The sequence below is a fragment of the Pseudomonas sp. 22085 genome, from assembly GCF_052045815.1.
Classification (GTDB): Bacteria; Pseudomonadota; Gammaproteobacteria; order Pseudomonadales; family Pseudomonadaceae; genus Aquipseudomonas; species Aquipseudomonas glycinae.
Genome location: NZ_JBQEQA010000016.1, coordinates 57,722 through 115,392 on the forward strand (window position 1 = coordinate 57,722; position 57,671 = coordinate 115,392).

The 57,671-nt window shown below is 60.8% G+C and carries 48 protein-coding genes and 1 other RNA gene (1 of these 49 cut by a window edge); 15 read left to right on the forward strand and 34 right to left on the reverse strand.

From position 1 onward, the window contains the following. Positions 1–386: 386 nt before the first annotated feature. The 7 genes from ACTJK7_RS20015 (at position 387) to ACTJK7_RS20045 (ending at position 10,243) form a co-directional block, all read left to right on the forward strand. Positions 387–1,547 (forward strand): efflux RND transporter periplasmic adaptor subunit, encoded by a 1,161-nt coding sequence (locus tag ACTJK7_RS20015; protein ID WP_440781101.1) that lies wholly within the window; start codon positions 387–389, stop codon positions 1,545–1,547. Continuing rightward, entirely contained in the window at positions 1,544–4,645 is a 3,102-nt protein-coding gene (locus ACTJK7_RS20020; RefSeq protein WP_108563205.1) for a multidrug efflux RND transporter permease subunit, read from the forward strand. Before ACTJK7_RS20015 ends, ACTJK7_RS20020 begins: the two co-directional genes overlap by 4 nt. A gap of 8 nt (positions 4,646–4,653) precedes the next feature. Next, positions 4,654–5,331 (forward strand): heavy metal response regulator transcription factor, encoded by a 678-nt coding sequence (locus ACTJK7_RS20025; protein WP_011335857.1) that lies wholly within the window; start codon positions 4,654–4,656, stop codon positions 5,329–5,331. Beyond that, the gene (locus ACTJK7_RS20030; protein WP_064383953.1) at positions 5,321–6,685 is read left to right on the forward strand and encodes a heavy metal sensor histidine kinase; all 1,365 of its coding nucleotides are present in this window, start codon (positions 5,321–5,323) and stop codon (positions 6,683–6,685) included. The genes ACTJK7_RS20025 and ACTJK7_RS20030 overlap by 11 nt, the downstream gene beginning before the upstream one ends. Positions 6,686–6,893: 208 nt before the next feature. Then, positions 6,894–7,115 carry a hypothetical protein gene (locus ACTJK7_RS20035; RefSeq protein ID WP_041475427.1) on the forward strand — a complete coding sequence of 74 codons (222 nt, stop codon included), beginning with the start codon at positions 6,894–6,896 and terminating at the stop codon, positions 7,113–7,115. Between the two features lie 196 nt (positions 7,116–7,311). Then, the gene (locus tag ACTJK7_RS20040; protein ID WP_440781102.1) at positions 7,312–8,628 is read left to right on the forward strand and encodes an OprD family porin; all 1,317 of its coding nucleotides are present in this window, start codon (positions 7,312–7,314) and stop codon (positions 8,626–8,628) included. A gap of 109 nt (positions 8,629–8,737) precedes the next feature. Then, positions 8,738–10,243 carry a sensor domain-containing diguanylate cyclase gene (locus tag ACTJK7_RS20045; RefSeq protein WP_440781103.1) on the forward strand — a complete coding sequence of 502 codons (1,506 nt, stop codon included), beginning with the start codon at positions 8,738–8,740 and terminating at the stop codon, positions 10,241–10,243. Between the two features lie 201 nt (positions 10,244–10,444). Here ACTJK7_RS20045 and lpxC read toward each other — a convergent pair whose 3' ends face one another. The 18 genes from lpxC to rsmI all read right to left on the reverse strand — a co-directional run bounded on the left by lpxC (position 10,445) and on the right by rsmI (position 29,997). Next, the gene (gene lpxC / locus ACTJK7_RS20050; RefSeq protein WP_007956752.1) at positions 10,445–11,356 is read right to left on the reverse strand and encodes a UDP-3-O-acyl-N-acetylglucosamine deacetylase; all 912 of its coding nucleotides are present in this window, start codon (positions 11,354–11,356) and stop codon (positions 10,445–10,447) included. Between the two features lie 112 nt (positions 11,357–11,468). Next, positions 11,469–12,665, reverse strand: a complete 1,197-nt coding sequence (gene ftsZ, locus ACTJK7_RS20055; protein ID WP_007956754.1) for a cell division protein FtsZ — start codon at positions 12,663–12,665, stop codon at positions 11,469–11,471. Between the two features lie 67 nt (positions 12,666–12,732). Next, positions 12,733–13,992 carry a cell division protein FtsA gene (ftsA, locus tag ACTJK7_RS20060; protein WP_007956755.1) on the reverse strand — a complete coding sequence of 420 codons (1,260 nt, stop codon included), beginning with the start codon at positions 13,990–13,992 and terminating at the stop codon, positions 12,733–12,735. A 15-nt stretch (positions 13,993–14,007) separates the two neighbouring features. Continuing rightward, positions 14,008–14,874 carry a cell division protein FtsQ/DivIB gene (locus ACTJK7_RS20065; protein WP_007956757.1) on the reverse strand — a complete coding sequence of 289 codons (867 nt, stop codon included), beginning with the start codon at positions 14,872–14,874 and terminating at the stop codon, positions 14,008–14,010. Positions 14,875–14,878: 4 nt separating this feature from the next. After that, the gene (locus ACTJK7_RS20070; protein WP_108563210.1) at positions 14,879–15,853 is read right to left on the reverse strand and encodes a D-alanine--D-alanine ligase; all 975 of its coding nucleotides are present in this window, start codon (positions 15,851–15,853) and stop codon (positions 14,879–14,881) included. Beyond that, complete coding sequence (murC, locus tag ACTJK7_RS20075; protein WP_011335862.1) at positions 15,850–17,310, reverse strand: UDP-N-acetylmuramate--L-alanine ligase; 1,461 nt, start codon at positions 17,308–17,310, stop codon at positions 15,850–15,852. The genes ACTJK7_RS20070 and murC overlap by 4 nt, the downstream gene beginning before the upstream one ends. Beyond that, positions 17,303–18,373 (reverse strand): undecaprenyldiphospho-muramoylpentapeptide beta-N-acetylglucosaminyltransferase, encoded by a 1,071-nt coding sequence (gene murG, locus ACTJK7_RS20080; protein WP_039766246.1) that lies wholly within the window; start codon positions 18,371–18,373, stop codon positions 17,303–17,305. Before murG ends, murC begins: the two co-directional genes overlap by 8 nt. Then, on the reverse strand, positions 18,363–19,580 hold the full coding sequence (gene ftsW, locus ACTJK7_RS20085; RefSeq protein WP_064383958.1) for a putative lipid II flippase FtsW: 1,218 nt from the start codon (positions 19,578–19,580) through the stop codon (positions 18,363–18,365). The genes murG and ftsW overlap by 11 nt, the downstream gene beginning before the upstream one ends. Next, positions 19,577–20,923, reverse strand: a complete 1,347-nt coding sequence (gene murD / locus ACTJK7_RS20090; protein WP_064383959.1) for a UDP-N-acetylmuramoyl-L-alanine--D-glutamate ligase — start codon at positions 20,921–20,923, stop codon at positions 19,577–19,579. Before murD ends, ftsW begins: the two co-directional genes overlap by 4 nt. A gap of 5 nt (positions 20,924–20,928) precedes the next feature. Further along, entirely contained in the window at positions 20,929–22,011 is a 1,083-nt protein-coding gene (mraY, locus tag ACTJK7_RS20095; RefSeq protein ID WP_015096766.1) for a phospho-N-acetylmuramoyl-pentapeptide-transferase, read from the reverse strand. Then, positions 22,011–23,378, reverse strand: coding sequence for a UDP-N-acetylmuramoyl-tripeptide--D-alanyl-D-alanine ligase (locus ACTJK7_RS20100; protein WP_108563211.1), 1,368 nt, complete (start codon positions 23,376–23,378; stop codon positions 22,011–22,013). The genes mraY and ACTJK7_RS20100 overlap by 1 nt, the downstream gene beginning before the upstream one ends. Further along, positions 23,371–24,834: a UDP-N-acetylmuramoyl-L-alanyl-D-glutamate--2,6-diaminopimelate ligase gene (locus ACTJK7_RS20105; RefSeq protein ID WP_108563212.1), complete on the reverse strand. Its 1,464-nt coding sequence runs from the start codon at positions 24,832–24,834 to the stop codon at positions 23,371–23,373. Before ACTJK7_RS20105 ends, ACTJK7_RS20100 begins: the two co-directional genes overlap by 8 nt. Further along, a complete protein-coding gene (locus ACTJK7_RS20110) occupies positions 24,834–26,573 on the reverse strand; it encodes a peptidoglycan D,D-transpeptidase FtsI family protein (RefSeq protein WP_170928985.1) in 1,740 nt (579 codons plus the stop codon). Before ACTJK7_RS20110 ends, ACTJK7_RS20105 begins: the two co-directional genes overlap by 1 nt. Then, positions 26,573–26,866 carry a cell division protein FtsL gene (ftsL, locus tag ACTJK7_RS20115; RefSeq protein ID WP_007956777.1) on the reverse strand — a complete coding sequence of 98 codons (294 nt, stop codon included), beginning with the start codon at positions 26,864–26,866 and terminating at the stop codon, positions 26,573–26,575. Before ftsL ends, ACTJK7_RS20110 begins: the two co-directional genes overlap by 1 nt. After that, complete coding sequence (gene rsmH, locus ACTJK7_RS20120; RefSeq protein ID WP_064383963.1) at positions 26,863–27,810, reverse strand: 16S rRNA (cytosine(1402)-N(4))-methyltransferase RsmH; 948 nt, start codon at positions 27,808–27,810, stop codon at positions 26,863–26,865. The genes ftsL and rsmH overlap by 4 nt, the downstream gene beginning before the upstream one ends. Next, positions 27,807–28,262: a division/cell wall cluster transcriptional repressor MraZ gene (mraZ, locus tag ACTJK7_RS20125; protein WP_007917012.1), complete on the reverse strand. Its 456-nt coding sequence runs from the start codon at positions 28,260–28,262 to the stop codon at positions 27,807–27,809. Before mraZ ends, rsmH begins: the two co-directional genes overlap by 4 nt. A 402-nt stretch (positions 28,263–28,664) precedes the next feature. Then, positions 28,665–29,018: RNase P RNA component class A (gene rnpB / locus ACTJK7_RS20130), an RNA gene on the reverse strand. A gap of 73 nt (positions 29,019–29,091) precedes the next feature. Then, positions 29,092–29,997 carry a 16S rRNA (cytidine(1402)-2'-O)-methyltransferase gene (rsmI, locus tag ACTJK7_RS20135; protein ID WP_074690999.1) on the reverse strand — a complete coding sequence of 302 codons (906 nt, stop codon included), beginning with the start codon at positions 29,995–29,997 and terminating at the stop codon, positions 29,092–29,094. A 177-nt stretch (positions 29,998–30,174) separates the two neighbouring features. Here rsmI and ACTJK7_RS20140 point away from each other — a divergent pair, with 177 nt between their 5' ends. From ACTJK7_RS20140 to ACTJK7_RS20155, 4 genes are all read left to right on the forward strand, one after another. After that, positions 30,175–31,986 (forward strand): penicillin-binding protein activator, encoded by a 1,812-nt coding sequence (locus ACTJK7_RS20140; protein WP_108563213.1) that lies wholly within the window; start codon positions 30,175–30,177, stop codon positions 31,984–31,986. Further along, positions 31,986–32,348, forward strand: a complete 363-nt coding sequence (locus tag ACTJK7_RS20145; RefSeq protein ID WP_064383965.1) for a YraN family protein — start codon at positions 31,986–31,988, stop codon at positions 32,346–32,348. Before ACTJK7_RS20140 ends, ACTJK7_RS20145 begins: the two co-directional genes overlap by 1 nt. 101 nt (positions 32,349–32,449) lie before the next feature. After that, on the forward strand, positions 32,450–33,043 hold the full coding sequence (locus tag ACTJK7_RS20150; protein ID WP_064383966.1) for a phosphoheptose isomerase: 594 nt from the start codon (positions 32,450–32,452) through the stop codon (positions 33,041–33,043). Beyond that, a complete protein-coding gene (locus tag ACTJK7_RS20155) occupies positions 33,040–33,618 on the forward strand; it encodes a BON domain-containing protein (protein ID WP_064383967.1) in 579 nt (192 codons plus the stop codon). Before ACTJK7_RS20150 ends, ACTJK7_RS20155 begins: the two co-directional genes overlap by 4 nt. 50 nt (positions 33,619–33,668) lie before the next feature. On the opposite strand, the gene ACTJK7_RS20160 is transcribed toward ACTJK7_RS20155, so the two are convergent. From ACTJK7_RS20160 to rplM, 7 genes are all read right to left on the reverse strand, one after another. Further along, positions 33,669–34,082 (reverse strand): ClpXP protease specificity-enhancing factor, encoded by a 414-nt coding sequence (locus ACTJK7_RS20160; protein WP_064383968.1) that lies wholly within the window; start codon positions 34,080–34,082, stop codon positions 33,669–33,671. 16 nt (positions 34,083–34,098) lie between these two features. Beyond that, positions 34,099–34,716: a glutathione S-transferase N-terminal domain-containing protein gene (locus tag ACTJK7_RS20165; RefSeq protein ID WP_011335872.1), complete on the reverse strand. Its 618-nt coding sequence runs from the start codon at positions 34,714–34,716 to the stop codon at positions 34,099–34,101. Positions 34,717–34,864: 148 nt separating this feature from the next. Further along, the gene (locus ACTJK7_RS20170) at positions 34,865–35,647 is read right to left on the reverse strand and encodes a cytochrome c1 (RefSeq protein ID WP_064383969.1); all 783 of its coding nucleotides are present in this window, start codon (positions 35,645–35,647) and stop codon (positions 34,865–34,867) included. Next, positions 35,647–36,858 carry a cytochrome b gene (locus tag ACTJK7_RS20175; RefSeq protein WP_064383970.1) on the reverse strand — a complete coding sequence of 404 codons (1,212 nt, stop codon included), beginning with the start codon at positions 36,856–36,858 and terminating at the stop codon, positions 35,647–35,649. The genes ACTJK7_RS20170 and ACTJK7_RS20175 overlap by 1 nt, the downstream gene beginning before the upstream one ends. Then, positions 36,858–37,451 carry a ubiquinol-cytochrome c reductase iron-sulfur subunit gene (petA, locus tag ACTJK7_RS20180; RefSeq protein ID WP_007917031.1) on the reverse strand — a complete coding sequence of 198 codons (594 nt, stop codon included), beginning with the start codon at positions 37,449–37,451 and terminating at the stop codon, positions 36,858–36,860. The genes ACTJK7_RS20175 and petA overlap by 1 nt, the downstream gene beginning before the upstream one ends. Positions 37,452–37,719: 268 nt before the next feature. Continuing rightward, positions 37,720–38,112: a 30S ribosomal protein S9 gene (rpsI, locus tag ACTJK7_RS20185; protein WP_007956794.1), complete on the reverse strand. Its 393-nt coding sequence runs from the start codon at positions 38,110–38,112 to the stop codon at positions 37,720–37,722. A gap of 14 nt (positions 38,113–38,126) precedes the next feature. Beyond that, on the reverse strand, positions 38,127–38,555 hold the full coding sequence (gene rplM, locus ACTJK7_RS20190; RefSeq protein WP_003228062.1) for a 50S ribosomal protein L13: 429 nt from the start codon (positions 38,553–38,555) through the stop codon (positions 38,127–38,129). Positions 38,556–38,799: 244 nt separating this feature from the next. On the opposite strand from rplM, the gene ACTJK7_RS20195 reads away from it, so the two are divergent. Beyond that, complete coding sequence (locus ACTJK7_RS20195; protein WP_085655282.1) at positions 38,800–39,840, forward strand: NADP(H)-dependent aldo-keto reductase; 1,041 nt, start codon at positions 38,800–38,802, stop codon at positions 39,838–39,840. Between the two features lie 105 nt (positions 39,841–39,945). Here ACTJK7_RS20195 and ACTJK7_RS20200 read toward each other — a convergent pair whose 3' ends face one another. Continuing rightward, complete coding sequence (locus ACTJK7_RS20200) at positions 39,946–41,082, reverse strand: acyl-CoA dehydrogenase family protein (RefSeq protein WP_108563217.1); 1,137 nt, start codon at positions 41,080–41,082, stop codon at positions 39,946–39,948. A 246-nt stretch (positions 41,083–41,328) separates the two neighbouring features. Here ACTJK7_RS20200 and ACTJK7_RS20205 point away from each other — a divergent pair, with 246 nt between their 5' ends. Then, positions 41,329–42,225 carry a GlxA family transcriptional regulator gene (locus ACTJK7_RS20205; RefSeq protein WP_170928984.1) on the forward strand — a complete coding sequence of 299 codons (897 nt, stop codon included), beginning with the start codon at positions 41,329–41,331 and terminating at the stop codon, positions 42,223–42,225. 62 nt (positions 42,226–42,287) lie between these two features. On the opposite strand, the gene zapE is transcribed toward ACTJK7_RS20205, so the two are convergent. The 3 genes from zapE to ACTJK7_RS20220 all read right to left on the reverse strand — a co-directional run bounded on the left by zapE (position 42,288) and on the right by ACTJK7_RS20220 (position 45,482). Beyond that, positions 42,288–43,382 carry a cell division protein ZapE gene (gene zapE / locus ACTJK7_RS20210; protein WP_011335877.1) on the reverse strand — a complete coding sequence of 365 codons (1,095 nt, stop codon included), beginning with the start codon at positions 43,380–43,382 and terminating at the stop codon, positions 42,288–42,290. A gap of 90 nt (positions 43,383–43,472) precedes the next feature. Next, positions 43,473–44,828 (reverse strand): tryptophan--tRNA ligase, encoded by a 1,356-nt coding sequence (locus ACTJK7_RS20215; protein WP_440780760.1) that lies wholly within the window; start codon positions 44,826–44,828, stop codon positions 43,473–43,475. 24 nt (positions 44,829–44,852) lie between these two features. After that, positions 44,853–45,482, reverse strand: coding sequence for an alpha/beta hydrolase (locus ACTJK7_RS20220; protein ID WP_108563712.1), 630 nt, complete (start codon positions 45,480–45,482; stop codon positions 44,853–44,855). 144 nt (positions 45,483–45,626) lie between these two features. Between ACTJK7_RS20220 and ACTJK7_RS20225 the strand changes: the two genes are divergently transcribed. After that, on the forward strand, positions 45,627–46,061 hold the full coding sequence (locus ACTJK7_RS20225; RefSeq protein ID WP_039766275.1) for a YhcB family protein: 435 nt from the start codon (positions 45,627–45,629) through the stop codon (positions 46,059–46,061). Positions 46,062–46,128: 67 nt separating this feature from the next. On the opposite strand, the gene ACTJK7_RS20230 is transcribed toward ACTJK7_RS20225, so the two are convergent. Together ACTJK7_RS20230 and ACTJK7_RS20235 are read right to left on the reverse strand one after the other, a co-directional pair. Continuing rightward, a complete protein-coding gene (locus ACTJK7_RS20230; RefSeq protein ID WP_007956806.1) occupies positions 46,129–46,860 on the reverse strand; it encodes an OmpA family lipoprotein in 732 nt (243 codons plus the stop codon). 113 nt (positions 46,861–46,973) lie between these two features. Further along, on the reverse strand, positions 46,974–47,618 hold the full coding sequence (locus ACTJK7_RS20235; protein ID WP_108563219.1) for an MBL fold metallo-hydrolase: 645 nt from the start codon (positions 47,616–47,618) through the stop codon (positions 46,974–46,976). A 215-nt stretch (positions 47,619–47,833) separates the two neighbouring features. On the opposite strand from ACTJK7_RS20235, the gene ACTJK7_RS20240 reads away from it, so the two are divergent. Then, on the forward strand, positions 47,834–52,693 hold the full coding sequence (locus ACTJK7_RS20240; RefSeq protein WP_108563220.1) for a M10 family metallopeptidase: 4,860 nt from the start codon (positions 47,834–47,836) through the stop codon (positions 52,691–52,693). A 96-nt stretch (positions 52,694–52,789) separates the two neighbouring features. Here the strand turns inward: ACTJK7_RS20240 and ACTJK7_RS20245 are convergent, their stop codons facing one another. The 3 genes from ACTJK7_RS20245 to ACTJK7_RS20255 form a co-directional block, all read right to left on the reverse strand. Beyond that, positions 52,790–55,525 carry a LuxR C-terminal-related transcriptional regulator gene (locus ACTJK7_RS20245; protein WP_108563221.1) on the reverse strand — a complete coding sequence of 912 codons (2,736 nt, stop codon included), beginning with the start codon at positions 55,523–55,525 and terminating at the stop codon, positions 52,790–52,792. Between the two features lie 187 nt (positions 55,526–55,712). After that, positions 55,713–57,077 carry a DUF1329 domain-containing protein gene (locus ACTJK7_RS20250; protein WP_064383977.1) on the reverse strand — a complete coding sequence of 455 codons (1,365 nt, stop codon included), beginning with the start codon at positions 57,075–57,077 and terminating at the stop codon, positions 55,713–55,715. A gap of 27 nt (positions 57,078–57,104) precedes the next feature. After that, positions 57,105–57,671, reverse strand: the 3' portion of a protein-coding gene (locus ACTJK7_RS20255; protein WP_064383978.1) for a DUF1302 domain-containing protein. The gene runs 1,323 nt beyond the window's last position; only the last 567 of its 1,890 coding nucleotides appear in the window; the start codon falls outside the window, past its right edge — the gene reads right to left on this strand; the stop codon is at positions 57,105–57,107.

The window sequence follows — 57,671 nt, forward strand, 5'->3', positions numbered from 1 at the left end:
TCCGGGGGTGGGAGCGCAGCGACCGTGCGGCGCAGCCGCATGCATCGAGAGGAGGTGCAGCGAAGCAAACCGTAGGCGATGCCCCCGGATGAATCCCGGAACGAAGGAACGCCGAGCCACAGCGAGGCGCCGAACGCAGGGGCCAAGACCTTTGGTTACTTTGGGGCGTTTGCCAAAGTGACCCGCTGTAAGAGCGGAACCGCCAGCCGCAACACCCAAAGAAACGGATATTCACCCAAACCCAAAACAGCATGGTCGGCCCAAAGGCCGCCAAGTCAAAAGCCGAAACTGACAGCGCCGTCAGCCAGCCGTCACCCTCCTGACCCCCAAACAAGTTTATAAAGACAAAACCTGCCCAAACCCCGTCCCCCTGGCGCCCCACAAGCATGCAAATCCAGAAGAAAAAGGCCCTGCTCGCCACCCTGCTGATCGCCCTCGCAGCCGCCGGTCTGTGGTACGCATACAAACCCGCCCCGGCCAAACTCGCAACCCCCACCGCCATCCCGGTGCGAGTCGTCGCCGTCAGCGAAAAAGACGTCCCCCGCTACACCAGCGGCATCGGCTCGGTCCTCTCGCTGCACAGCGTCGTGGTGCGCCCACAGATCGACGGCATCCTCACCAAGCTCTTGGTCAAAGAGGGTCAGCTGGTGAAACAGGGCGACCTGCTCGCCACCATCGACGACCGCTCGATCCGCGCCAGCCTCGACCAGGCCCGGGCGCAACTGGGCGAAAGCCAGGCGCAACTGCAAGTCGCTTTGGTCAACCTCAAGCGCTACAAACTGCTCAGCGTCGACGACGGCGTATCGAAGCAGACCTACGACCAGCAACAGGCACTGGTCAACCAGCTCAAGGCCACCGCCCAGGGCAATCAGGCCGCGATTGACGCGGCACAGGTACAACTTTCCTACACCCAGATTCGCTCCCCGGTCACCGGCCGCGTCGGGATTCGCACGGTCGACGAAGGCAACTTCCTGCGCATGACCGACGCGCAAGGTCTGTTCACTGTGACCCAGATCGACCCGATCGCCGTCGAGTTTTCCCTGCCCCAGCAAATGCTGCCGACCCTGCAAGGCCTGATCAGCGATCCGCAGCGCGCACAGGTCAAGGCCTACATCGGCGCCGACACCGACGGCGAAACCGGCAACCTGCTCGGCGAAGGTCACCTGACCCTGATCGATAACCAGATCAACGCCAACACCGGCACCATCCGCGCCAAGGCCGAGTTCGACAATCCCAACCAGAAGCTCTGGCCGGGCCTGCTGGTGACGGTAAAGATTCAGACGGCGCTGGATAAAGATGCACTGGTGGTCCCGCCCACCGTCGTACAGCGCGGTCTCGACCAACACTTCGTTTATCGGGTCAACGGCGACAAGGTTGAAGCGGTGCAGGTGCAGATGGTTTATCAGGGCAGCGGTCAGGACATCATCAAGGGCGTGAAACCCGGCGACGTGTTGGTCAGTGATGGCCAGTCACGGCTCAAGCCCGGTTCGACCGTGCAAGTCATGAGCGAACCGCCGCAGGTGGTGCAAGCGGAGCCCAAGCCATGAAGCAGCACAAAGGCGTTTCGACCTGGTGCATCGATCACCCGGTGGCGACGATTCTGCTGACCATCGCGCTGGTGCTGGTCGGGGTGATTGCCTTCCCGCGCCTGCCGATTGCCCCACTGCCGGAAGCGGAATTTCCGACGATTCAAGTCTCAGCACAGTTACCCGGCGCCAGCCCGGACACCATGGCTTCGTCCGTGGCCACGCCGCTGGAGGTGCAATTCAGCGCCATCCCCGGCATGACCCAGATGACCTCCAGCAGTGCGCTGGGCTCCACGTTGCTGACCCTGCAATTCACCCTCGACAAGAGCATCGACACCGCCGCCCAGGAAGTGCAGGCCGCGATCAACACCGCCGCCGGCAAACTGCCGAAAGACATGCCGACCCTGCCGACCTGGAAGAAGGTCAATCCGGCCGACAGCCCGGTGCTGATCCTCAGCGTCAGCTCCACGCAAATGCCCGGCACTGAACTCAGCGATCTGGTGGAAACCCTGCTCGCGCGTCAGATCAGTCAGATCGACGGTGTAGGCCAGATCAACATCACCGGTCAGCAACGTCCGGCAATTCGCGTACAGGCCTCGGCCGACAAACTGGCGGCCATCGGCCTGACCCTCGCCGATATTCGTGTGGCGATCCAGCAGACCAGCCTCAACCTCGCCAAGGGTGCGTTGTACGGCGACTCGAGCATTTCCACGCTGTCGACCAACGACCAGTTGTTCCACCCCGAGGAATACAGCCAGCTCATCGTTTCCTACAAGGACGGCGCCCCGGTTCACCTGAGGGATGTCGCGAAAGTCGTCAACGGTTCGGAAGATGCCTACGTGCAAGCCTGGGCCGGCGATCGACCGGGCGTGAACCTGGTGATCTCGCGCCAGCCCGGCGCCAACATCGTCGAAACCGTGGACCGGATTCAGGCCGCCCTGCCCGGCCTCGAAGCCATGCTGCCGGCCTCGGTGCAGGTCAAAACCCTGATCGATCGCACCCAGACCATCCGCGCCTCGCTGCATGAAGTGGAAATCACGCTGCTGATCGCGATCCTGCTGGTGGTGGCGGTGATGGCGCTGTTTCTGCGCCAGTTGTCGGCGACGATGATTGTGTCGGCGGTGCTCGGTGTGTCGCTGACCGCCAGTTTCGCGCTGATGTATTTACTCGGCTTCAGTCTGAACAACCTGACGCTGGTGGCCATCGTGGTGGCGGTAGGTTTCGTGGTCGACGACGCCATCGTGGTGGTGGAAAACATTCACCGCCATCTGGAGGCCGGCGACAGCATGCGCGACGCCGCGATCAAGGGCGCCGGCGAGATCGGTTTCACCGTGGTGTCGATCAGTTTCTCGCTGGTGGCGGCGTTCATTCCGCTGCTGTTCATGGGCGGTGTGGTCGGGCGCCTGTTTAAGGAATTCGCCCTGACGGCCACCTCGACCATCATGATTTCCGTGTTGGTATCGCTGACGTTGGCGCCAACACTGGCAGCGCTGTTCATGCGCAAACCGGTGCATCACGCCCATGACAAACCGGGCTTCAGTGAACGCCTGCTCGGCTGGTACGAAAAAGGCCTGCGCCGCGCCCTCGCTCACCAGAAATTGATGATCGGCGTGTTCGGCATTTCCGTGGCGCTGGCGATTGGCGGCTACGTGTTTATCCCCAAGGGTTTCTTCCCGGTGCAGGACACCGGTTTCGTCCTCGGCACCACCGAAGCCGCCGCCGATATCTCCTACAGCGACATGGTGAAAAAACACCTGGCGATGGCCGAAATCGTCGCCGCCGACCCGGCAGTCCAGGCGTTTTCCCACTCAGTCGGCGTGTCCGGCAGCAACCAGACCATCGCCAACGGACGCTTCTGGATTGCCCTGAAAAAACGCGGAGACCGCGATGTTTCGGCCAGCCAGTTCATCGACCGCATTCGTCCGCAACTGATGAAAGTCCCCGGCATCGTGCTTTACCTGCGCGCCGGCCAGGACATCAACCTCAGCTCCGGCCCAAGCCGTGCGCAGTATCAGTACGTGCTCAAGAGCAACGACGGGCCGACCCTCGCCACCTGGACCCAGAAACTCACGGAAAAGCTGCGCAGCATCCCGGCGTTCCGTGACATTTCCAACGATCTGCAACTGGGCGGCAGCATCACCCACATCAGCATCGACCGCAGCGCCGCCGCGCGTTTCGGCCTGACGGCGAGTGATGTCGACGAGGCGCTGTACGACGCCTTCGGCCAGCGGCAGATCAACGAGTTCCAGACCCAGGTCAACCAGTACAACGTGATTCTGGAGCTGGACACCAAGCAGCGCGGCAAGGCCGAAAGCCTCAACTATTTCTACCTGCGCTCACCGCTCAGCGGAGAAATGGTGCCGCTGTCGGCGCTGGCCCGATTCGACGCGCCGACCATCGGCCCGCTGTCCATCGCCCACGACGGCATGTTCCCGGCCGCCAATCTGTCGTTCAACCTGGCGCCCGGCGTGGCACTGGGCGACGCGGTCATCCTGCTCAATCAGGCCAAGGCCGAGATCGGCATGCCGACCGCGATCAGCGGCAACTTCCAGGGTGCGGCCCAGGCGTTCCAGAGTTCGTTGAAAAGTCAGCCATGGCTGATTCTCGCGGCACTGGTGGCGGTGTACATCATCCTTGGCGTGCTCTACGAGAGCTTCGTCCATCCGCTGACGATCATCTCGACCTTGCCGGCGGCGGGTCTCGGCGCGGTGATCATGCTGTGGATCTGCGGGCAGGACTTTTCGATCATGGCGTTGATCGGGTTGGTGCTGCTGATCGGTATCGTGAAGAAGAACGGCATCCTGATGATCGACTTCGCCCTGGAAGCGCAGCGTCATCGCGGCTTGTCGCCGCAGGATGCGATTTTCGAGGCATGTATCACGCGGTTCCGGCCGATCATCATGACCACCCTCGCCGCGCTGCTTGGCGCCCTGCCGCTGATGCTCGGTTACGGCACCGGCGCCGAACTGCGCCAGCCGCTGGGAATCGCAGTGGTGGGTGGGCTGCTGGTCAGCCAGATGCTGACGCTGTTCACCACGCCGGTCATATACTTGTGGCTTGAGCGGCTGTTCCACAAGCCCAAACCTGCGCCCGTCGCGGCGCTGGCAACGACAGACTGAGGCGGGTCATGCGCGTTCTGATTATCGAAGACGAAGAGAAAACCGCGGACTACCTGCACCGCGGCCTGACGGAACAGGGTTACACCGTGGATCGGGCCCGCGACGGCGTCGAGGGCCTGCATCTGGCGCTGGAAAGCGACTACGCGGTGATCGTTCTCGACGTGATGCTGCCGGGCCTCGACGGCTTCGGCGTGCTGCGCGCGTTGCGTGCGCGCAAGCAGACACCGGTGATCATGCTCACCGCCCGCGAACGGGTCGAAGACCGGATCCGCGGCCTGCGCGACGGCGCCGACGATTACCTCGGCAAACCGTTCTCCTTCCTCGAACTGGTGGCGCGCCTGCAAGCGCTGACCCGGCGCAGTGGCGGCCACGAACCGGTGCAAGTGAGCATCGCCGATCTGTGGATCGATCTGATCAGCCGCAAGGCCACCCGCGCCGGCACCCGGCTGGATCTGACCGCGAAGGAGTTTTCGCTGCTCAGCGTGCTGGCCCGGCGTCAGGGCGAAATCCTCTCGAAAACCGCGATTGCGGAAATGGTCTGGGACATCAATTTCGACAGCGACGCCAACGTGGTCGAAGTCGCGATCAAACGCCTGCGGGCCAAGCTCGACGGGCCGTTCGACGAGAAACTGCTGCACACCATACGTGGCATGGGATATGTGCTGGAGAGCCGTGGTGTCCAGTAATTCCATCGCCCTGCGCCTGAGCGGGATGTTCACGCTGGTGGCGCTGCTGGTGTTCCTGTTGATCGGCGGCGCGCTGTATCAACAAGTGGACAAAGGCCTCGGCCTGCTGCCGGAAGCGGAACTGGATGCACGTTACAGCGTGCTCGAATCCGCGCTCAACCGCTATGGCACTCCTGAGCATTGGGTGAAGATCAACGCCAAGCTCAAGCTGCTCGGCGAAGAGGACAAGCGCATCCGTTTCTGGGTGGTCAGCGGCAATCCGGGCTACGAGTTCGGCGAGCCGGATGCCTTGATCCGCGCGTTTGCCCAAGGCCCGCTGGGCATGCGCGACCTGCAACTGCCCGACCATCCCTATCCGCTGAAAGTGCTGCTCACCGAATTGCCGGCCAAGGATCAACGCCCGCCGTTGCGCTTCATGATCGGCATCGACACCGAGACCTTTCACCAGACCCAGCATCAGTTGCTGATCGCGCTGGTGAGTCTGGCGGTGATCGGCGTGCTGCTGGCCTCGGCCTTGGGTTACTGGGTGGCGCGGATCGGCCTCAAGCCGCTGATCAAACTGTCACAGGAAGCTCAGCGTCTGGCGCCGCCGTTGCGGGCCGGGCGTCTGCGATTGTCGCCGTTACCGCCGGAACTGGAGCAGTTCGTCGACTCGTTCAACTCGACGCTGGAGCGGGTCGAACAGGCTTATTCGCGGCTCGAATCGTTCAATGCCGACGTCGCCCATGAGCTGCGCTCGCCACTGACCAACCTGATCGGCCAGACCCAGGTCGCCCTGACGCGCGGGCGCTCTGCCGAGCATTATTTCGAAGTGCTGCAATCCAACCTCGAAGAGCTGGAACGCCTGCGCTCGATCATCAACGACATGCTGTTTCTGGCCAGCGCCGATCAGGGCAGTAAAGCCACCAAACTGACCTCAACGTCGCTGGCCGATGAAGTGGCGACCACCCTCGAATACCTCGACTTCATTCTCGAAGATGCGCAGGTCCAGGTGCGGGTAAGCGGCGACGCGCGGGTACAGATCGAGATCGCCCATCTGCGCCGGGCCTTGATCAATCTGCTGAGCAACGCGGTACAACACACCGCGCCCGGTCAGGTGATCGAAGTCCAGATCGCGGTCGAGGACCATCAGGTCAGCATCGGCGTAGCCAACCCCGGTTCGCCGATTGCCAGCGAGCATTTACCGCGCTTGTTCGAGCGTTTCTACCGGGTCGATGCGTCGCGCAGCAACAGTGGCAACAATCACGGGTTGGGGCTGGCGATCGTCAAGGCGATCGCGTTAATGCACGGCGGCGATGTGTTTGTGCGCAGTGATCGCGGGATGAACACCTTCGGGATCCACCTTCCGGTCTGAGCCCACCCCTCATCGTTCCCACGCTCTGCGTGGGAATGCCGCCCGGGACGCTCCGCGTCCCTCTCAAGCCGAGCCCGGAAACGACTCTCCCGCTGATCTTTGCTTCTGCTGTAACAGTCATTTATGAAAATCACGCTGTTTCCCAACCCCCGGCAACCTTATCTTTGCCCGCACCAAACAGCACTTGCCAAGCAAGAAGGTTTTCAAGATGTCCAACAGTATGGGTATTGCCAGCGCTTTCGTTTTGTCCTCATTGATCCTGTCGCCGCTGGCGATGGCTGAAGAATCGCAGACGTTCGTAGCGCAAAATGCCGCTCGCGCTCACGCATTCGAACAGCATCAGGCAGAAGTGATGGCCAAGGCGCAGGACGCTACGCAAGCCCCACAGGCCGCAACTTCGCAGGCTCAAGCTTCCGAGAAAGACAGCTGAGTCGCGCACCGCGCAACGTTTCCCTCGACGCGGTTGTTTGGCTCTTCCCGTTCAACCGTCGTCCTTGCAGGCCGCTGATATTCAGCGGCCTTTTTTCGTTGTGGTCTGAACGCTGTCTGGTTCGTCTTTAACAACTGGAAACATCCCGCACCTCAAGACATTGAAGTGTCAGTTGACCCAAGGAGCTTTACCGCACGTGCGTTACCCAGTTCGCTTCACCCCGCTGTTCATTGCAATTGCCGCAACGATTGCCCCCACTGCCCACGCCGCCGAATCCGAGAAACAGGGTTTCGTCGAAGGCGCGAGCCTCAACCTCAATGCCCGCAACTACTACATGAACCGCAACCGTCTGCAGCAGACGGACGACAACATCGAGTGGGGCCAGGGGTTCCTAGGCAAATTCGAGTCGGGTTACACCGAAGGCACCGTCGGCTTCGGCCTCGATGCCCACGCCATGCTCGGTCTGAAGCTCGACGGCGGTGGCGGCACCGACAACTCCAGCATCCTGCCGGTCAGCGACGGTAGCGGCAAAGCGCCGGGCTCGTTCTCCACGGCGGGCGGCACCCTGAAAATGCGTGCGTTCGATACCGAGCTGAAGGCCGGCGACCTGTTCCTTGCCAACCCGGTGATCGCCGGTGGCGAGACGCGCATGCTGCCGCAGACCTTTCGCGGCCTCAGCCTGACCAACCACAGCTTCGACGGCTGGATGATCGAAGGTGGTCAGGCCAGCTTCACCAAACCCTACAACCAGAGCGGCCACAAACGCATCGGCACCTCTTACGGCACCCTAGCCGACGGCGACAAGAGCCAGCACCTGAACTGGGCCGGCGTGGCCTGGAGCGGCGTCGAAGGCCTGACCAGCAGCCTGTACGCGTCCGAGCTGAAGGACATCTGGAACCAGTACTACTACGACCTCGACTACACCTGGGCGCTGAATGATCGGGTGACCCTCAACCCGGGTCTGCACTTCTATCACACGCAGGACACCGGCGACGCGCTGCTGGGCAACATCGACAACAACACCTACAGCCTGCATTTCACCGTGGGCATCGGCAGCCACAGCGTTACCGCCGCGTATCAGCGGGTCAACGGCAACACGCCGTTCGATTACATCAGCCAGGGTGACAGCGTTTACCTCGACAACTCGCAGCAGTATTCGGACTTCAACGGCCCGAACGAGCGTTCGTGGAAGCTCAAGTACGCCTACGACTTCGCCGGCGTCGGCTTGCCGGGTCTGACCTCGTCGCTGTCCTACTCGCGCGGCACGCTGGACCTGACCAAGGTCGATCCGCACAGCAAGGGTTACGCTTCGTGGTACAGCGCCGAAGGTCGCAACGCCAAGCACTGGGAACGCGACATCGACCTCAAGTACGTGGTGCAAAGCGGACAGGCCAAAGACCTCGCGGTACGCCTGCAATGGGCGACCAACCGCGGCGGCAACGGTTATGGCGCGCTGGATACGGACACCGATGAATACCGTGTGATCATCGACTACCCGATCAACGTCTTCTAAGATCGCCGCTACAGTAGAAAGGCCAGCCGATGTGCTGGCCTTTTTTCTTGCCTGTGCCAGCGAGCGGGTACAACTACGCTTAAAAGAATCTCCTACCGAAAAGCGAACCATGATCGCGAGCCGCACCCCCTCCGTTCCCGGCACGACCGGACGCTCCGAGCTGCTGTTGATCTCAGGCAGCCTGCTGAGCGTGATCGCGATTGTGTGCATCGTCACGTTCCTGCTGATCCGTGAACGCGCCAACGCCCAGGAATCGGCGACCCGTAGCGCTACCACCATCGCCCAGTTGATCGATGCCGATGTGCTGCGCACTGTCGAGCTGTATGACCTGACGCTGCAAGGGCTGATTGCCGCTGCCCAGCGTGACGACCTGAAAGATGTGTCGCCGCAGATCCGCCATCTGGCGTTGTTCGATCGCTCCACCACGGCGCGCTTCAAGGGCGACATCCTGCTGCTCGACAAGCATGGCGAAGTGATCGCCGATTCCTCACGGGTCGATCCGCTGCCAGGCAATTTCGCCGACCGTGACTACTTCCTCGCCCACGCCTTCAACCGCGACACCGGCATGTTCATCAGCCGTCCGTTCAAGCCCCGCTGCGACTGCGATGACGCGGACCAGTGGCGGATCAGTTTCAGTCGGCGCATCTCGTCGGACACCGGCGAGTTCCTCGGCGTGGCCGTGGCGTCGATGAAACTCGATTACTTCGATCAGCTGTTCAACAGCCTCGACATCGGCATCGACAGCACCCTCAACATCATCAATAACGACGGCATCCTGCTGGCACAGAAGCCTTATCTGCAGAGCGATTCGATCGGCAAGAGCTTTGCCGCGCGGCCCAATGTGGTGCGGATCCTGCGCGACAGCAACGGCAATGGCAGTTTCAACAGCATCTCGAGCATGGATCATCAGCAACGGCTGTACACCTACTCGCGGGTCGGCAATCTGCCGCTGACGGTAATCGTTGCCCTGTCCAGCGAGGAAGTGTTCGGCGCGTGGCGACGCACGGCGATCCTGATCAGCGGCGCCACCGGCGTGTTGTGTGCCGGCCTGCTGTGGCTGACCTGGCTGCTCGCCCGAGAGCTGCGCCTGCGGCAACGGGCCGAACACGAACTGGCGCAACTGGCGGCGACCGATGCCCTGACCGGGGTCGCCAACCGGCGGATGCTCGACCAGTCGCTGCGCCACGAGTGGTTCCGCGCCCAACGCTCGGGCCAACCCCTGTCATTGCTGATGATCGATGCGGACCACTTCAAGGCCTTCAATGACCGGCATGGACATCAGGCCGGGGATCAGGCGTTGCGTGAACTGGCGAGAGTGATCACCGCCAATGTGCGGCGTCCGGCGGATCTGGTGGCGCGGTATGGCGGTGAGGAGTTTTCGGTGATCCTCGCGGAAACCGACAGCGTCGGGGCGCAGCAGATCGCCGAGCACATTCGTGCAGCGGTGGAGCAATTGCCGAGCCTGAATCAAGACCAGTCACCGATGACCGTGAGCGTCGGTATCAGTACCTGGACGGCGACGAGCGAAATCAGTCTGGAACAACTGTTGTTCGCGGCGGATCGGGCGCTGTATCAGGCCAAGGAAGGTGGCCGGAACCAGGTCGTCGTGGCTTGATGGGGGTTTTGGCCTTTCCGGCCTCATCGCTGGCAAGCCAGCTCCCACAGAGTTTTGGGTGTATTGAGGATCTTTGGATAACTGGAGAACCTGTGGGAGCTGGCTTGCCAGCGATGAGGCCGGTACAGCCAATGCAAAACCAGCAGGCATAAAAAAAGGCCACCCAAAGGTGGCCTTCAAAAAACTAGAGAGGTTTTTTACTTACACCGCCGCAACCGGGCGCATGTAAGAGATCGGTGCAGTGCTGGCGTCTTCGAACGTCACGACTTCCCAGGCATCTTTCTGCTCAATCAACTTGCGCAGCAGCTGGTTGTTCAGTGCGTGGCCGGACTTGAAGCCCTTGAACTCACCAATCAGGCTGTTGCCCAGCAGGTACAGGTCGCCAATCGCATCGAGGATCTTGTGCTTCACGAATTCGTCTTCGTAGCGAAGGCCGTCTTCGTTCAGTACGCCATCGGCATCGACCACGATCGCGTTTTCCACGCTGCCGCCGAGTGCGAGGTTGTGCTTGCGCAGGTACTCGATGTCACTCATGAAACCGAAAGTACGGGCGCGGCTGACTTCTTTTACGAACGAAGTGCTGGAAAAATCCACGCTTGCACTTTGGGTGCGGTCCCGGAAAACCGGGTGATCGAAATCGATCTCGAAGCTCACCTTGAACCCTTCGAAAGGGACGAAAGTGGCGCGCTTGTCGCCGTCTTCCACTGTCACTTCACGCAGGATGCGGATGAATTTCTTGGCGGCGTCCTGTTCTTCCAGGCCAGCCGATTGAATCAGGAATACGAAAGGTCCAGCGCTGCCATCCATGATCGGGACTTCAGACGCGGAGAGCTCGACGTAGGCGTTATCGATGCCCAGGCCAGCCATGGCCGAGAGCAAGTGCTCCACCGTGTCTACCTTCACGTCACCGTTGACCAGCGTCGTCGACATGGTTGTCTCGCCGACGTTGGCCGCGCGAGCCGGTATCTCGACAACCGGATCGAGATCGGCACGACGAAAGACGATCCCGGTGTCGACAGGTGCAGGCTTGAGGGTCAGGTAAACCTTCTCCCCGGAGTGCAGACCTACACCGGTGGCACGGATAATATTTTTCAGTGTGCGTTGTTTAATCATGGCATGGGCCGCTTCAGCGCAAATTGCGAACTGGTATCAACAAAGGCTGGCGATGATAGCAGACCGAGCCTTTGCTGAACACCAATCACCTGAATACCCCTGATACATTTCATCAATCGGCCTGACGACGCAGGAAAGCCGGGATGTCCAGGTAGTCCAGGTCATCTTGCGGATTCATCTTCGCGGCAGTCGCAGCACCGGCCTGAGCCTGGTTGCGCATGACGGTCGGACGGTCCAGGTCACGGTAGTTCACCGCTGGCTGTTCCTGACGAGCGGGTGCCGGTTGCTGCACTTGAGCAGCCGCCATCGAGGTGTGAACGGTGTTGTCGATGACCTTCACAGGCTTCTCGATTTTTGCGCCCAGACCAGTGGCAACCACGGTCACGTGCAGTTCATCGCGCATGTCCGGATCGATAACGGTACCGACCTTGACCATTGCGTGCTCGGAAGCGAAGGCTTCGATGATCGAACCCACGTCGGAGTACTCACCCAGGGACAGGTCAGGACCGGCAGTGATGTTCACCAGGATGCCGCGTGCGCCTTGCAGGTTCACGTCTTCCAGCAGCGGGTTGCGGATGGCCGCTTCGGTCGCTTCACGTGCACGGTTCGGACCGCTGGCGCAGCCAGTGCCCATCATCGCCATGCCCATTTCACTCATCACTGTGCGTACGTCGGCGAAGTCGACGTTGATCATGCCCGGACGCTTGATGATGTCGGAGATACCGCGAACGGCACCGGCCAGTACATCGTCAGCCTTGGCGAAAGCCGACAAGAGACTTGCGTCCTTGCCGAGGATGGTCAGCAGTTTTTCGTTCGGAATGGTGATCAGCGAGTCGACGCTTTCCGAGAGCATGCGGATGCCTTCGTCGGCGATCTGCATACGCTTGCGGCCTTCGAACGGGAACGGACGGGTCACGACCGCAACGGTCAGGATGCCCATTTCCTTGGCCACTTCGGCGATGATCGGCGCAGCACCGGTACCGGTACCGCCGCCCATGCCGGTGGTGATGAACACCATGTTGGTGCCGGCCAGCACTTCAGCGATGCGCTCGCGATCTTCCAGCGCAGCCTGACGGCCGACTTCCGGGTTGGCGCCGGCGCCCAGGCCTTTGGTCACGCCGGTGCCCAGTTGCAGAATGGTGCGCGCGCCGATGTTTTTCAGCGCTTGAGCATCGGTGTTGGCGCAGATGAATTCCACGCCTTCGATGTTGCTCTTGACCATGTGATTGACAGCGTTGCCGCCGCCACCGCCAACACCGATAACTTTGATTACCGGGCTTGCGGGGATGTTGTCTACGAGTTCGAACATTTTCCCTCTCCTTACATTCTCTAGTTTTTTCGCCTACTGCTGTTTGTTGCGGTGCTGCGGTAAAGCGTTAGAAGTTGCCTTGAACCCACTTCTTCAAACGGTCCAGCAACGGCGCCTGCGGCTCATCGTTGCTGTAGCTGTCGCGGCTGCCGATGCCCGAGAACGAGATCCCGTCGGACTGCTTCTGCAGGCCGTACATCAACAAGCCAACGCCAGTGGAATAAATCGGGTTGCGTACCACGTCATCCAGCCCCTTCACGCCATGCGGCACGCCCAGGCGGACCGGCATGTGGAAGATTTCTTCGGCCAGTTCCGTGGCGCCTTCCATCTTCGAGGTACCACCGGTCAGCACGATGCCGGCCGGGATCAGGTCTTCGTAGCCGCTGCGACGCAGCTCGGCCTGGATCAGGGTGAACAGTTCGTCGTAACGCGGCTCGACCACTTCGGCCAGGGCCTGACGGGACAGTTCACGCGGCGGACGGTCGCCGACGCTCGGCACCTTGATGGTCTCGCCGGCACCGGCCAGCTTGGCCAGGGCGCAGGCATAGCGGATCTTGATCTCTTCGGCGTACTGGGTCGGGGTGCGCAACGCCATGGCGATGTCGTTGGTCACCTGATCACCGGCAATCGGGATCACGGCCGTGTGGCGGATCGCGCCTTCGGTGAAGATCGCGATGTCGGTGGTGCCGCCGCCGATGTCGACCAGGCACACGCCCAGCTCTTTTTCGTCGTCGGTCAGGACCGAATAGGCCGAGGCCAGTTGCTCGAGAATGATGTCGTCGATTTCCAGACCGCAGCGACGCACGCATTTTTCAATGTTCTGTGCGGCGTTGACGGCGCAGGTGACCACGTGAACCTTGGCTTCCAGACGCACGCCGGACATGCCCAGCGGCTCGCGCACGCCTTCCTGGTTATCGATCACGTAATCCTGCGGCAGGGTGTGCAGCACACGCTGGTCGGCCGGGATCGCCACGGCCTGGGCGGCATCGAGTACACGCTCCAGGTCCGCCGAGCTGACTTCGCGATCACGGATCGCGACGATGCCGTGGGAGTTCAGGCTGCGAATGTGATTGCCCGCCACACCGACGAACGCCGAGTGAATGCGGCAGCCCGCCATCAGTTGGGCTTCTTCGATCGCGCGCTGGATCGACTGCACGGTGGACTCGATGTTGACCACCACGCCTTTCTTCAGGCCGCGGGACGGATGAGTGCCGATCCCGACGATTTCCAGCGAGCCGTCGTCCGCAACCTCGCCGACCAGCGCCACCACCTTGGAGGTGCCGATATCGAGACCGACGATCATTTTGCCGCTTTGCACGTTTGCCATGGGTCCTGCCTCTTCTTAATTCTTTGCGACAGCGGGTTGGGCTGTCGTCGGCGCTACTGGTTCCCGCCAGCCAACAGCAAGGCCGTTGGCGTAGCGCAGATCGATGCGCGCAATGTTCGTAATCTGTTCTTTGAGCGTCTTGTCATAGATGGCAATGAAGCGGCGCATCTTTTCCACCAGGTTGCCGCGTCCCAGCAGCAGCTCGATCCCGGGGCCGGAACTGCCGGCACCGGTGGTCAGGAACCAGCTGCCGCGTTCACGCAGCTCCAGCCGCGCAATCGAGAAGCCCAATGGCCGGAGCATCTGGCTCAGCACCTGGTATTGCTGCATCACTTGCTGCTGGGCCCGCTGCGGACCGAACAGCTGCGGCAGGTGTTCGTAGTTCGCCAGTTCCTTGGGCGTGAACGCCTGGCCCTGGTTGTTGAGCAACGACTCGTCGCCCCAACGGGCCACCGGCAGTTGCTCTTCGAGGCGGATCACCACCTGGTCCGGCCACACCCGACGTACTTCGGCGTGGGCGATCCACGGCATCTGCTCAAGCTCGGTGCGCATGCTCGCCAGGTCGATGGTGAAGAAGCTCGACGCCACGTACGGGGCGATCCGCTGCTGCACCGCCTGCTGGCTGATGTAACTCAGGTCGCCCTGCACCGCGATCTTGGTGATCGGCCGGTCGGCGTACGGCAGCAATCGCTGCGCGCCTTCGTAAGTGCCGAACCCCAGGGCCACCAGCAGCACCGGCCAGAACAGACCTTTCAAGAAGCCGAAGTTGGCTTTTGGCAGGCGCGCGGACATCGGCTCTTTGGCCACCATTCGGCTGGCACCCCGCGGCACCGGCTTGCGGCCGGGTGCGGGTGGCTGATGTCTGAGCTGTGCGCCTTGCATGGTCTTAACCTCGCGCCTCTTTCTTGCCGTCGGCATCGACACTGGCGGCCAGAATGGCCAGGACCAGCTGCTGGAAATCCAGACCGGCCGCTTTCGCCGCCATCGGTACCAGGCTGTGGTCGGTCATGCCGGGAGCGGTGTTGACTTCCAGGAACCAGAATTTGCCGTCGGCGTCCTGCATCACGTCCGCCCGGCCCCAACCGGCAATACCCAGCGCCTCGCAGGCTTGCGCCGTGAGGTCCATGAGTTCTTTTTCCTTGGTGGCATCGAGCCCGCACGGAATCCGATACTGGGTATCGTTGGCGATGTACTTGGCGTCGTAGTCGTAGAACGTGTGTGGCGTACCCAGGGCGATAGGAGGCAACACCTGGTCACGCAGGGTGGCGATGGTGAACTCCGGACCGTGGATCCATTGCTCGACCAACACTTGCGAATCGTAGGTACTGGCCGCTTTCCATGCGTCGATCAACTCGGACGCAGAACTCACTTTGGCCATCCCGATACTTGAACCTTCATGCGCCGGTTTGACGATCAAAGGGAAGCCCAGTTCCGTCGCTGCCGAAATACAATCGGCCTCGCTGCGCAGCACGGCGTGACGCGGCGTCGGAATCCCGAGCGTGTGCCAGACCTGCTTGGTGCGCAGCTTGTCCATCGCCAGTGCCGAAGCCAGGATGCCACTGCCGGTGTACGGAATGCCGGCCACTTCGAGCAGGCCTTGCATGCTGCCGTCTTCACCGCCGCGACCGTGGAGGATGATGAACGCACGGTCGATCTTTTCGCTCAGCAGGCGCTGCAGGATATCGGCACCGACGTCGATGCCGAACGCGTCCACACCCGCGCTTTGCAGCGCGGTGAGCACGGCGTTGCCGGACTTCAGCGAGACTTCACGCTCGGCACTCAGGCCACCGAACAGCACGGCCACCCGGCCGAAATCCTTCGGGGCGATGGTGGAGAACAGGTTGGCGTAGGCAGCAGTCATTTCAACTTCCCCTCGACCGATGCCGCCACGGCACCGGCGAACAACTCGCTTTTCAACAGTTTCGGTGCGAGGCCGCCGATATCACCGGCGCCCTGGCACAACAGAATGTCGCCGGCGCGCAGCAGCGGCTTGACCAGCGGCGCCAGATCGACGCCGCGCTCGATGTAGATCGGATCGAGCTGACCGCGCTGGCGGATGCTGTTGCACAGTTTGCGGCTGTCGGCCCCCGGGATCGGCTCTTCGCCGGCCGGATAGACTTCCATCAGCAACAGCACGTTGGCATCGGCCAGTACATTGACGAAATCGTCGTACAGGTCGCGGGTGCGGCTGTAACGGTGCGGCTGGTAGACCATCACCAGACGGCGCTCCGGCCAGCCACCACGCACGGCTTTGATGACTGCTGCCACTTCGGTCGGGTGATGACCGTAGTCGTCGACCAGCATCACGTTACCGCCGTCCACCGGCAGTTCGCCGTAGACCTGGAAGCGTCGGCCGACACCCTGGAAGCCGGACAGGCCCTGGACGATGGCCTCGTCGCTGACGCCTTCGTCGGTGGCGATGCAGATGGTCGCCAGGGAATTGAGCACGTTGTGATTGCCCGGCATGTTCACGGACACATCAAGAGGCTCGCGATCAGGGCGCAGCACGGTAAAGAAGGTCTGCATGCCCTGCTGACGAACATTGATCGCGCGCACGTCGGCGTCTTCGCTGAAGCCATAGGTCACGGTCGGACGCTTGACCAGCGGCAGGATTTCACGCACCACCGGATCGTCCAGGCACATCACCGCCAGACCGTAGAACGGCAGGTTGTGCAGGAACTCGACGAAGGTTTTCTTCAGCTTGTTGAAGTCACCGTCGTAGGTCGCCATGTGGTCGGCGTCGATGTTGGTGACCACGGCCACCAGCGGTTGCAGATGCAGGAAGCTTGCGTCGCTTTCATCGGCTTCGGCGATCAGGTAACGGCTGGTGCCGAGCTGGGCATTGGTGCCCGCAGCATTCAAACGACCACCGATGACGAAGGTCGGATCCAGGCCACCGGCCGCGAACACCGAAGCGATCAGGCTGGTGGTGGTGGTTTTGCCATGGGTACCGGCGACGGCGATGCCGTGGCGGTAGCGCATCAGTTCGGCGAGCATTTCGGCACGCGGCACCACCGGGATCCGGCGTTCCAGCGCAGTTGCGACTTCCGGGTTGGAGGTGTTGACGGCGCTCGACACCACCAGCACATCGGCGGCAGCGGCGTTCTCGGCACGGTGGCCGATGAAGATCTGCGCACCGAAGGATTCCAGGCGCTCGGTCACCGGCGAAGCTTTCAGGTCCGAACCGGACACTTCATAGCCCAGGTTCAGCAGCACTTCGGCGATACCGCACATGCCCACGCCGCCGATGCCGACGAAATGGATGCGACGGATGCGGCGCATTTCCGGTTGCGGCATGGCTTTCTGATTCTCAACCATGGGCCACCTCCAGACAGGTATCGACCACGCTACGGGTGGCTTCGGGTTTCGCCAGACGGCGGGCCGCTTGGGCCATTTGTTCGAGTCGTTGCGGTTGCATCAAGACCTCTGTCAGGCGCGCGGCAAGGTCCGCGGCGCCAGTCGTTCTTTGCGGCATCAGGAAGGCAGCGCCTTCACGGGCCAAATAATCGGCGTTGCGAGTCTGGTGATCGTCGATCGCGTGGGGCAAGGGCACCAGCATCGAGGGCAGACCGGCGGCGGCCAGTTCACTGATGGTCAATGCGCCGGCGCGGCACACCACCAGGTCAGCCCAGCCATAGGCCTGGGCCATGTCTTTGATGAACGGCTGCACCTGCGCGTCCACGCCGGCGGCGCGGTAGCGCTCTGCAGTCACTTCATCGTGGTTTCTGCCCGCCTGATGGAACACTTCCGGACGCAAGTCGGCAGCGACTTGTGCCAGGGCTTCAGGCAGCAACTTGTTCAACGGCTCTGCGCCCAGGCTTCCGCCCAGGATCAGCAAACGCGCCTTGCGTCCGGCCAGGGCCGGGCGCGGTGTTTCGAGGAACAGCTCGCTGCGCACCGGGTTACCGGTGGTACGGCGGCTGTCCGACAGGGTAAAGGTGTCGGGGAACGCTTCACACACCCGGGCGGCGAACGGCACCAGCAACCGATTGGCGGTGCCGGCCACGGCGTTCTGCTCATGAACGATCACCGGCACGCCGGCCAGTTTGGCGGCAAGACCACCGGGACCGGTCACATAGCCGCCGAATCCGACCACGCACACCGGACGCAAGCGGCGAATGATCGCCCGCGCCTGCCATACCGATTTCAGCAGCATGAACGGCGCCTTGAGCAGCGACAGCTTGCCCTTGCCACGCAGGCCAGTGGCGTTGATGCGGTGCAGTTCAATACCTGCCGCCGGCACCAGATCGTTCTCGATCCCGCGCGGCGTACCGAGCCAGTGCACGGTGTAGCCGCGTGCCTGGAATTCGCGGGCACAGGCCAGCGCCGGGAACACGTGGCCACCGGTGCCGCCGGCCATGATCAATACGTTAGCGCCCATGGTTCGGCTCCTCGGCGAAGTCGCTCTCATGGAATTCCATCTCTTCACTGCCCAGGTGGGTCCGGCTCTCCCACTCGATCCTCAGCAACAGGCCAAGGCAGGCGCAGCAGATCACCAGGGAACTGCCGCCGTAACTGAGGAACGGCAAGGTCAGGCCCTTGGTCGGCAGCAGACCGACGTTCACGCCGATGTTGATCAGGAACTGGCCGATCCACAGGAACGACAGACCATAGGCAACATAAGCGGCAAAAAACTGTTTGGCTTTCTCGGCCCAAAGACCGATGTACATGCCGCGAATACACACGAACACGAACAGCGCCACGGTGCACAGCGAACCCACGGCGCCGAGCTCTTCAGCCAGCACCGAGAACACGAAGTCGGTGTGGGCTTCCGGCAGATAGAACTGCTTCTGCACGCTGTTGCCCAGGCCAACGCCCAGCCATTCACCGCGACCGAACGCGATCAAGGCTTGCGACAATTGATAACCGGCACCGAACTGGTCGGCCCACGGGTCGGCGAAGTTGGTCAGACGCGCCATCCGGTACGGCTGCATCTGGATCAGCAACACCACCGCACCGACGGCCAGTACCACCATCAGCGAGAACCGGAACAGCCCGACCCCGCCGAGGAACAGCATCGCCGCCGCCGCGCCCATCATCACGACGGTGGCACCGAAGTCCGGCTCCATCAGCAGCAGGCCCGCCATCGGCAGCAGCACGATGAACGGCTTGAAGAAGCCCATCCAGCTCTCGCGCACTTCTTTCTGGCGACGCACCAGGTAACCGGCGAGGTAAATCACCACGAACACCTTGGCGATTTCGGACGGCTGCACGTTGAAGAAGCTGAAACCGATCCAGCGCATCGAACCGTTCACCTCACGGCCGATCCCCGGAATGATCACCATCACCAGCAGGCCGAAAGCACCGATCAGCATCATCCAGCCCAGGCGCTGCCAGGTGGCGATCGGGATCATCATCGTGACGATGCAGGCACCCAGGCCGAGCACCACGTAGATCAGGTGACGAATCATGTAATACAGCGGGCTGCCCGACTGCACGGCCGCTACTTCGGTGGAGGCCGAGGCGATCATGATCAGGCCCAGACCGAGCAACGCCAGGCAACCGGCGAGCATCGGGAAGTCGAGGTCGATTCCGCGTCCGGTAATGAGCGGCGACGGGTATGGCTTGATGATGTTTCTCAAGCTCATGCCAGATCCTCCACGGCGCGGACGAACTGGTGACCACGGTCTTCGTAGTTCTTGAACATGTCGAAACTGGCGCAGGCCGGCGACAGCAGCACCACGTCACCCGGTTGGGCAGCGGCGCGGCATTGGGCGACCGCGTCGACCAGCGTAGTGGCGCGAATCAGCGGCACGGCATCGCCAATGGCTTCGCCGATCCTGTCGGAGTCGCGGCCCATCAGGATCACGGCGCGACAATGGGCCGCCACCGGATCGCGCAGGTCCTTGAAGTCGGCACCCTTGCCGTCGCCACCGGCGATCAGCACGACCTTGCCGTCGATGTCCGCGCCCAGACCTTCGATGGCCGCCAGTGCGGCGCCGACGTTGGTGGCCTTGGAATCGTTGTAGTAACCGACGCCGTCCAGCTCACGTACCCACTGGCAACGGTGTTCGAGGCCGGCGAAGGTGCGCAGCGCCGCCAGCATGGCGTCGAACGGCAGCCCGACCGCGTGGCCGAGCGCCAGCGCCGCCAGGGCGTTGGACTGGTTGTGGGCGCCGCGAATCTTCAATTCGCGCACCGGCATCAGGTTCTGGAATTCGAAGGCCAGGTACTTCTCGCCATTCTCTTCGCGCAGACCGAACGCCTTGAAATCCGGTTGGGTCAGGCCGAAGGTCCAGCACGGCTGGCCCTCGCCCATCAGCGGACGGGTCAACGCATCCTGACGGTTGACCACGAACTGCTTCGCACCCCGGAAGATCCGGTGTTTGGCCAGGTGATAGGCCGGCAGACCGCTGTAACGGTCCATGTGGTCTTCGCTGATGTTGAGCACGGTGGCCACTTCGGCGTTGAGCTGGTCGGTGGTTTCCAGCTGGAAGCTCGACAGCTCCATCACGTACAGCTCGACGTCATCGCTGAGCAGATCCAGCGCCGGCGTACCGAGGTTGCCGCCCACGGCCACGCGCTTGCCGGCCGCAGCCGCCATCTCGCCGACCAGGGTGGTGACAGTGCTTTTCGCGTTGGAACCGCTGATGGCCACGATCGGCGCCTTCGCGTTACGCGCGAACAGCTCGATATCGCCGGACAGCTTCACGCCACGGGCCGCGGCGGCTTGCAGGGCCGGGGTCGCCAGCGCCAGGCCGGGGCTCACGTAGAGCTCGTCGGCACGGCACAGGAACTCGACGTCCAGCTCGCCACAACGCACTTCCACGTGCGGATAGTCACGCTGGAGCGTGGCCAGTTCCGGTGGATTTTCCCGCGTGTCGGCCACGGCAAACGCCACGCCCCGGTTCGCCAGGAAGCGAACCAGGGACATGCCGCTCTTGCCGAGGCCGACAACGATGCGGAAGTGGTCAGAAGCGATCAGAGACACTCGTTCTACCTCAGCTTCAGGGTGGCAAGGCCGATCAGCACGAGAATCACGGTGATGATCCAGAAACGGACGATCACGCGCGGCTCGGGCCAGCCCTTGAGTTCAAAGTGGTGGTGAATCGGCGCCATGCGGAACACACGGCGACCGGTCAGCTTAAAGGACGCAACCTGAATGACGACTGACAGGGTTTCCATCACGAACACGCCGCCCATGATGAACAGGACGATTTCCTGACGGACGATCACCGCGATGGTGCCCAGGGCAGCGCCCAGCGCCAGTGCGCCGACGTCACCCATGAAGACTTGCGCAGGGTAAGTGTTGAACCACAGGAAGCCCAGGCCGGCACCGATCAGCGCGCCGCAGAACACGATCAGCTCGCCTGCGCCCGGTACATAAGGGATCAACAGGTATTCGGCAAATTTCACGTTACCCGACAGGTAGCAGAAGATGCCCAGGCCACCACCGACCATCACTGTCGGCATGATCGCCAGGCCATCGAGGCCGTCGGTGAGGTTGACCGCGTTGCTCGAACCGACGATCACAAAGTACGTCAGCACGATGAAGCCTGCGCCCAGCGGAATGCTGTAGTCCTTGAGCATTGGCAAAATCAGGGTGGTTTCCACCGGAGTGGCAGCAGTCATATAAAGGAAGATCGCCGCACCGAGGCCGAACACCGACTGCCAGAAATATTTCCAGCGGCTCGGCAGACCACGAGAGTTCTTCTCGATGACCTTGCGGTAGTCGTCGACCCAGCCGATGGCGCCGAACAGCAGGGTCACCAGCAGCACGACCCACACGTAGCGGTTGCTCAGGTCAGCCCACAGCAGCGTGCTGACGCCGATGGACGACAGAATCAGCGCGCCACCCATGGTCGGCGTACCGGATTTGGACAGGTGCGATTGCGGGCCGTCGTTACGAACGGACTGGCCGATCTGACGGTTCTGCAGGGTGCGGATCATCCACGGGCCGTAGCACAGCGACAAGACCAGCGCGGTCAGCACACCGAGGATCCCGCGCAGGGTCAGGTACTGGAAGACCGCGAAGCCTTTGTAGAACTGTTGCAGATACTCCGCTAGCAGCAGCAGCATTAATGTTTCTCCAGACTGGACCCGCACAGGGCCGCAACGATGTTTTCCATCGCTGCGCTGCGCGAACCCTTGATCAAAATGGTGGTGTTTGTGTCCTGCTCGGCGGCGAGGGCCTGGATCAGTTCGGCCTGTGTGCCGAAGTGATGCGCCTCGTTACCGAATGCGTTCACGGCGTGGACCATGTTCGGCCCGACGGCGTATAGCGCGGAAACCTTGCCCCGGGCGTATTCGCCCACGTCGCGGTGCCCCTGCTCCGCCCAGTCGCCCAACTCGCCGATATCCCCGAGCACCAGAACGGTGCGGCCGGAAAAGCCGGCGAGTATATCAACGGCCGCGCACATCGAGGTGGGGTTCGCGTTGTAAGTGTCATCGATCACGCGCATGCCGTTTTTCGCCAGTTGCGCGACGGTGCGACCCTTGACCGGTTGTACCGCGCCAAGCCCGGTGGCGATGCCGAACAGCGACACGCCCAGAGCGTGGGCGGCAGCGGCGGCGGCCAGGGCGTTGGCGACGTTGTGGGTGCCGAGCAGGTTCAGTTGAACCCGTTCCACACCTTCAGGACTGTGCAGGTTGAACGCCGGGCAGCCGCGGGCATCGGTGGCCAGGTCGCTGGCATGGAAGTCCGCCTGAGTATTGCTCAATGCGAAAGTCAGCACTTTGCGACCGGCAGCGCGGGTCTTCCAGATACCAAACGCCTTGTCATCGAGGTTCAGCACCGCGACGCCATCGGAAGCCAGTCCTTCGATGATTTCGCCCTTGGCTTCGACGATTTTCTCCGGCCCGCCGAACTCACCGACGTGGGCGGTTCCGGCGTTGTTGAGGATCGCTACGTGCGGCTTGGTCAACCCGACGGTGTAGGCGATTTCACCCAGACGCGAGGCGCCCAGTTCGATCACTGCCGCGCTGTGTTCCGGGGCAAGTTCGAGCAGGGTCAGCGGTACGCCGAGGTCGTTGTTCAGGTTGCCACGGGTCGCGTGCACCGAGCCGCGCGTGCGCAGGATGCTCGCAAGCATTTCCTTGACCGTGGTCTTGCCGCTGGAACCGGTAACGGCTGCGACCGGCTTGGTGAATGCGGCACGGTTCAAGGCCCCCAGCTGGCCGAGGGCCTGGCGGGTGTCCTTGACCAGCAGTTGCGGCAGCGTGCTGTCGGCGACTTCGCGCTCGACCAATGCCGCAACGGCGCCTTTGGCGGCGACTTCATTCAGATAGTCATGACCGTCGAAACGCGGGCCGGTCAGGGCGATAAACAGTTGGCCAGCCTTGATCGCGCGGCTGTCGATGCTCACGCCGTCAAAACTGGCGTCGGCGCTGATCAGACGGGCGTCGAGCGCGTTGGTCAGTTCGCTGAGTTTCAGGGCCTTAAGCATGGGCCACCTCCCACGCGGTCAGGGCGTGATCGGCCTCGACCAGATCGGAAAACGCATGGCGCTCGCCGTTGATTTCCTGATAGTCCTCGTGACCTTTGCCGGCCAGAACGATCACGTCATCCGCCGAAGCACCGGCAATCAGTTGTGCGATGGCCTGGCCGCGACCGGCCACGAACGTCACGTTATCCACAGCCGTGAAGCCGGCGCGGATGTCATCGAAAATTACCGCCGGGTCTTCGGTGCGCGGATTGTCATCGGTCACCAGCACGCGGTCGGCCAGACGCTCGACCACTTCGGCCATCAGCGGACGCTTGCCGCGATCGCGATCACCGCCGCAGCCGAACAGGCACAGCAGTTGACCTTTGACGTGCGGACGCAACGCGGTCAGTACTTTTTCCAGGGCGTCCGGGGTATGCGCGTAATCGACCACAACCAGCGGCTGAGTGCCGCCGCCGAGACGCTGCATGCGTCCGGCCGGGCCTTCGAGTTTCGGCAATACCTTAAGGATTTCGTCGAGCGCGTAGTCGAGACCGAGCAGCGCACCGACGGCGGCCAGCACGTTGCTCAGATTGAAACGACCGAGCAGCGTGCTGCGCAGATGGTGCTCGCCCTGCGGCGTGACCAGCGTGGCTCGCACGCCATGGTCATCGAACTGCGCTTCACGCACATAGAGATAGGCGCTGCTGTCGAGCAGGCTGTAAGTAATCAGTCGCGACTCGCGTTTTTCAGCGGCCAGTTGCCGGCCGAAATCGTCGTCGAGGTTGACCACGCGGCACTTCAAGTCATTCCAGGCGAAGAGCTTGGCCTTCGCCTCGGCGTAGGCCTCCATGGTGCCGTGGTAATCCAGGTGATCACGGGACAGGTTGGTCATCACTGCGACGTCGAACGCCAGCGCGGTAACTCGGCCTTGATCCAGACCGTGAGACGAAACTTCCATGGCCACGGCTTTGGCGCCGGCCTTTTTCAGGTCGCCCAGAGTCGCTTGCATGGCAATCGGATTCGGCGTGGTGTGCAGGCCGCTTTGCAGCGAGCCGTGGAAACCGGAACCCAAAGTGCCGACGATGCCGCAATGCTGGCCGAGCAGGTCCAGCGCCTGCGCCACCAGTTGGGTCACGCTGGTCTTGCCGTTGGTGCCGGTAACGCCGATCAGGTTCAGGTGATGACTTGGCTCACCGTAAAAACGCCCGGCGATGTCCGACAGCTGCGCTGCCAGGCCCTTGACCGGAATCAGCGGCACTTCGGTGATCGGCAGCACGGTGGCGCCTTCCACTTCATAGGCCACGGCGGCAGCACCGCGCTGCAAGGCGTCGGCAATGTGCGCACGCCCATCGAACTTGCCGCCCGGCACCGCGAGGAACAGGTCACCCGCGCGTACATTGCGACTGTCGAGCGCCAGTTCACGGATCAACAGATCGTGGCCGGCGTGGGGGAAAATCTTGTTCAGACTCAGAGACATCAGCCGCGCCCTCCATTGGCTTTCAGCGGAACGGCCGGGGTGGCGTTGGCCTGTTGTGTGGTCGGCAGGTTGTCCGGGGTGACGTTCATCAGGCGCAGGGTGCCCGACATCACACGGCTGAACACCGGCGCCGAGACCAGACCACCGAAGTAACCGGCCTTGGTCGGTTCATCGATCACCACGACGATTGCATAACGTGGATCGCTCATCGGGCCGAAACCGGCGAACAGCGAGCGGTAAGAGTTTTCGGCGTAGCCCTTGGTGCCGACCGACGTTTTACGCGCAGTACCGGACTTGCCGCCCACGTGATACGCCGGCACCTGCGCGCGGAACACGCCGCGCGGGGCTTCGATCACTTGTTGCAGCATGCCTTGCATGGTTTTCGCGACGGCCTCCGGCAGCACCTGGGTGGTCTGCGGCGCCTTGTCGGTTTTGATCAGGGTCAGCGGTGCGAGGCGACCGTTGTTGGCCAGCGCCGAGAATGCGTGCACCAACTGGATCGCGGTCACCGAAATACCGTAGCCGTATGACAGCGTTGCGGTCTCGGCCTTGCGCCACTCACGGTAGTTCGGCAGGTTGCCGACACGTTCGCCCGGGAAGCCGAGGCCGGTGTCCTGGCCGAGGCCGACTTTCTGTGCGAGGCGGAAAATGGTTTCGCCGCCGATATCGAACGCGACCTTACTCATGCCGACGTTACTGGAATTGATCAGAATGCCGGTCAGGTCGAGTACCGGACCTTCGGTCTTCGATACGTCCTTGATGGTGTACTTGCCGATCTGCAGGGAGCCCGGATACACCTCGACGGTGTCGCTCGGCTTCCAGCGGCCAGTTTCGATCGCGGCGCTCATCGAGATCGCTTTCATGGTCGAACCGGGTTCGAACACGTCGATCATCGCGCGGTTACGCATCATCGCCGGTTGCAGGTTGCGACGGTTGTTCGGGTTATAGGTCGGCTGGTTGACCATGGCGAGGATCTCGCCGGTTTTCACGTCCATGATCACCAGACTGCCGGCTTTCGCGCCGTTCTCGATGATCGCGTTGCGCAGTTCGCGGTTGGCCAGGTATTGCAGACGCAGGTCAATCGACAACGCCAAGGGCTTGCCGGCCTTGGCGTTTTTGGTGACCTGGACATCCTTGATCAGCCGACCGCGCCGATCCTTGATGACTTGCCGCTTGCCGGGCACGCCGGCCAGCCATTCATCGTAGGCCAGTTCGACACCTTCACGACCGTGGTCATCGATATCGGTGAACCCGACCATGTGCGCTGTCACTTCACCGGCCGGGTAGAACCGGCGGAACTCTTCGATGCCATAGACGCCCGGCACTTTCAGGTCGAGCACGGCCTGGCCCTGCTCGGGGGTCAGCCCGCGCACCAGATAAATGAATTCCTTGTTGGCCTGGGCTTCGAGACGTTCGGCCAGGGCTTTCGGATCCTGCCCCAGCGCGGCGGCCAGTGCCGGCCACTTCTCTTTGGCGGTCTGCATTTCCTTGGCGTTGGCCCACAGGGTGGTCACCGGCGTACTGACGGCCAGCGGCTCGCCATTACGGTCGGTGATCAGGCCACGGTGCGCCGGAATAGGAATATGACGGACGCTGCGCGCATCGCCCTGGCCTTTAAGGAAGTCGCGGTCCACCACTTGCAGGTCGATGATGCGCCAGCAGATCGCGGCCACCATCATGCCCAGCAGACCGACCACCAGACGGAAGCGCCACGGGAAGAGTGCCCCTTCGAGTTTCATCATGGCGCCACCATCTTCACGTCAGCCGCGCCGGGGATGTGCATCTTCAGTTGTTCGGTGGCCAGCACTTCAATCCGGCTGTGGGCGGTCCAGGTACTTTGCTCCAGGATCAGGCGCCCCCATTCGGCCTGCGCCTTGTCGCGCACGCTCAGTTCGTTGTACAGGGTGTTGAGCAACTGCCGATTCCAGTGGGCGCTGTAAGACACGCCGATGGCCGACACGAGCACGCCAATGAACAGGAGCAGCATGAAAAAGCTGCCGCCGGGCAATGGCTTGGCGAAAAGCTTGCTCACCGCAACTTCTCCGCGACACGCATGACGGCGCTACGAGAACGTGGGTTGGCTTTGAGTTCGGCGTCGGAGGCCGTCTGCGCTTTGCCATGGACTTTGATTTTCGGTTCGAACGCAACGTGGCGAACCGGCAGATTGCGCGGCAGGTTGTCGGCTTCGCCTTTCACCAGCTTGCGCATGAACAGTTTGACAATACGGTCTTCCAGCGAGTGGAAGCTGATCACGACCAGACGGCCGCCCACTTCCAGGCATTCGAGCGCGGCTTCAAGCCCTGCTTCCAGGTCGCCCAACTCGTTGTTGACATGAATGCGCAGCCCCTGGAAAGCGCGGGTTGCCGGGTTCTTGCCCTTTTCCCACGCCGGGTTGGCGACTTTCAGGACTTCGGCCAGATCGGCGGTGCGCTCGAACGGCGTGACATCACGGCGCTCGACAACGGCACGGGCCATGCGACCGGAGAAACGTTCTTCGCCGTACTCTTTGAAGACACGGGCAATTTCTTCCACTGGCGCGGTGTTGACGAACTCGGCTGCGCTGATGCCACGGGACGGATCCATGCGCATGTCCAGCGGGCCGTCGTTGAGGAAACTGAAGCCGCGCTCGGCGTCATCGAGCTGCGGCGAAGACACGCCCAGATCCAGCAGAATGCCGCTGACCTTGCCTGTCAGCCCCTGCTCGGCAACCACCGAACCAAGCTCGGCAAAGCTGCGCTGTACAACGACAAAGCGGCCGTCTTCGGCCGCTAGCGTTTGCCCGGTGGCAATCGCTTGAGGATCCTTGTCGAATCCGATGAGCCGACCGTCCGGCCCGAGCTTGCTCAGGATCAACCGGCTATGCCCGCCGCGCCCGAACGTGCCGTCCAGATAGCAGCCATCAGGACGTACGGCGAGAGCCTCGACGGCTTCGTCAAGCAGTACGGTGATGTGGTTAAAGCCGCTATCAATAGTCACAGGATCAGATCACGCAGTTCGTCAGGCATGGCGCCCGGTTGTTGTATGGCAGCCAGGTCAGCGGCAGAAACCGCGTTCCAGGCATCTTCGTCCCACAGCTGGAACTTGTTCAGTTGGCCCACCAGCATCGCGCGCTTGTCGAGCTTCGCGTATTCGCGCAGACGTGGCGGCACCAGGAAACGACCACTGCCGTCGAGCTCGAGGTCAACGGCATTACCAATCAGTAAACGTTGCAGACGACGGTTCTCTTCGCGAAGCGAAGGGAGCGCGCGCAACTTGGTTTCAATAATTTCCCACTCATCGAGCGGGTAGACACACAAACACGGATCAACGGCATCAATGGTCACGATCAACTGGCCGGAACTGCGCGAATCGAGCTCGTCACGGTACCGGCTCGGCATGGCGAGACGGCCCTTTGCGTCGAGACTGATAGCGTTAGCTCCGCGAAACACGTCTGCGTTTCTCCAATTTTTATCGTTTTGAGCTCAAAAAACCCACTTCATGCCACTTTCCGCCACTTGCGCACACTATAGGAATGCGCCCACCACACCGTCAAGGCGCGGATTAAAGGAAAACCCTTACAGAACGGAGATTTAGGAGCATAAAAGGAGGAGCAACGAGAATCTGGCGGATGCTTTTATCCAATAACTTGAAGCAGCACTGAAAGCTGCGCTCGAAAGTTAAAGTGATTTGTTAAGAGTAAGATTTTTTCGGTATTACAAAAGCGCTTCTGCTGTTGATTGAAGCAAGGTGGGAAATGGCTATTACTGCGTTTGCCGCTGCCGGTTTCCAGCGCAGGCCTGCTGATAATAAACAGCCCTGTCGCCTTTAATTCAAGCAGGGAAAAGAAAAAGGTGGAGAGTCGATCTGTAAGCCGGGTTCTGTCTTGAACAGTCATTCGTCTACGATGGCCATCACTGGACATCTTTAGCAACCTACCCGGTCCCAGCGCGGGCCACGCCTTGGGACCCTATTTGGTCTTGCTCCAAGTGGGGTTTACCTAGCCACGAACTGTTGCCAGACGTGCGGTGCGCTCTTACCGCACCTTTTCACCCTTACCGGCGCCGAAGCGCTTAGGCGGTTATTTTCTGTGGCACTTTCCGTAGGCTCACGCCTCCCAGGCATTACCTGGCACTTCGCCCTATGGAGCCCGGACTTTCCTCCCCCCCCTAATTTTCATAGAGGGCAGCGACTGTCCGATCGACTCTCCGCCGCGCAGGTTAACGGCAGAGCGGCCGAAGAACAAGCGCTAATAGCCCGCAAACCGGTCTGCGCGACGGGTTACGCGTCTTTTTGCTGATCCAGCGCCACCTGATACAGCACGTTTTTGCGCTCACCGGTGATTTGCGCTGCCAAGGCCGCCGCGCGCTTAAGCGGCATCTCTTCCAGCAACAGATTGAGGATACGCATCGCCTCACTGCTGACGGCGTCTTCGGACTCCGGCGCGGTCCAGCCCGCCACCACCACAACACATTCGCCGCGTTGCTGGTTGCTGTCCGCCTCGACGAATGCCCGTAACTCGCTCAGCGGCAATCCCTTGAGTGTTTCAAAGGTCTTGGTGATTTCACGAGCGAGCAATGCAGGACGATCAGCGCCGAACACCGCCTCCATATCCTGCAGGCATTCAAGAATGCGATGCGGTGCCTCGTAGAAAATCAGCGTGCGCGGCTCTTCCTTGATGGCTTCAAGGCGCGCCTTGCGCCCCACCGCCTTCGCCGGCAGAAAACCTTCAAAGATGAAACGATCAGACGGCAGACCAGCAGCCGACAGCGCCGCGATCAACGCGCAGGCACCTGGCACCGGCACCACATTGATCCCGGCGGCACGCGCCTGACGCACCAAGTGATAACCCGGATCGGAAATCAGCGGCGTACCGGCATCGGAAATCAGTGCAACGTTATCACCCGCCAGCAGACGAGTTATGAAGCGACTGCCTTCATCCCGCTCGTTGTGTTCATGACAGGCCGCCAGAGGTGTGGAGATGCCGAAGTGCTGCATCAGGCGCTGCGAGTGGCGCGTATCTTCGGCGGCGATCAGCGCCACCTCGCGCAGGATCTTCAACGCCCGCGCGCTGATGTCATCCAGGTTGCCGATGGGCGTCGCCACCACATAAAGCGAGCCCGCAGCGGAATTCAAAGGACCTGGAGCAGTCAAAGCGCACACCTCATGATCGGTAAAAGCCGCCATTGTAGCGCGTAGTACGTCGAACGATGCGCTCGGGTCGGACACGGTTTGTCGCACCATTGTGAGGCTGCGCACTCTTTGTATCAGCTAAATTGACGGTTTCACGCCAGTAACATCGCGCCCCGGCCAGTGCTTGGGTACAATTCGACGCTAATTTGATCGAGTATCAGGAACACTTACATGATCGCTTGCCTGCGGCTGTTCACTGCCCTCTGCCTCGCTGCCTTGCTGGCGGCTTGCGCCAGCTCCCCTTCCTCCAGCCTTGGCGAACTTCCACGGACCCCGGATGCCACCATCGAGCAATTGCTCGAACAGGCTGCCCAGGCCAAATCGCCGGACAAGGCTGCGCTGTTGCGCCTGAGTGCGGCAGACATGGCGTACCGCCAGGGCAATGCCGGACAGTCCGCGCAAATCCTGCAGCAAGTGCCGATGGAACAACTCCAGCCGGGCCAGCAGGCATTCGCCAGCACGCTGTCTGCTGAACTGGCCATGACCCGCAATCAGCCGAAAGCCGCGCTGACTGCCTTGAGCCATCCAAGCCTGCAACGCCTGAGCGAACTGTCCGTACCGCTGCAAGTTCGCGCCGGCACGGTTCACGCCCGCGCCCTTGAAGCCGACGGCCAGACCCTGGCCGCAGCCCGCGAGCGCATCTTCATCGCGCCGATGCTGGAAGGTGAAGCTGCCAGCAAGAACCACGAAGCGATCTGGACCCTGATTGCGTCGCTGCCGGCCGATCAACTGCAAGCGAACACCACCGATGACCTCGGCGGCTGGATGAGCCTGGCCCTGGCGGTGAAAACCGCCGGCACCCTGGAACAGCAGCAAGCCGCCATCGACAACTGGCGCAACCAGCATCCAAAGCACCCAGCCGCGATCAACCTGCCCCTTCCCCTGACCAAACTCAAGGAACTGGCCAGCCAGCCCCTGAGCAAGATCGCCCTGCTGTTGCCACAGGACGGCCAGCTGGCCTCGGTCGGCAAGGCCCTGCGTGACGGCTTCATGGCCGCGCACTATCAGGCTCAGCAAGCCGGCCAGAAACCACCGGCCATCGAGTTCTACGACAGCTCGAAACTGACCAATCTCGACGAGTTCTATCGCAAGGCCCAGGCCGATGGCGTGCAACTCGTCGTCGGCCCGCTGGAGAAGCCGCTGGTCAAACAGTTGAGCACTCGCCCGCAACTGCCGATCACCACCCTCGCCCTGAACTACAGCGAAGGCGATCAAGGTCCGGCGCAGTTGTTCCAGTTCGGCCTGGCGGCTGAAGACGAAGCCCGCGAAGTCTCCCGCCGCGCCCGCGCCGACGGCCTGCACCGCGCCGCAATCATGGTGCCGAAAGGCGAATGGGGCGACCGCGTCCTGCGCGCCTTCAGCCAGGACTGGCAAGCGAATGGCGGCAGCATCGTCGCCACCGAACGCGTTGACCAGCCAGTACAACTGGCCCAGCAAATCGCCGACATGTTCCAACTGCGTCAGAGCGAAGCCCGTGCCAAGAGTCTGCAGAACGCCGTCGGCACCAACGTTGCCGCTCAGCCTTCGCGTCGCCAGGACATCGAATTCATCTTCCTCGCCGCGACACCGCAACAGGCGCAGCAGATCAAGCCGACCCTGAACTTCCAGTACGCCGGTGACGTGCCGGTCTACGCGACCTCCCATGTGTTCAGCGCCAGCGGTGACGTCAATCAGTACAACGACATGAACGGCGTGCGCTTCTGCGAAACCCCGTGGCTGCTGGAAACCAGTGATCCGCTGCGTCAGCAGGTCACCGCGCAATGGCCCCAAGCCGCCGGCAGCCTGGGTCGCCTGTACGCGATGGGTGTCGATGCCTACCGCCTGGCACCACGCCTGGACCAGCTCAAGGCACTGCCGGACAGCCGCATCGAAGGTCAGTCGGGCAGCCTGGGCATGACCCAGTCCCAGCGCGTGGTGCGTCAGTTGCCATGGGCGCAGTTCGTCAGCGGTCAGATCCAGCGCCTGCCGGACACTCCTCGCTGATGCCCGACAGGTCACACCTGCAAAGCGGCAAGAATGCCGAGCGCCAGGCGCTCGAGCATCTGCAACACCAGGGTCTGCGCCTGCTGGCGCAGAACTGGTTATGCAAACGCGGTGAGCTTGATCTGGTCATGCTTGATGGCGATACAGTAGTATTCGTCGAAGTCCGCTACCGAAAGAACACTCAATGGGGTGGCGCACTCGACAGCATCGATGGGCGCAAACGGCAGAAACTGATTTTCGCCGCACAGTATTTTCTTCAGCGTGAATCACGTTGGGCCAATTCCCCCTGTCGCTTCGACGTGGTGGCTATCGACAGCCACCAGGGTCAGTTGAACTGGTTGCAGAATGCGTTCGACAGCTGACGCCTGCTCCACCCCGGACACTTTCACTCAACACTTTTGCTCTTTGCTTTGCGGGCTGCACATTCATGTGCCGGACAGCCGCGCTAATTAAGGTCACACAGATGGACATGCAATCCCGAATTCGCCAGCTTTTCCAGGCCAGCATCGACACCAAGCAACAGGCGATGGACGTACTTGCACCGCACATCGAGCAAGCCAGCCAGGTGATGGTCAACGCCCTGCTCAACGAGGGGAAAATGCTTTCGTGCGGCAACGGCGGCTCAGCCGGCGATGCCCAGCACTTCTCCTCGGAACTGCTCAACCGTTTCGAGCGCGAGCGCCCGAGCCTGCCTGCGATAGCGCTGACCACCGATAGCTCGACGATCACCTCGATCGCCAATGACTACAGCTATAACGAAGTGTTCTCCAAGCAGATTCGCGCACTCGGTCAGCCGGGTGACGTGTTGCTGGCCATTTCGACCAGCGGCAACTCGGCGAACATTATTCAGGCGATCCAGGCCGCACATGATCGCGAAATGATTGTCGTAGCATTGACCGGACGCGATGGCGGAGGCATGGCTTCACTGCTGCTGCCCGAAGATGTCGAGATTCGCGTACCGGCCAACGTCACCGCACGTATTCAGGAAGTCCACTTGCTGACGATCCATTGCCTTTGCGATCTGATCGACAGCCAACTGTTCGGGAGTGAAGAATGACCCCTCATCGCCTTGGCCTTCTGGCCTTGACCCTGTGCCTCGGCATCAGCGGCTGCACCTCCGTGGTGAATGCCAGCCGTGAAGCGCCGATCGAAGACGACCGCGGCACCCGCACTTTCGGCAGCAAGATCGATGACTCGCTGATCGAAACCAAAGTTGGCGTTAACGTGGCCAAGGCCGATCCGGCCCTGGACAACGACTCGCACATCGTCGTCACCAGCTTCAATGGCGTGGTGCTGCTGGCCGGCCAGACCCCGCGCGCAGACCTCAAGGAGAAGGCCGAACAGGCCGCCTCCAATGTTCAACGCGTGAAGAAGGTTCACAACGAACTGCAAGTGTTGCAGCCCTCCTCCCTGCTGGCCCGCCAGAACGATGCCTGGCTGACCACCAAGATCAAGACCCAGATGCTCACCGATGCCAGCATTCCCGGCTCGCGCATCAAGGTCGTGACCGAGAACGGCATCGTTTACCTGCTGGGCCTGCTGACCAAACAGGAAGCGGCCCAGGCGACCAACCTGGTTCAAGGCGTTTCCGGTGTGCAGAAAATTGTGAAGCTGTTCGAGTACATCGACTGACCGCAAAATGCAGGCACAAAAAAGGCGATCCAACCGGATCGCCTTTTTTATTACTTCACCACTTTCAGGCTTGGCCGACCGCTTGGGCGCGGTGGCTCACTGTCCGGTGGCGGAACGTCGTCGTCCTGCTCGAGCTCGTCCTCGTCATCCATCGGCGACTCGAGATCGAACACCATTCCCTGACCGTTTTCCCGGGCGTAGATGCCCAGGATTGCAGCAATCGGCACGTACAGACTGTGCGGGACGCCACCGAAGCGCCCTTCGAAGGTCACCACGTCGTTATCCATGTGCAAGTGCCGCACGGCACTTGGCGAAATGTTCAGGACGATCTGCCCGTCACTGGCAAATCCCTGTGGCACCTGCACTGCCGGGTACTCGGAATTGACCAGCATGTGCGGGGTGCAATCGTTATCCACAATCCACTCGTAGAGCGCGCGGACCAGATAAGGTCGACTGGAGTTCATAGCGGCTCCTTAAGCCTTAGCGCATGTCGCGTTCGACACCAGACAGACTCGCCTGGAATGCCTCACGCGCAAACTGGCGCTCCATATAATCAAGCAGCGGCTTGGCGGGCCGCGGCAGTTCTATACCCAGAATCGGCAAACGCCAGAGTATTGGCAATAGGCAGCAATCCACCAGACTTTGTTCCTCACTGAGGAAAAACGGCTTGTCGGCAAACAGCGGCGACACGCCTGTCAGGCTTTCACGCAATTCCTTGCGCGCCACCGCACGCGCCGCTTCCTTGGTGCGCGAATCCAGAATCAGATCCACCAGACCACACCAGTCACGCTGAATGCGATGAATCAGCAGACGGCTGTTGGCACGCGCCACCGGGTACACAGGCATCAATGGCGGATGCGGGTAACGCTCATCCAGGTACTCCATCACCACGGTCGACTCCCACAACGCCAGGTCACGATCGACCAGCGTCGGCAGACTGCCGTAAGGGTTCACCTCAATCAGTTTAGGCGGCTGACGACCAGCCTCCACAAAAATGATTTCGGCGCTGACACCCTTCTCTGCAAGCACGATGCGCACTCGGTGGGAATAGTGGTCGGCGGGGTCGGAGTAACAGGCCAACCGATTGGTCACGCCCATGGCGATCCTCCTCGCTTGTTGAAATAGTCGGAGCCGGAAAAACGCGCGCGCCCAGAGGGCGCCTCCCGCAACCGCTGGCGAACCAGACGTTGCGTTTTCAGAGGCGCCCTTGGGCGCGCGCGATTAACAGCAATTGCTTGAAGCGTTATCAGTGCACGTCTTTCCAGTATTCACGCTTGAGCAGGTAGGCGAACACAAAGAAGAACGCCAGGTACAGCAAGACGTAAGTACCGATGCGCTGATGTTGCAGCTTAACCGGGTTAGCCGAGTAAGCCAGGAAGGTTACCAGATTCTTGACCTTCTCATCGAACTGCTCTTCGTTGAGAGTTCCGGTTTTCGGCACGATGGTCAACTGGTCGCACGCTTCATGAGTCAGAGGCGTACCGGTCAGCGGGTCATATTGCTTCTTGCCGTCCTCGACGATCTGTACCTGCTTGCAACCCACGACCTGACGACCTTGCAGGCCGACCAGCACGTTAGGCATGCCGACGTTCGGGAAGACCTTGTTGTTCACACCCCATGGGCGCGCAGGATCCTCGTAGAACGATCTGAGGTAACCGTAGAGCCAGTCGGTGCCGCGAACACGAGCCACCAGCGTCAGGTCCGGCGGCGCCGCACCAAACCAGGTCTTGGCGTCGGCCGGTTGCATGCCGATGTTCATGTGATCGCCGATCTTGGCACCAGTGAACACCAGCTTCTCCAGCATCATTTCGTGCGGAACGCCGAGGTCATCGGCAACACGCTCGTAACGCTGGAACTTGGCACTGTGGCACCCCATGCAATAGTTGGCGAAAGTACGCGCACCATCCTGCAGGGCAGCCTTGTCGGAAACGTCGATGTCGACCTTTTCCAGTTCCGGACCACCGTGTTCAGCGGCGAAAGACAGCACTGGCAGAGCAGCAAAAATCAGAGCAAAAAATAACTTTTTCATCAGCCAGTCACCCTTTCCGGAACCGGTTTGGTCTTCTCGAGCCTGGTATAGAACGGCATCAGAATGAAGTAGGCGAAGTACAGGAAGGTGCAGACCTGCGACAGCAGCGTACGGCCCGGCGTCGGGGCCAGAACGCCCAGAATGCCGAGGATCACGAACGAAATGCAGAACACCACCAGCCAGATCTTGCTCAGCCAACCTTTATAGCGCATCGATTTGACCGGGCTGCGATCAAGCCACGGCAGGACGAACAGCACCGCAATGGCCGCCCCCATGGCGATAACGCCCATGAGCTTGTCAGGGACCGCACGCAGGATTGCGTAGAACGGAGTGAAGTACCAGACCGGTGCAATGTGCTCTGGAGTCTTGAACGGGTTGGCCTGCTCGAAGTTAGGTTTTTCGAGGAAGTAACCGCCCATTTCCGGGAAGAAGAACACAATGAAGCAGAAGATGAACAGGAACACCACGACGCCGACGATATCTTTCACGGTGTAGTACGGATGGAAAGCGATGCCGTCCAGCGGGATACCGTTTTCGTCTTTGTGCTTCTTGATGTCCACGCCGTCCGGGTTGTTCGAACCGACTTCGTGCAGCGCCAGGATGTGCAGCACCACCAGACCGAGAATCACGATCGGCAACGCAACCACGTGCAGGGCGAAGAAGCGGTTCAGGGTGATCCCGGAAATCAGGTAGTCACCGCGGATCCACTGGGTCAGGTCGTTGCCGATGACCGGGATCGCGCCGAACAGCGAGATGATCACCTGGGCGCCCCAGTAGGACATCTGGCCCCATGGCAGCAGGTATCCCATGAAGGCTTCAGCCATCAGCGCCAGGTAGATCAGCATGCCAAAGACCCACACCAGCTCACGCGGTTTCTGGTACGAACCGTAGAGCAGGCCACGGAACATGTGCAGATAGACCACGATGAAGAACGCCGAAGCGCCGGTGGAGTGCAGCAGGCGCAGGATCGAACCGTACTCGACGTCGCGCATGATGTATTCGACGGAGGCGAACGCCTCTTCCGCCGACGGGGTGTAGCTCATGGTGAGCCAGACACCGGTAACGATCTGGTTGACCAGAACGAGCAGCGCCAGCGAACCGAAGAAGTAAAAGAAGTTGAAGTTTTTTGGCGCGTAATACTTGCTGAGATGGTCTTCCCACATCTTGGTGGCGGGGAAGCGTGCATCAACCCAATCCATGAACTTGCTCATCACGCTTTCTCCGTATCGACGCCAATGACAATCAGGTCATCGGTCTCATAGGAATGCGGGGGTACTGGCAGGTTCAAAGGCGCAGGTTGCGACTTGTAGACGCGGCCAGCCAGATCGTAGTGGGAACCGTGGCAAGGGCAGAAGTAACCGCCTACCCAGTCTTTGCCCAGATCCGCGGGTGCCACTTCGGGACGGAAGGTCGGTGAGCAACCCAGGTGAGTGCAGATCCCGATCAGCAGCAGGATTTCCGGCTTGATCGAACGCACTTCAGGGTCGACATAAGTGGGTTGCGTGGAGTTTTTGGAGGTCGGATCGGAGAGCTGGCCCTCGATCTTCTTGAGATTCCCCAGGATTTCCTCGGTACGGCGGACAATGAACACCGGCTGGCCGCGCCATTCAGCAATCATCTGCTGCCCTGGCTCGATTTTGCTGACATTCACTTTCACCGGTGCTCCGGCAGCCTTCGCCTTGGCACTGGGAAACCATGACCCCACGAACGGGACCGCAGCCCCCACCGCTCCTGCAGCACCCACCACGGATGTGGCTGCTACCAAGAAGCGACGCCGGCCTGCATTCACGCCGTCATTGCTCATTCAGTCCTCTCCCATCAGCTTTGTGGCCTGTTAAATCAGGCGTCTACTAAATTGAAACTATGTACTTATAAAAATTTTGCCGAATGGTAATGAAAACCCCCAATTCTGACAAGGTAATTACCCGGAGGGCTGGCCCTCAAGCCTTGTAGTATAGGGGGTCTACGAATGTGGCAAGTTGTCACAGCGCAATTATTCAAGAAATCGCACGCATAAAAAAACGCCCGGTTCCGTGAGGAATCGGGCGTTCTTTTTGAACGTGGAAGCGAAATTAACGCTTCGAGTACTGCGGACGCTTACGCGCTTTACGCAGACCAACTTTCTTACGTTCAACTTCACGGGCGTCGCGAGTAACGAAGCCAGCTTTGCGCAGAGCGCTACGCAGGGTTTCGTCGTAGTCCATCAGAGCGCGAGTGATGCCGTGGCGGATTGCGCCAGCCTGACCACTTACACCACCACCGATGACGGTGACGTAGATGTCGAACTTCTCGACAGTCTCAGTCAGTTCCAGCGGCTGACGAACTACCATGCGGGCAGTTTCGCGACCGAAGAACGTATCCAGGGAGCGGTTGTTGATGGAGATGTTACCAGTACCCGGACGCAGGAAAACGCGTGCGGTTGCGGTCTTGCGACGGCCAGTGCCGTAATTTTGAGTCGCCGACATAATGAACTATTCCGTTAAATCTTCAGTTCTTGGGGCTGCTGAGCAGTATGAGGGTGTGCAGCGCCCGCATAGACTTTCAGCTTACGGTACATGTCGCGACCCAGTGGGTTTTTAGGCAGCATGCCTTTAACCGCGGTCTCGATCACGCGCTCAGGGGCCTTGGCGATCAGCTTTTCAAAGTTGATCGACTTGATACCGCCCGGGAAACCGGAGTGGGAGTAGTACATTTTGTCAGTGGTTTTAGCGCCGGTAACACGGATCTGCTCGGCGTTGATTACGACGATGTAGTCGCCGGTGTCAACGTGAGGAGTGTACTCAGGCTTGTGCTTGCCACGCAGACGGCTCGCGATTTCGGTGGCCAGACGACCCAGGGTCTGACCAGCAGCGTCGACGACAAACCAGTCGCGCTTTACTGTTTCCGGTTTAGCAGTAAAAGTTTTCATTCTTTATAGCCTCAGGGGCCGCCTGTAAATAAGACGGCGGATCTTACTGAATAGTGCGTACTTTGACAAGTCAAAGGCAGCCGGATACAGACGCTTTCGGGGGCTCGGGTCGGCGCGTCCGTTCAACGGCAAGATTCTTCGGCGGCGGGGCATCACTTCCACTGCAGAAAGAGGTCGGCAATTATGCAGATTGCGAAAAAAATTTCAACCTGCTTTTATGCTTGTTTTGCCCAAGGAGCACCCGATGGACTATCGCCAGCTAGGCCGTACCGACCTGAACGTGAGTGCAATCTGCCTCGGCACCATGACCTGGGGCGAGCAAAACACTGAAGCTGAAGCCTTCGCCCAGATCGAACGGGCAAAAGAGGCCGGGATCAATTTCCTCGACACTGCCGAAATGTACCCGGTGCCGCCAAAAGCCGACACCTACGCCACCACCGAGCGCTACATCGGCAATTACTTCAAGAGCCGTGGCGACCGCGCCGACTGGATTCTCGCCAGCAAGATCGCCGGCCCCGGCAACACCATCGACTACATCCGCGACAAGAACCTGCGCCACAACCGCCAGCACATCACCGAGGCCGTGGACGCCAGCCTCAAGCGTCTGCAGACCGACTACATCGACCTCTACCAATTGCACTGGCCGGAGCGCAGCACCAACTTTTTCGGACAGCTGGGCTACAAGCACCAGACCGAAGCCAATCTGACTCCGCTTGAAGACACCCTCGAAGCACTCGACGAGCAGGTGAAGGCCGGCAAGATCCGCCACATCGGCCTGTCCAACGAGACGCCATGGGGCACCATGCGCTTTCTCGCCCTGGCCGAAGCCCGTGGCTGGCCGCGCGCCGTATCAATCCAGAACCCGTACAACCTGCTCAACCGCAGTTTCGAGATCGGACTGGCGGAAATCGCCATCCGTGAACAATGCGGCCTGCTCGCCTATTCGCCGCTGGCGTTCGGTTTCCTGTCGGGCAAGTACGAAGGTGGGGCGCGCCCGCCAAAAGGCCGCCTGAGCCTTTACAGCCGCTTCAGCCGCTATTTCAACCCGCAATCGGAAGCGGCCTGCAGCCGTTATGTGGCACTGGCCCGTGAACATGGCCTGGATCCGGCGCAGATGGCCCTGGCCTTTGTGAACCAGCAACCTTTTGTCACCAGCAACATCATCGGGGCGACGACACTGGAGCAACTGGACAGCAATATCGCCAGTTACGAGCTGAAACTGTCGAAGGAAGTGCTGGAAGGGATCGAAGCGATTCACAAGGATCATCCGAACCCGGCACCGTAATCCACGCCGGTGATCGCTCCCACGCTCTGTGGACTGCCCCCCAAAGCGGACGCAGTGCGTCCATGGCGGCATTCCCACGCAGAGCGTGGGAACGATCACGCTGCATTACAGCGACCGCGCAATAATCTCCTTCATGATTTCATTGGTGCCGGCATAGATCCGCTGCACCCGCGCATCCGCCCAGGCCCGGGCCACCGGGTATTCCCACATGAAACCGTAGCCGCCATGCAGTTGCACGCACTCGTCGAGCACCTTGCATTGCAGGTCGGTGCCCCAATACTTGGCCATCGCCGCCGTCGGCACGTCGAGTTTGCCTTGCAGATGCAGCTCCAGGCAGCGGTCGACGAATACCCGGCCGATCTGTATCTCGGTGGCCATTTCCGCCAGTTTGAAGCGGGCATTCTGGAAGTCGGCAATCGACTTGCCGAACGCCTTGCGCTCGCGGGTGTAATCCAGCGTCCATTGCAGCGCCGCCTCGGCTGAAGCCAGGCCGCCAATCGCCACGGTCAGACGTTCCTGCGGCAGTTCCTGCATCAGATAAGCAAACCCCGCCCCGGCCTGACCCAAGAGATTCTCCTTCGGCACGCGCACGTCCTGGAAGAACAATTCCGACGTGTCCTGAGCCTTCATTCCGACCTTCTCCAGGCGTTTGCCCTTGTCGAAGCCCGGTGTGTTCGCCTCCACCAGAAACAGGCTGGTGCCCTTGGCACCGGCCTTGGGATCGGTCTTGGCCACGACGATCACCAGATCCGCCAGGAAGCCATTGGTGATAAAGGTTTTCGAACCGTTGATCACATATTCGTCGCCATCCAGTACCGCCGTGGTCTTGACCCCTTGCAGGTCGGAACCGGCGCCCGGCTCAGTCATTGCGATGGCCGTAACCATCTCGCCAGACACCAGTTTCGGCAGGTATTTCTGCTTCAGCGCCTCGCTGCCGTAATGCAGGATGTACGGCGCAACGATGTCCGAATGCAGCGAGAAACCGATGCCGGTCAGGCCCAGCCGCCCCACTTCCTCGATGACCACCGCACTGTAGAGAAAGTCCGCCCCCAGCCCGCCGTATTCCTCCGGCAGGTGCGAGCACAGCATCCCCGCCTCCCCTGCCTTGTTCCACAGTTTGCGGTCGATGTAGCCTTGTTTTTCCCATTGCCCATGGAACGGCACGGCCTCTTTTTCGAGGAATGTTCGTACGCTGTCGCGGAACAATTCGTGCTCGGAGCTGAACAGGGTTCTGGGAATCATGCGTCACCTTTTCTTTATTGTTGGAGGGGTCAGACCTTCAGAGACTAAGCCTCGCTTCCGATACAGGACACTGGACACATCCGACAAAAAATAAGACGATCCAGCCGTCTGGTGACCACTTTCCCTTATAAAAACAAAAGTTGAATTATGTCCAAGCAAGTCTCCACGCCCTTGCGGCGCGTCAGCATCCTGGCGATCGACCGGGTTTTCGCTTCCACTCTCATGCAAGCCAAGGATTTCTTCCATCTGGCCAGCCTGCGTTACGGCAAACAACTGGGCCATGGCCTGACTCCGGCGTTCGAAACCCGCCTGGTCAGCCCTGACGGCAAACCGGTGAACAGCTTCAGTGACGTGATCATGCCGGTGGACGGCGGCCTGGAAAACGCCGACGTCATCATCCTTCCAGCCTTCTGGGACGATTTCGATACGCTGTGTCGGCGTTATCCACAGATCCTGCCGTGGCTACGCGAACAACATGCCCGGGGCGCCGTGCTGTGCGGCGAGGCCACCGGCGTGTTCTGGCTGGCCGAGGCCGGGTTGCTCAACGGCAAGGAAGCGACCACCTACTGGCGCTTCTTCAACGCCTTCGCCGAGCGTTTCCCGCAGGTCTATCTCAATCAGGACAAGCACCTGACCGACGCCGACAACCTGTATTGCGCCGGCGGCACAACCTCGGCCTGCGATCTCTACATCTACCTGATCGAGCGCTTCTGCGGCGCCAACGTGGCTCAGGCTGTGGCCCGCGACATTCTCTATGAAGTCCAACGCAGCTACGCACCGGGACGCATCGGTTTCGGCGGCCAGAAACTGCATCAGGACGTGATCATCCTGCAGATCCAGCACTGGCTCGAAGAGCATTTCGCCGACAAGTTCCGCTTCGAAGACGTGGCCCGCGAGCACGGCATGAGCATCCGCAACTTCATGCGCCGCTTCCAGACCGCCACCGGCGACAAACCGCTGCACTACCTGCAACGGCTGCGCATCGAGACCGCCAAGGGCTTGCTCTCCGGCAGTCGCAAGAGCATCAAGACCATCAGCTACGAAGTCGGCTACGACGATGCGAGCTTCTTCGCACGCCTGTTCCGCCAGCACACCGAACTGTCGCCGAACCAGTACCGGCAGCAGTTCCAGCAAGCGGCCTGACGATTCGACCAGACACAAAAAAGGGCCTGCATCTGCAGGCCCTTTTTGTTTGCCGAATCCGCTTAAGGCTTGTGTGCCCGGGACAGGAATTCGTGGGATTGCATTTCCAGCAGACGGCTGAGGGTACGCTGGAACTCGAACGTCAGACGTCCGCCGGTGTACAGGTCTTTCAACTCCACTTCGGCAGAAATGATCAGCTTGACGTTACGGTCGTAGAACTCGTCGACCATGTTGATGAAGCGTCGGGCGATGTCGTCGGTGGTGACGCTCATCTGCTCCACGCCACTGAGCAGCACGGCGTGGAAGATCTTGCCCAGCTCGATGTAGTCGTTCTGGCTGCGCGGGCCGTCGCACAGTTCGCGGAAGTCGAACCAGGCCACGTCATCGCAAGTACGCAGGGCACGGATTTCGCGGTTCTCGATGATCAGCACATCGTTTTCCACCGCCGCCGTGCATTCAGGCGTCAGCGCGCGGAAGCTCTTGCGCAGGCTTTCGTGGGCGGCTTCGTCCAGCGGATAGTGGAACAGCTCCGCTTGTTCGAGGTGGCGCAGACGGTAGTCGACGCCGCTGTCGACGTTGACGATCTCGGTGTTCTGCTTGATCAGCGCGATGGCCGGCAGGAAGCGCGCGCGTTGCAGCCCGTCCTTGTACAGGCCATCCGGCACGATGTTCGACGTGGCGACCAGGGTCACGCCGTTCTTGAACAGTTCTTCCATCAGCGTGCCGAGGATCATGGCGTCGGTGATGTCGGAGACGAAGAATTCATCGAAGCAGATGACCCGTGATTCGGTCGCGAAGCGCTTGGCGATGATGGTCAGCGGGTTTTTCTCGCCGCCGAGGGTCTTCATCTCTTCGTGCACACGCTTCATGAAGCGGTGGAAGTGAGTGCGGGTCTTTTCCTTGAATGGCAGCGCTTCGAAGAAAGTGTCCACCAGGTAAGTCTTGCCGCGACCCACGCCGCCCCAGAAGTACAGGCCCTTGACCGGCGTCTGATCCTTCTTGCCAAACAGCTTGCCCAGCAAACCCGGCTTGTTCTGCTCGGCCGCGATCAGATCGTCGTACAGGCGTTGCAGATGACGCACGGCAGTTTCCTGCGCCGCATCATGGAAGAAGTCCGGGCGTTTCAGATCAGCTTGATATCGTTCTAGGGGCGTCATAATTCGTTAGCAAGGCAACAAAAACGGGCCGTCACTGTAGCGATGGCCCGTGGGAATGGCAATCGGCCCTTGGTCGGGCCGGCCCGTTGATTATTCCTGAACCGGTGTCAGAGCGATCCGCAACGCCTCGACAGCCGCATCCCGCGCAGCCACGTCGGCGAACGCCGGGCTGTCGCCGACGCACTCGCCTTCCAGCCACACGCTGAAGCCCAGGTCTTCGCTACGTACATCCAGCGCCTGACCCGATTGCAGCTGCTTGGTCACCTGACCGGCGGTTTTACCGTCGGCGAAGTTGCGCGACAACAGCAGTTGCTCGCCGTCAGCCGCCAGCAGACGGAAACGGAAGCTGCCGTCTTCTTCACGGAAGCTGACGAAACGTGCGGCTTTCGCGGCTTTCTTCTTGGTGGTCGCGGCCACCTGAACCTGATTGACGAAGGAGCGCAGGCCGACCGCTTCGCGCAGCTCGTTGAGGAACGGCGTCGCCACCGCACGGGCCTTTTTGGCGCCGTGTTGCAGGATGTCTTCCAGATCTGCCGGACGTTCGATCAACTGGTGATAACGCTCGCGGGACTCGCCCAGCTCGTTGTCCAGCAACTGGAACAGACGGTTCTTCGCCTCGCCCCAACCCAGACCGCCCAGCAGCTCGCTGCGGAACTCGTCGGCCTGCGCCGGTGTGGCGAACGCCTGGAACAGGGTGAACAGGTGCGAGTTGTCCGGATCTTTCGCTTCGCCCGGCGCTTTGGAGTCGGTAACGATCCGCGAGATCGCGTCCTTCATGTCCTTGGCGCTGGTGAACAGCGGGATGGTGTTGTCGTAGCTCTTGGACATCTTGCGACCGTCCAGGCCCGGCAACGTGGCCACGCTCTCCTCGATCAGCGCTTCGGGCATGGTGAAGAACTCCTTGCCCTGGCCGAACAGGTGGTTGAAGCGCTGGCCGATATCACGGGCCATTTCCACGTGCTGGATCTGATCGCGACCGACCGGTACCTTGTGCGCGTTGAACATCAGAATGTCCGCCGCCATCAGCACCGGATAGCTGTACAAACCCATGGTGATACCGGCATCCGGGTCTTCGCCGCTCTCGAGGTTCTTGTCCACCGAAGCCTTGTAAGCATGGGCGCGGTTGAGCAGGCCCTTGGCGGCCACGCAGGTCAGCAGCCAGGTCAGCTCGGGGATTTCCGGGATGTCGGACTGACGGTAGAAGGTCACGCGATCCACATCCAGGCCACCGGCCAGCCAGGTCGCGGCGATTTCCAGACGCGAGCGCTGGATGCGCAGCGGGTCATCGCACTTGATCAGGGCGTGATAGTCGGCCAGGAAGTAGAACGAATCGGCGTTGCTGTCGCGGCTGGCGAGAATCGCCGGGCGGATGGCGCCGGCGTAGTTGCCCAGGTGCGGGGTGCCGGTGGTGGTGATGCCGGTGAGGATGCGGGTACGGTTCGTCATGGGTAATCGCTTGTCAGACTGCAATCAATTCGAGAGACGCGGCAGGATCAGATCCTTGAGATCGGTCAGCTTGCCATGAAAAAAGTGTCCGCATTCTGCCACTTTCAGCAGCTCATGGGGGCGCGGGAGTTTTTCAGACCAGTCGTAGACCAGCTGCGGATCGATCACTTCATCGGTTTCCGGCTGGATCACCGTCAGCTCACCCTGCTGCGGCAATTGATCCTGATCACCCAGACGCATCACCGCCGGCGCGACCATGAACAGATGCTTGAGCGTGATGCCCCGAGATTCGAGACGACCGCCGAGACTTGCTGCAACAAATCCACCGAAGGAGAAACCGAACAGGGTCAGCGGCAGATCCGGGTGTTTTTCCAGCAGCCATGCAGCAGCGGCCTGGGCGTCATCGACTTCACCGGTGCCCATGTCATGGGAACCGTCGCTGGCACCGACGCCGCGATAGTTGAAGCGCAAGGTGATCAGGCCTGCGTCGCGCGCGGTGCGCTGCAGGGTCGAGACGACCTTGTTGAGCATGGTGCCGCCCTGCACCGGATTGGGGTGGCAGATCAGTGCGACACCGCGAGGCTGCTCGTTGTCCAGATACAAAGACTCAAGTTGCCCCACAGGGCCATCAATCACTACAGGGGTTTCACGCATCAGCAAGGAAGGAACTCCGTGACCTCGGATCGGGTCGACTCGTCTAGCAAATTGTCTGTGCCAGTCTATTGCGAGTGAATCGCGGTATACAGCGCAGGTTCGAGCCGTTAACGTAAAGCAAAGCCGTTTATAGAGGAAGGACTCGTGGAACACTCGCTCTTAGTTTGGTTGTTACCGACTCTTGCCCTGGTTGTGGGTGTCGCCATTGGTTTCCTGATCGCTCGCGTTGCGCCGAACGCCGCGCCCAGCCGCACGCAGCGTCAACTGGACGATATTCAGGAACGTTTCGACAGTTATCAGAATGAAGTGGTGACCCACTTCAACAGCACCGCCAATCTGGTCAAGAAACTGACCCAGAGTTATCAGGAAGTGCAGGATCACCTCGCCGAGGGTGCCAACCGCCTGGCCCTGGACGAGCAGACTCGTCAACGCCTGCTGGCCTCGCTGCATTCCGAAGCAGCACAGGCTCCACGGGAACGCCTGACGCCACCACGGGATCAGGAGCCGCCGCGTGACTACGCGCCGAAGACCCCGAACTCGCCGGGCATGCTCGACGAGCATTACGGTCTGAAGAAGTAATCAGCCTTCGCGCCAACAAAAAGCCCCCGGACAATCACTTGTCCGGGGGCTTTTTTGTACCTGACGGTTACGGGTACTGCTGAACCGTGCCCGGTTGTTGCTGACCACCGTACTGCTGGCCAGGGATGGCTTTGAGGTTGACCTCGACACGGCGGTTCTGCGCCCGGCCGTTGACGTCACCGTTGCTGGCAATCGGATTATCCGGACCGGCACCGCGGGCGCTCAGGTTGGCACCGCTGACGCCTTGCGAAGTCAGGTAGGTGGCAACGCTCTGCGCACGACGCTGGGACAGGTCCATGTTGTGCTGACGGCTGCCGGTGCTGTCGGTGTAGCCGACGATTTCGATCTGGTTCTGGTTGAACTCCTTGAGGGAGTTGGCCAGGTTGTTCAGCGGCTGATAGAAGCTGGAAGCGATGTTCGCCGAATCGGTGGCGAAGGTGATGTTGCCCGGCATGATCAGCTTGATCTGATCACCCTGACGCTGCACTTCAACCCCGGTGTTGGCCATGCTGGCGCGCAGTTTTTTCTCCTGCTGGTCGGCGTAGTAGCCGTAACCGGCGGCCGAGGCACCGACGACGGCCGCGCCGATCAGCGCGCCCTTGCCGCGGTTGTTGTGGTCGATGGCGGCACCGGCCAGCGCGCCGGCCAGTGCACCGAGGCCACCGTACTTGGCGGTTTTGCTCATGCCCTGGGAGCCACCGTCGGCCTGACCCTGGTTGTCATACGGGTTGGGCGAGGCGCAGCCGGACAAAACGGCCACGGCAGTAGCGACAATAATCAAACGACGCGTGGTGAACATGGAGTGCTCCTACTTTTGCATTCTGTGGTGCAGCGGCCATTGGCAACTGGCCCGTGCGGGCGTTGGATCATGACAATGCACAAAAATTCCGCCGGGCACCCGTGACAAAATGTTTAGGCACGCACAAACGGGTTCTCACGCATTTCATCCCCCAGACGCGTATCCGGACCATGCCCGGCCACAACGGTCGCGTCTTCATCCAGGGTGTACAGCCGCTGCTTGATCGATCGCACGATGGTCGCCTGATCGCCGCCCCACAAATCCGTGCGCCCTACTCCGCGACGAAACAACGTGTCGCCGGCTATCAACAGCTTAGCCTCGGAAAACCAGAAGCTCATGGAACCTGGCGTATGCCCCGGCGTGTGCAGTGCCACGCCACAGCCGCAAGCCAGTTCTTCATCGTCGCTCAACCAGCGATCCGGCGACGGCACCGGAGTGTAGGGCACACCGAACATCTGGCATTGCATCTCGAGGTTGTCCCACAAAAACTGATCTTCCTTGTGCAAATGCAGGGTCGCGCCGGTTTTTTCCTTCATTTGCCCGGAGGCAAGGAAATGATCGAGGTGCGCGTGGGTGTGAATGATGCTGACGACTTTCAGGCCCAGCGCATCGAGGCGCGCCATGATCAGATCGGGATTGCCGCCCGGGTCGACGACGATGGCTTTTTTGGTGATCGGGTCGCCGATGATCGTGCAGTTGCACTGGAGCGGGCCGACGGGGAAGGTTTCGCGAATCAAGGCAGTTGTCACAGCGGTCATTGAATAGTCCCGAATCGATGAGCAGGCGCCGAAACGTGCGCAGCGCGAGTCTTCAGAATTCTACGTCAACTGCCGATACAGGTCGCCGGGTCAGTATTCTGACGCCACTAATCAAAATAGTGGCCAAATGATGTCAATTTGAAAATTCTCGTGCAAAATCGCTTTCTTTGTAGCGGTCGCAATACGGAAAGGCCGCAGAGCATTCAGGAACCAATATGCCTACTCCAACCGGATATTCCTACACCACGTTCACGACGATGACCGGCAACAAGGCACTCGACAGCCTTCTGGCTGGTGACTACTGGACAGGGACGCTGTTTCACAAAAGCGGCACCCCGACCCTGCTGACCTATAGCTTCGTCACCACCAACAACTCCTATTTTGCTCGCGACTACAGCCCTAATAATGAGTATCTGAACGGGTTCACCCTGTCCACGGCTCAGGAAAATGCGGTGACCAGCGCTCTGAGCATGTGGAGCTCCGTTGCCAATCTCCAGTTCACTCGTGTGCAGGAATCCATCTCCAGCGTAGGCGACCTGCGTTTTGGCGGTTATCTGGGCATGGACTCAAAATATGCGGCATGGGCATACTTCCCGGATGAAACCCCGGTAGCAGGCGATGTCTGGATAGGCCCGCAGACCAACGATCCGTCCCCGGTCAAAGGTTCATACGACTATCTGACTTTTGTGCATGAGATCGGCCATGCCCTGGGCCTCAAGCATCCGTTTGAAGCCAGCAGCGATAACCGCACCATCCTCACCCCGGCCCTGGACGATGTCCGGTACACGGTGATGAGCTACAACGACTCCTACTCCTACCAGCCGACCACTCCGATGCTGCTGGACATTCTGGCGATCCAGAAACTGTACGGTGCCAATACCCAATATCAGTCAGGCAACAACTTTTACAACTGGGCTCCAGACCAATCGGTTTTCGAAACCATCTGGGATACCGGCGGCGTCGATGCTATCGACGGCAGCAACCAGCTTCAGGCCGTACGTATCAACCTGAACGAAGGCGCATTCAGCCAGATCGGTAAGGCATTCCTGCAAACCGATACCATGACTTCGTTCAACGAAGGGCTGGCCATTGCCTACGGCACCAAAATCGAAAACGCCTACGGTTCGGCGTTCAATGACACCCTGATCGGCAATGACCTGAGCAACCTGCTCGACGGCATGGCAGGTGCCGACACGATGGACGGCGGCGCAGGCAACGACATCTATGTCGTCGACAACATCGGTGACGTGGTGATCGAGAACGGTACCTCGGCATCGGAAATCGACTCGGTGTACGCATCCATCAGCTACACCCTGACCAACAATGTCGAGAATCTGACTCTGCAAGGCAGCGCCGACCTCAATGGTACCGGCAACGCGCTGAACAACCAGATCTTCGGCAACTCGGGCAACAACATCCTTGATGGCGGCGCGGGTGCAGACATTCTGGTGGGCGGTACCGGCAACGACACCTACATCGTCGACAACGCCGGTGATGTCATCTTCGAAACCAGCACTCTGGCGAGCGAGATCGACAGTGTCCTGGCCTCGGTTTCCTACGTGCTGAGTGCCAATATTGAAAACATCACGCTGACCGGTACCGGCAACACCTTCGCGGTTGGCAACAGCCTGAACAACGTGCTGACCGGCAACGATGGCAACAACGTCCTCGACGGCGGCGCCGGCCTCGACACCATGATCGGTGGCAGAGGCAACGATACCTACAGCCTCGACCAGTTCGGCGAACTGGCACTGGTGCAGGAACTGGCCAATGAAGGTACCGACACCCTGTCCATCACTTTCAATGCCACGCCGCAGACCAGCACCATTGACTTGAATCAGAGCAATCTGAACAACATGGAGAATGTCGCAGTGCTGGGGGCCGGCGTGTTCAACGTGCTTGGCAACAGCCTCGACAACACTCTCATCGGTAATGGCGACAGCAACCTGCTCAACGGTGGCACCGGTGCCGACACCATGATTGGCGGCGCCGGCAACGATATCTATGTGGTGGACAACGTCGGCGACGTAATCATCGAAACCAGCACCCTGGCTTCGGAAATCGACTCAGTGTACTCGACGGTCAGTTACACCCTGGGCGCCAACGTTGAGTACCTCACCCTGCAGGGCAACGCCAACATCAATGGTACCGGCAACAGCCTGGCCAACCTGATCACCGGCAACTCCGGCGACAACATCCTCGATGGCGGCGTCGGTGGTGGCGACGTTCTGGTCGGTGGTGCCGGCAACGACACCTACATCGTCGACAGCATCAATGATGCAATCTTCGAAACCAGCACCGTGGTCGGCGAGATCGACACCGTTCAGTCCTCCGTGGACTGGACACTGGGCGCCAATCTCGAAAATCTTGTGCTCACCGGCATGGGCAACACGTCGGGTAACGGCAACGAGCAGGACAACGTGATCACCGGTAACGCCGGCAACAACATCGTCAATGGCGGCGCCGGGGCCGATACCATGAACGGTGGCGCCGGTAACGACATCTATGTGGTCGACAACATCGGCGACGTGGTCATCGAGAACGGTACCTCGGCATCGGAAATCGACTATGTGTATGCGTCGATCGACTACGCCCTGACCAACAATGTCGAAAACCTGGTCCTGCAAGGCAACGCCAACCTCAATGGTACCGGCAACGCGCTGAACAACCAGATCACCGGCAACGCGGGCAACAACGTCCTCGACGGCGGTGCCGGGGCCGACATCATGATTGGCGGGACCGGCAACGACACCTACATCGTCGACAACGCCGGGGATGTCGTCGTCGAAACCAGCACCCTGGTGTCGGAAATCGACACCGTTCTCTCGTCGATCAGCTACACCCTGGGTGCCAATGTCGAGTACCTCACCCTGCAGGGCACCGCCAACATCAACGGTACCGGCAACAACCTGGGCAACCTGATTACCGGCAACTCCGGCGACAATATCCTCGACGGCGGCGTCGGCGGCGGCGACGTTCTGGTCGGCGGGGCCGGCAACGACACCTACATCGTCGACAGCATCAATGATGCAATCTTCGAAACCAGCACCGTGGTCGGCGAGATCGACACCGTCCAGTCTTCCGTGGACTGGACGCTGGGCGCCAACCTCGAAAATCTCGTGCTCACCGGCACCGGCAACACTTCGGGCACCGGCAACGAGCGGGACAACATGATCACCGGTAACGCCGGCAACAACGTCATCAACGGCGGCGCCGGCGCCGACACCATGAACGGTGGTGCCGGCAACGACATCTATGTGGTCGACAACGTCGGTGACGTGGTCATCGAGAACGGCACTTCGGCATCGGAAATCGATTATGTGTACGCGTCGATCAACTACACCCTGACCAATAATGTCGAAAACCTGATCCTGCAAAGCAGCGCCAACCTCAACGGTACCGGCAACGCACTGAACAACCAGATCACCGGCAACTCGGGCAACAACGTCCTCGACGGCGGTGCCGGGGCCGACATCCTGATTGGCGGGACAGGCAACGACACCTACATCGTCGACAACGCCGGGGATGTCGTCGTCGAAACCAGCACCCTGGCGAGCGAGATCGACAGTGTCCTGGCCTCGGTTTCCTATGTGCTGGGCGCCAACATTGAAAACATCACGCTGACCGGTACCGGCAACACCTTCGCGGTCGGCAACAGCCTGAACAACGTGCTGACCGGCAACGATGGCAACAACGTTCTTGACGGCGGCGCCGGCCTCGACACCATGATCGGTGGCAAGGGCAACGATACCTACAGCCTCGACCAGTTCGGCGAACTGGCACTGGTGCAGGAACTGGCCAATGAAGGTACCGACACCCTGTCCATCACCTTCAATGCCACGGCGCAGACTAATACCATTGACCTGAATCAGAGCAATCTGAACAACATGGAGAACGTCGCAGTGCTGGGGGCCGGCGTATTCACCGTGCTTGGCAACAGCCTCGACAACACCCTGATCGGCAACGCCGACAGCAACCTCCTCAACGGAGGCACCGGAGCCGACACAATGGTTGGCGGCGCCGGCAACGATATCTATGTGGTGGACAACGTCGGTGACGTGATCATCGAAACCAGCACACTGGCTTCGGAAATCGACTCGGTCTACTCGACAGTCAGTTACACCCTGGGCGCCAACGTCGAGTACCTCACCCTGCAGGGCACCGCCAACATCAACGGTACCGGCAACAGCCTGGCCAACCTGATTACCGGCAACTCCGGCGACAACATCCTCGATGGCGGCGTCGGTGGCGGCGACGTTCTGGTCGGTGGTGCCGGCAACGACACCTACATCGTCGACAGCATCAATGATGCAATCTTCGAAACCAGCACCGTGGTCGGCGAGATCGACACCGTTCAGTCCTCCGTGGACTGGACACTGGGCGCCAATCTCGAAAATCTCGTGCTCACCGGCATGGGCAACACGTCGGGTAACGGCAACGAGCTGAACAACGTGATCACCGGTAACGCCGGCAACAACATCATCAATGGCGGCGCCGGCGCCGACACCATGAACGGTGGTGCCGGCAACGACATCTATGTGGTCGACAACGTCGGTGACGTGGTCATCGAGAACGGCACTTCGGCATCGGAAATCGATTATGTGTACGCGTCGGTCGATTACACCCTGACCAACAATGTCGAAAACCTGATCCTGCAAGGCAGCGCCAACTTGCACGGTACCGGCAACGCACTGAACAACCAGATCACCGGCAACTCGGGCAACAACGTCCTCGACGGCGGTGCCGGGGCCGACATCCTCACGGGTGGCGCGGGGGCCGACACGTTCGTGTTTGCGGCGGTCAATCAAATGGGCATCGGAGCCAACCGTGACGTCATCACTGACTTCAACAGCCTGCAGGGAGACAAGATCGACCTGACTCAGTTTGATGCCAACTTGCTGACTGCCGGTTTCAACGGGTTCAGCTTTATCGGTGCTGCCGATTTCACCGGAGCAGGTCAACTGCGCTTCATCGACCACGTACTATCGGGCAACGTCAGTGGCAACGCTGGTGCAGACTTTGAAATCCAGCTGGTGGGCGTAAACGACTTCAACACCAACGATCTGGTCGCCTGATACAACGTTTTCCCCCCGGCCCGCTCGCGGGTCATACAACAAAAACGCCTCGATTGATTCGGGGCGTTTTTGTTTGCCTTGATCGAGCCCGAAGTCTCAGCTCAAAACTCCGAGTTCTTTGGCCCGCGCCACCGCCTGTGTCCGGCGCTCCACTCCCAGCTTGCTGTTGATATGGCTGGCATGGGTTTTAACCGTGTGCAGCGAGATGAACAACTGATCGCTGATTTCCTGATTCGAGCAACCCCGAGCAATCAACCGCAAAACGGCGAGCTCTCGACTGCTGAGCTGTTCAGTGACGGCCGACTCCGCAGTCGAGCGAGCCGGCGTCTGGGGAAAATGCTCGAGCAATTGCTGACCGACAGGTGTCGGTGCGGTCAGAGACAATTGCCCCCGCAGCCAGTCCGCATGTTCTTTGACCAGCGCATCGAAGGGTTGCAGGACCCCGCCGGCCGCCGCTTCCAGCGCCTGACTCAACGCCTTGCGGGCTTCGGGTTCGCGCCCATCCGCCAGCAGCAACGCCACTTTTTGCGTCAACGCCATCACGCTGAGCAGCTGTCGTCCGGTTTGCTGGCCGTTCTCCAGCAGCACGTTCAGCCGACCCTCAGCAAGCATCGGCTGCCCCTGAATGACATCCAGCAGCGCCTGCTGCAATTCGACATGCAACGGCAACTGCGGATGAAACTCCGGCGGAGCCGCAGCACGTTCACCGGTATAGGTCTGGCCCAATCGCGCCAGCCAGGCTTCGGCCAGATCGATGCGCCCTTGGGCCAGCCACAGTTCACATTTGACCAGAGTGATCATCGCCAGGTAGTAGATCGGCGGGACGTCCCAGATGTGCATCAGGCGTTCGGCCTCGGCCAGCTCGGCAAAGGCCTTGGCAAAATCGCCGCTGTTGCCGTCCAGGCGGGCGATCACGCAGTGACCGATCAGCACGCTGATGTCGCGACAGGCCCGCGCTTCAGTCAGGCCTGCCTGCAATCGCACCCTTGCCGCCTGCGGCTGCAACCGCATGGCCAGCAGAAAACCCTCGTACAGCGTCAGTCGCGCACGCACCGCGTACAACCGCTGTACGGACAAGCCGCGCAAGCGCTCCAGCCCTTGGCGCACTTCATCGAGCGCGCGCAGGATTTCGCCCCGTGCCTGCAGGACGCGGGCACGATCGTAATGCGCCAGCGCCTCGAACAATGGATTGCCGACCCGCTGCGCCAGTTCAAGCGACTCGCGGTTCAGGCCCCGTGCACGCCACAGATCACCGTCGGCGATCGCGAGGTTGGACAAGGTCGACAGGCACATCAGGCGCTGGCCGTAGCGCTTGGCCGGCAGGCTTTCCAGTGCCTCGCTGCAGTATTCGATGGTCTGCTCGCGATGGCCCCGCCCACGGGCGATGATGCCCTTGAGCGCCAGCCATTGGGCCAACATCGATTTCTGTGCAGTGGCAGAAGGTGCCGGCAGAAACCGGCTCAGGTGACTGGCGAGTTCTTCGGCCGCGTCGAGCTGACAGGCCAGTCCCAACGCCCAGCTGTACAACACGATCAGGCGAGGGGTGCTGATCAGCAGGCTGTCAGGCAAGTCCATTTTCCAGCGCAGCAGCATGCCGACGTTCTGCTCGGCCAGCAGTTGTTCTTCGGACAGGTTCTGTACCAGATTCGCCGCAACGTCCAGATGCCCTGCACGCAATGCCTGTTCCACCGCTTCATCCAGCAGGCCCTGGGCATTGAACCAGCGGCAAGCGCGCAGGTGCAGCGTGGCCGCCGGTACCAGCGCCCCGGCGACGGGACGACTGCGCAGCAAATCCGAAAACAGATGGTGATAACGATACCAGTGCCCGTGCTCGTCCAACGGCACGAGGAATACCTGATGTGCCAGGAGAAAACGCAGGATCTCGGCACTGTCATGGGATTCGCGCACCGCGTCGCACAGCTCGCTGCAAAAGCGCTCCTGCGGTGCGGTGTCATAAAGGAACGCCTGCACCACGGCGGGCAGGCAGTCGATGACTTCCTCCAGCAGGTATTCACGGATCAGCCCTTCCCCGCCGCTCAACGCTTGAGGCAAGGCCGATTCGGTGCCGGCTTCAGAAATCGCCAGCAGCCAGAATCGCAACCCGGCCACCCAGCCTTCGCTGCGCTGGATCAGGTTTTCCAGCGCCTCGCCACGCAGTGAGCTGCTGTGACGATCGAGCAGTGCCAGGGCTTCATCGTGGGTCAGGCGCAGATCCTGTTCGTGCAGTTCCAGCAACTGGCGCGACAGGCGCAGACGGGCCAGGTGCCAGTCCGGGCGCTGCCGACTGGTGACCATGACCAGCAGACCATCGGGCAAATGGTTGAGGAAAAACTGCAGGCAACGATCAAGCACCGGCCCTTGCGCGAGGTGGTAATCGTCGAGTATGAGCAGCAACGGCGAGGTCGGTAGCAGGTGCAGAGCCAGTTCATCGAGCAAGCCGTCGAGCCATTCCTCGAAGGCGAATGGCTGATGACGCTGGCGCATTTTCAATAAGCCGAGTGCGCGGCTGCCGAGTTCGGGAAAGTAGTCTTGCAGCCCCTCGAGCAAGCGCTCGAGGAAGCGTCCCGGGTCACTGTCGCGAGCGCTCAGGCCCAGCCACAGACTTTGCCAGTGCGCCGGCAAACTCTGACAGAACTCCACCGCCAGCGAACTCTTGCCAAAACCGGCCGGTGCGCTGACCAGCAACAGGCGCCCTCCGAGCCCCGCACTCAGGCGCTCGCACAAACGGGGTCGCAGCACGTAGCCATCGGGTAGCGGCGGGCGAAAAAAACGCCCGTCCAGTGCCGCGACGGCAACGCTTGCGGGACCCGGAAGTGGGGACAGATCAGTCATGGCCGGCTCTTGTTCGTATGGCTGTTGGCGGCGTAGCAGATGTCCGCAGACTAGCCTTAAACGGAGCGGTTATGAAGGTCGTTGCTACAAATGGCTACAAAAAGCCTACGGAAAAACTGATAGCAAAAAAAACGCCCCGAACCAGTCGGGGCGTATTCACGAGGATGCGGCCTCGGTTTACAGCTGCTTAGCGAACACCATCCTGACGCAGGGCAGCCGGGGTGAAGTCGCTGGTGTTGGCGCTGAAACCGAAGTCATACGCCTGCTTCTCTTCGTTCTTCATGCCCAGCGCCAGATAACGACCGGATTGCAGATCGTAGAGGGTTTCCAGGGCATACCACGGCACTTGCTTGTCGTAGTAGTTCTCGGCGTGCGCTTCGGCGACGCGCCACAGTTGGCCACGACCGTCGTAGTGGTCAATGACAGCGGCTTGCCAGGTGTCTTCGTCGATGAAGAAGTCACGCTTGGCGTAGATGTGACGCTGACCTTCCTTCAGGGTCGCGGTCACGTGCCAGACGCGACGCAGTTCATAACGCGCCAGATCCTGGTTGATGTGCCCGGCCTTGATGATGTCGGTGTACTTGAGTTTCGGATCGTCGAGCTTGTAGCTGTCGGAGGCGATGTACATCTCCTGCTTGCCGACCAGTTTCCAGTCGTAGCGATCCGGTGCGCCGTTGAACATGTCCAGGTTGTCGGAGGTACGCAGGCCGTCCGCCGCGGTACCCGGGCCGTCATAGGACACTTGCGGTGCGCGGCGCACACGACGCTGACCGGCGTTGTAGACCCACGCCGAACGCGGTTCCTTCACCTGGTCGAGGGTTTCGTGCACCAGCAGCACGCCACCGGCCAGACGTGCCGGCGCGGTCACTTTCTGCTTGAAGTAGAACAGGATGTTGCCCGGGTTCGCCGGATCGTAATCCTTCATCTTGTCGCGGAACACGAACTGGTCCTGGAAGTACACCAGGCTGAACGAGCCGTTCGGTTGCGGCGTGGCCTGGGTCACCAGACGCGTCACGCTGCCGCCGCGATAGCGGGTGATGTGGTTCCAGATCACTTCCACACCGGTTTTCGGAATCGGAAACGGCACGGCGGTATCGAAGTTTTCCAGACCGTTACCGCCCGACACCAGGGTCGTGGTGGTGGCGTTCTTCTTGATGGCTGCGAACACCGCATCCGGCACGGTGGCACCGCGATGGGACGGATAGACCGGCATCTTGAAGGTGTCAGGATAGCGCTGGAACATCGCGTATTGGCCCGGCGCGAGCTTGGCCTTGTACTGATCGACGTTCTGCTTGGTGATGGTGAACAGCGGTTTCTCACTGGCGTACGGATCGGACAGGAAACCTTTGCTGTCGACGGTGCCGGCATTTTTCGGCATCGGTTTCCAGGCCGGGATCGAGCCGTCGGCGTTACCGGCCATTTCGGCGCCCATCGGGGTCAGGCTCTTGCCCAGCTTGTCCGCTTCGGCGGCAGGCACCGCCGCCATGACGCCGGTCGCCAGCAGCGACAGGCTCAGAACACCGGCGTGGAACAGACTCTTTGTTATTTTCATAAATTCGTTCGTCCTGAAATGCAGTGCTTAGAAGTTCACGCCGAGGCTGAGCGCCACGAAATCGCGGTCATCCACGGTGGTGTACTTGCCGTCGAAGAAGTTGGTGTACGCCAGGCTCGCGGTGTAGGTGTTCTGATACTCGGCATCGACGCCCAGGCTGACGGCCTTGCGACCTTCCTCGAAGTTGCCGCCAGGGCCTGGCGAGTAGCCGCTGACGTCGTGGGACCAGGCCACGTTCGGCTTGAGGTTCACACCGGCGAACACATCGTTGTATTCCCAGATCGCACGGCCACGGTAGCCCCAGGACATCGACGTGGTGAAACCGTCGTTGTCGCAATTGCGGCTGCGGTTGTTCTGCGGCGAACCTGGTCCGGCGCCGTTGATGGTGCCGTTGTTGAGGATGTTGACGCAGGTGTTGGTGGTACCGGTGGCTGGCAGCTCGCCCGGGCCATAGACCGGATCGCGGCCATAGCGCTTGTCGGATCGGCTTTCGAGGCCGCCCACGTAAGTCATGCCCACTTCACCCACCAGGGTCAGACGGCTGGCGCCCATGACCTGATCGAAGAAGTGCGTGAAGGTGGTTTGCAGTTGAGT

Excerpts from the sequence above, each read along its gene's own strand:
- ACTJK7_RS20015 (WP_440781101.1), top strand. The coding sequence starts at position 387 with ATGCAAATCCAGAAGAAAAAGGCCCTGCTCGCCACCCTGCTGATCGCC.
- ACTJK7_RS20020 (WP_108563205.1), top strand. The coding sequence starts at position 1,544 with ATGAAGCAGCACAAAGGCGTTTCGACCTGGTGCATCGATCACCCGGTG.
- ACTJK7_RS20025 (WP_011335857.1), top strand. The coding sequence starts at position 4,654 with ATGCGCGTTCTGATTATCGAAGACGAAGAGAAAACCGCGGACTACCTG.
- ACTJK7_RS20035 (WP_041475427.1), top strand. The coding sequence starts at position 6,894 with ATGTCCAACAGTATGGGTATTGCCAGCGCTTTCGTTTTGTCCTCATTG.
- ACTJK7_RS20045 (WP_440781103.1), top strand. The coding sequence starts at position 8,738 with ATGATCGCGAGCCGCACCCCCTCCGTTCCCGGCACGACCGGACGCTCC.
- lpxC (WP_007956752.1), bottom strand. The coding sequence starts at position 11,356 with ATGATTAAACAACGCACACTGAAAAATATTATCCGTGCCACCGGTGTA.
- ftsZ (WP_007956754.1), bottom strand. The coding sequence starts at position 12,665 with ATGTTCGAACTCGTAGACAACATCCCCGCAAGCCCGGTAATCAAAGTT.
- ftsA (WP_007956755.1), bottom strand. The coding sequence starts at position 13,992 with ATGGCAAACGTGCAAAGCGGCAAAATGATCGTCGGTCTCGATATCGGC.
- ACTJK7_RS20065 (WP_007956757.1), bottom strand. The coding sequence starts at position 14,874 with ATGCAAGGCGCACAGCTCAGACATCAGCCACCCGCACCCGGCCGCAAG.
- ACTJK7_RS20070 (WP_108563210.1), bottom strand. The coding sequence starts at position 15,853 with ATGACTGCTGCCTACGCCAACCTGTTCTCCACCATCGCCCCGAAGGAT.
- murC (WP_011335862.1), bottom strand. The coding sequence starts at position 17,310 with ATGGTTGAGAATCAGAAAGCCATGCCGCAACCGGAAATGCGCCGCATC.
- murG (WP_039766246.1), bottom strand. The coding sequence starts at position 18,373 with ATGGGCGCTAACGTATTGATCATGGCCGGCGGCACCGGTGGCCACGTG.
- ftsW (WP_064383958.1), bottom strand. The coding sequence starts at position 19,580 with ATGAGCTTGAGAAACATCATCAAGCCATACCCGTCGCCGCTCATTACC.
- mraY (WP_015096766.1), bottom strand. The coding sequence starts at position 22,011 with ATGCTGCTGCTGCTAGCGGAGTATCTGCAACAGTTCTACAAAGGCTTC.
- ACTJK7_RS20100 (WP_108563211.1), bottom strand. The coding sequence starts at position 23,378 with ATGCTTAAGGCCCTGAAACTCAGCGAACTGACCAACGCGCTCGACGCC.
- ACTJK7_RS20105 (WP_108563212.1), bottom strand. The coding sequence starts at position 24,834 with ATGTCTCTGAGTCTGAACAAGATTTTCCCCCACGCCGGCCACGATCTG.
- ACTJK7_RS20110 (WP_170928985.1), bottom strand. The coding sequence starts at position 26,573 with ATGAAACTCGAAGGGGCACTCTTCCCGTGGCGCTTCCGTCTGGTGGTC.
- rsmI (WP_074690999.1), bottom strand. The coding sequence starts at position 29,997 with ATGGCGGCTTTTACCGATCATGAGGTGTGCGCTTTGACTGCTCCAGGT.
- ACTJK7_RS20140 (WP_108563213.1), top strand. The coding sequence starts at position 30,175 with ATGATCGCTTGCCTGCGGCTGTTCACTGCCCTCTGCCTCGCTGCCTTG.
- ACTJK7_RS20145 (WP_064383965.1), top strand. The coding sequence starts at position 31,986 with ATGCCCGACAGGTCACACCTGCAAAGCGGCAAGAATGCCGAGCGCCAG.
- ACTJK7_RS20150 (WP_064383966.1), top strand. The coding sequence starts at position 32,450 with ATGGACATGCAATCCCGAATTCGCCAGCTTTTCCAGGCCAGCATCGAC.
- ACTJK7_RS20155 (WP_064383967.1), top strand. The coding sequence starts at position 33,040 with ATGACCCCTCATCGCCTTGGCCTTCTGGCCTTGACCCTGTGCCTCGGC.
- ACTJK7_RS20160 (WP_064383968.1), bottom strand. The coding sequence starts at position 34,082 with ATGAACTCCAGTCGACCTTATCTGGTCCGCGCGCTCTACGAGTGGATT.
- ACTJK7_RS20165 (WP_011335872.1), bottom strand. The coding sequence starts at position 34,716 with ATGGGCGTGACCAATCGGTTGGCCTGTTACTCCGACCCCGCCGACCAC.
- ACTJK7_RS20170 (WP_064383969.1), bottom strand. The coding sequence starts at position 35,647 with ATGAAAAAGTTATTTTTTGCTCTGATTTTTGCTGCTCTGCCAGTGCTG.
- ACTJK7_RS20175 (WP_064383970.1), bottom strand. The coding sequence starts at position 36,858 with ATGAGCAAGTTCATGGATTGGGTTGATGCACGCTTCCCCGCCACCAAG.
- petA (WP_007917031.1), bottom strand. The coding sequence starts at position 37,451 with ATGAGCAATGACGGCGTGAATGCAGGCCGGCGTCGCTTCTTGGTAGCA.
- rpsI (WP_007956794.1), bottom strand. The coding sequence starts at position 38,112 with ATGTCGGCGACTCAAAATTACGGCACTGGCCGTCGCAAGACCGCAACC.
- rplM (WP_003228062.1), bottom strand. The coding sequence starts at position 38,555 with ATGAAAACTTTTACTGCTAAACCGGAAACAGTAAAGCGCGACTGGTTT.
- ACTJK7_RS20195 (WP_085655282.1), top strand. The coding sequence starts at position 38,800 with ATGGACTATCGCCAGCTAGGCCGTACCGACCTGAACGTGAGTGCAATC.
- ACTJK7_RS20200 (WP_108563217.1), bottom strand. The coding sequence starts at position 41,082 with ATGATTCCCAGAACCCTGTTCAGCTCCGAGCACGAATTGTTCCGCGAC.
- zapE (WP_011335877.1), bottom strand. The coding sequence starts at position 43,382 with ATGACGCCCCTAGAACGATATCAAGCTGATCTGAAACGCCCGGACTTC.
- ACTJK7_RS20215 (WP_440780760.1), bottom strand. The coding sequence starts at position 44,828 with ATGACGAACCGTACCCGCATCCTCACCGGCATCACCACCACCGGCACC.
- ACTJK7_RS20220 (WP_108563712.1), bottom strand. The coding sequence starts at position 45,482 with ATGCGTGAAACCCCTGTAGTGATTGATGGCCCTGTGGGGCAACTTGAG.
- ACTJK7_RS20230 (WP_007956806.1), bottom strand. The coding sequence starts at position 46,860 with ATGTTCACCACGCGTCGTTTGATTATTGTCGCTACTGCCGTGGCCGTT.
- ACTJK7_RS20235 (WP_108563219.1), bottom strand. The coding sequence starts at position 47,618 with ATGACCGCTGTGACAACTGCCTTGATTCGCGAAACCTTCCCCGTCGGC.
- ACTJK7_RS20240 (WP_108563220.1), top strand. The coding sequence starts at position 47,834 with ATGCCTACTCCAACCGGATATTCCTACACCACGTTCACGACGATGACC.
- ACTJK7_RS20245 (WP_108563221.1), bottom strand. The coding sequence starts at position 55,525 with ATGACTGATCTGTCCCCACTTCCGGGTCCCGCAAGCGTTGCCGTCGCG.
- ACTJK7_RS20250 (WP_064383977.1), bottom strand. The coding sequence starts at position 57,077 with ATGAAAATAACAAAGAGTCTGTTCCACGCCGGTGTTCTGAGCCTGTCG.